At 41.6% G+C, this 57,671-nt stretch carries 51 protein-coding genes and 1 CRISPR repeat array (2 of these 52 cut by a window edge); of the genes, 31 read left to right on the top strand and 20 right to left on the bottom strand.

The window, feature by feature from the left end; genetic code table 11:
* From HMPREF1536_RS03205 to HMPREF1536_RS03190, 4 genes are all read right to left on the bottom strand, one after another.
* A protein-coding gene (locus HMPREF1536_RS03205; protein WP_028727940.1) for a PDZ domain-containing protein crosses the window boundary here: on the bottom strand, window positions 1-168 show its beginning. Its footprint begins 2,205 nt before the window's first position; 168 of the gene's 2,373 nt are visible here — the first part of the coding sequence; the start codon lies at window positions 166-168; its stop codon lies off the left edge, out of view.
* 61 nt (window positions 169-229) lie between these two features.
* Window positions 230-916, bottom strand: a complete 687-nt coding sequence (locus HMPREF1536_RS03200) for a murein L,D-transpeptidase catalytic domain family protein (RefSeq protein WP_028727939.1) — start codon at window positions 914-916, stop codon at window positions 230-232.
* A gap of 33 nt (window positions 917-949) precedes the next feature.
* Window positions 950-1,960 (bottom strand): L,D-transpeptidase, encoded by a 1,011-nt coding sequence (locus HMPREF1536_RS03195; protein ID WP_044192213.1) that lies wholly within the window; start codon window positions 1,958-1,960, stop codon window positions 950-952.
* Between the two features lie 134 nt (window positions 1,961-2,094).
* Window positions 2,095-2,283 (bottom strand): ferredoxin, encoded by a 189-nt coding sequence (locus HMPREF1536_RS03190; protein ID WP_028727937.1) that lies wholly within the window; start codon window positions 2,281-2,283, stop codon window positions 2,095-2,097.
* Window positions 2,284-2,471: 188 nt separating this feature from the next.
* On the opposite strand from HMPREF1536_RS03190, the gene pruA reads away from it, so the two are divergent.
* The 3 genes from pruA to HMPREF1536_RS03175 all read left to right on the top strand — a co-directional run bounded on the left by pruA (window position 2,472) and on the right by HMPREF1536_RS03175 (window position 7,273).
* On the top strand, window positions 2,472-4,103 hold the full coding sequence (pruA, locus tag HMPREF1536_RS03185; RefSeq protein WP_028727936.1) for an L-glutamate gamma-semialdehyde dehydrogenase: 1,632 nt from the start codon (window positions 2,472-2,474) through the stop codon (window positions 4,101-4,103).
* Window positions 4,104-4,192: 89 nt separating this feature from the next.
* Window positions 4,193-5,368: a proline dehydrogenase family protein gene (locus HMPREF1536_RS03180; protein ID WP_028727935.1), complete on the top strand. Its 1,176-nt coding sequence runs from the start codon at window positions 4,193-4,195 to the stop codon at window positions 5,366-5,368.
* Between the two features lie 711 nt (window positions 5,369-6,079).
* Window positions 6,080-7,273: a C1 family peptidase gene (locus HMPREF1536_RS03175; RefSeq protein WP_028727934.1), complete on the top strand. Its 1,194-nt coding sequence runs from the start codon at window positions 6,080-6,082 to the stop codon at window positions 7,271-7,273.
* A gap of 45 nt (window positions 7,274-7,318) precedes the next feature.
* On the opposite strand, the gene proC is transcribed toward HMPREF1536_RS03175, so the two are convergent.
* Complete coding sequence (gene proC / locus HMPREF1536_RS03170) at window positions 7,319-8,122, bottom strand: pyrroline-5-carboxylate reductase (protein WP_028727933.1); 804 nt, start codon at window positions 8,120-8,122, stop codon at window positions 7,319-7,321.
* A gap of 114 nt (window positions 8,123-8,236) precedes the next feature.
* Here proC and HMPREF1536_RS03165 point away from each other — a divergent pair, with 114 nt between their 5' ends.
* Window positions 8,237-9,427, top strand: a complete 1,191-nt coding sequence (locus HMPREF1536_RS03165) for a C1 family peptidase (RefSeq protein WP_028727932.1) — start codon at window positions 8,237-8,239, stop codon at window positions 9,425-9,427.
* An 86-nt stretch (window positions 9,428-9,513) separates the two neighbouring features.
* Here the strand turns inward: HMPREF1536_RS03165 and HMPREF1536_RS03160 are convergent, their stop codons facing one another.
* The 3 genes from HMPREF1536_RS03160 to HMPREF1536_RS03150 form a co-directional block, all read right to left on the bottom strand.
* Complete coding sequence (locus tag HMPREF1536_RS03160; RefSeq protein WP_028727931.1) at window positions 9,514-10,071, bottom strand: copper resistance protein NlpE N-terminal domain-containing protein; 558 nt, start codon at window positions 10,069-10,071, stop codon at window positions 9,514-9,516.
* A gap of 102 nt (window positions 10,072-10,173) precedes the next feature.
* Window positions 10,174-12,030 carry a mechanosensitive ion channel family protein gene (locus HMPREF1536_RS03155; RefSeq protein ID WP_028727930.1) on the bottom strand — a complete coding sequence of 619 codons (1,857 nt, stop codon included), beginning with the start codon at window positions 12,028-12,030 and terminating at the stop codon, window positions 10,174-10,176.
* Between the two features lie 33 nt (window positions 12,031-12,063).
* The gene (locus tag HMPREF1536_RS03150; RefSeq protein WP_028727929.1) at window positions 12,064-14,298 is read right to left on the bottom strand and encodes a S9 family peptidase; all 2,235 of its coding nucleotides are present in this window, start codon (window positions 14,296-14,298) and stop codon (window positions 12,064-12,066) included.
* Between the two features lie 125 nt (window positions 14,299-14,423).
* On the opposite strand from HMPREF1536_RS03150, the gene HMPREF1536_RS03145 reads away from it, so the two are divergent.
* On the top strand, window positions 14,424-14,939 hold the full coding sequence (locus HMPREF1536_RS03145) for an FKBP-type peptidyl-prolyl cis-trans isomerase (RefSeq protein WP_028727928.1): 516 nt from the start codon (window positions 14,424-14,426) through the stop codon (window positions 14,937-14,939).
* A 92-nt stretch (window positions 14,940-15,031) separates the two neighbouring features.
* Here HMPREF1536_RS03145 and HMPREF1536_RS03140 read toward each other — a convergent pair whose 3' ends face one another.
* The 5 genes from HMPREF1536_RS03140 to argR form a co-directional block, all read right to left on the bottom strand.
* Complete coding sequence (locus HMPREF1536_RS03140) at window positions 15,032-16,159, bottom strand: aspartate aminotransferase family protein (protein ID WP_028727927.1); 1,128 nt, start codon at window positions 16,157-16,159, stop codon at window positions 15,032-15,034.
* An 11-nt stretch (window positions 16,160-16,170) separates the two neighbouring features.
* Window positions 16,171-17,139 (bottom strand): N-acetyl-gamma-glutamyl-phosphate reductase, encoded by a 969-nt coding sequence (argC, locus tag HMPREF1536_RS03135; protein ID WP_028727926.1) that lies wholly within the window; start codon window positions 17,137-17,139, stop codon window positions 16,171-16,173.
* A complete protein-coding gene (locus HMPREF1536_RS03130; protein ID WP_028727925.1) occupies window positions 17,136-18,335 on the bottom strand; it encodes an argininosuccinate synthase in 1,200 nt (399 codons plus the stop codon). Before HMPREF1536_RS03130 ends, argC begins: the two co-directional genes overlap by 4 nt.
* 65 nt (window positions 18,336-18,400) lie before the next feature.
* Window positions 18,401-18,991 carry a GNAT family N-acetyltransferase gene (locus tag HMPREF1536_RS03125; RefSeq protein WP_028727924.1) on the bottom strand — a complete coding sequence of 197 codons (591 nt, stop codon included), beginning with the start codon at window positions 18,989-18,991 and terminating at the stop codon, window positions 18,401-18,403.
* 68 nt (window positions 18,992-19,059) lie between these two features.
* On the bottom strand, window positions 19,060-19,503 hold the full coding sequence (gene argR, locus HMPREF1536_RS03120) for an arginine repressor (protein WP_028727923.1): 444 nt from the start codon (window positions 19,501-19,503) through the stop codon (window positions 19,060-19,062).
* A gap of 183 nt (window positions 19,504-19,686) precedes the next feature.
* Here argR and HMPREF1536_RS03115 point away from each other — a divergent pair, with 183 nt between their 5' ends.
* On the top strand, window positions 19,687-20,484 hold the full coding sequence (locus HMPREF1536_RS03115; protein ID WP_028727922.1) for a M48 family metallopeptidase: 798 nt from the start codon (window positions 19,687-19,689) through the stop codon (window positions 20,482-20,484).
* Between the two features lie 16 nt (window positions 20,485-20,500).
* Here the strand turns inward: HMPREF1536_RS03115 and HMPREF1536_RS03110 are convergent, their stop codons facing one another.
* Window positions 20,501-22,294 carry a MutS family DNA mismatch repair protein gene (locus HMPREF1536_RS03110; RefSeq protein WP_028727921.1) on the bottom strand — a complete coding sequence of 598 codons (1,794 nt, stop codon included), beginning with the start codon at window positions 22,292-22,294 and terminating at the stop codon, window positions 20,501-20,503.
* A gap of 158 nt (window positions 22,295-22,452) precedes the next feature.
* Here HMPREF1536_RS03110 and HMPREF1536_RS03105 point away from each other — a divergent pair, with 158 nt between their 5' ends.
* A complete protein-coding gene (locus tag HMPREF1536_RS03105) occupies window positions 22,453-23,292 on the top strand; it encodes a phospholipase A (RefSeq protein ID WP_028727920.1) in 840 nt (279 codons plus the stop codon).
* A gap of 194 nt (window positions 23,293-23,486) precedes the next feature.
* Here HMPREF1536_RS03105 and HMPREF1536_RS03100 read toward each other — a convergent pair whose 3' ends face one another.
* Window positions 23,487-23,921, bottom strand: coding sequence for a DUF6078 family protein (locus HMPREF1536_RS03100; RefSeq protein WP_028727919.1), 435 nt, complete (start codon window positions 23,919-23,921; stop codon window positions 23,487-23,489).
* A gap of 178 nt (window positions 23,922-24,099) precedes the next feature.
* Here HMPREF1536_RS03100 and cas6 point away from each other — a divergent pair, with 178 nt between their 5' ends.
* The 16 genes from cas6 to HMPREF1536_RS03020 all read left to right on the top strand — a co-directional run bounded on the left by cas6 (window position 24,100) and on the right by HMPREF1536_RS03020 (window position 44,374).
* Window positions 24,100-24,876, top strand: coding sequence for a CRISPR-associated endoribonuclease Cas6 (gene cas6, locus HMPREF1536_RS03095; protein ID WP_028727918.1), 777 nt, complete (start codon window positions 24,100-24,102; stop codon window positions 24,874-24,876).
* A gap of 14 nt (window positions 24,877-24,890) precedes the next feature.
* Entirely contained in the window at window positions 24,891-26,303 is a 1,413-nt protein-coding gene (locus HMPREF1536_RS03090) for a hypothetical protein (RefSeq protein WP_044192211.1), read from the top strand.
* 18 nt (window positions 26,304-26,321) lie between these two features.
* Window positions 26,322-27,380, top strand: a complete 1,059-nt coding sequence (cas7i, locus tag HMPREF1536_RS03085) for a type I-B CRISPR-associated protein Cas7/Cst2/DevR (protein WP_028727916.1) — start codon at window positions 26,322-26,324, stop codon at window positions 27,378-27,380.
* Window positions 27,380-28,057, top strand: coding sequence for a type I-B CRISPR-associated protein Cas5b (gene cas5b, locus HMPREF1536_RS03080; protein WP_028727915.1), 678 nt, complete (start codon window positions 27,380-27,382; stop codon window positions 28,055-28,057). The genes cas7i and cas5b overlap by 1 nt, the downstream gene beginning before the upstream one ends.
* Entirely contained in the window at window positions 28,054-30,336 is a 2,283-nt protein-coding gene (locus HMPREF1536_RS03075; RefSeq protein WP_028727914.1) for a CRISPR-associated helicase/endonuclease Cas3, read from the top strand. Before cas5b ends, HMPREF1536_RS03075 begins: the two co-directional genes overlap by 4 nt.
* 21 nt (window positions 30,337-30,357) lie before the next feature.
* Window positions 30,358-30,873 carry a CRISPR-associated protein Cas4 gene (gene cas4 / locus HMPREF1536_RS03070; RefSeq protein ID WP_028727913.1) on the top strand — a complete coding sequence of 172 codons (516 nt, stop codon included), beginning with the start codon at window positions 30,358-30,360 and terminating at the stop codon, window positions 30,871-30,873.
* On the top strand, window positions 30,870-31,886 hold the full coding sequence (cas1b, locus tag HMPREF1536_RS03065) for a type I-B CRISPR-associated endonuclease Cas1b (RefSeq protein ID WP_028727912.1): 1,017 nt from the start codon (window positions 30,870-30,872) through the stop codon (window positions 31,884-31,886). Before cas4 ends, cas1b begins: the two co-directional genes overlap by 4 nt.
* Window positions 31,886-32,149, top strand: a complete 264-nt coding sequence (cas2, locus tag HMPREF1536_RS03060; protein WP_028727911.1) for a CRISPR-associated endonuclease Cas2 — start codon at window positions 31,886-31,888, stop codon at window positions 32,147-32,149. Before cas1b ends, cas2 begins: the two co-directional genes overlap by 1 nt.
* Before the next feature lie 217 nt (window positions 32,150-32,366).
* A CRISPR array of direct repeats spans window positions 32,367-33,561; the repeat unit is 29 nt; unit sequence GTATTAATTGAACTTAGTAGAATAGAAAT.
* 166 nt (window positions 33,562-33,727) lie between these two features.
* Window positions 33,728-35,611, top strand: coding sequence for an ABC-F family ATP-binding cassette domain-containing protein (locus HMPREF1536_RS03055; protein WP_028727910.1), 1,884 nt, complete (start codon window positions 33,728-33,730; stop codon window positions 35,609-35,611).
* Window positions 35,611-36,786: an MFS transporter gene (locus HMPREF1536_RS03050; protein ID WP_028727909.1), complete on the top strand. Its 1,176-nt coding sequence runs from the start codon at window positions 35,611-35,613 to the stop codon at window positions 36,784-36,786. Before HMPREF1536_RS03055 ends, HMPREF1536_RS03050 begins: the two co-directional genes overlap by 1 nt.
* A gap of 154 nt (window positions 36,787-36,940) precedes the next feature.
* The gene (locus HMPREF1536_RS03045) at window positions 36,941-38,074 is read left to right on the top strand and encodes an SGNH/GDSL hydrolase family protein (RefSeq protein WP_150115600.1); all 1,134 of its coding nucleotides are present in this window, start codon (window positions 36,941-36,943) and stop codon (window positions 38,072-38,074) included.
* Between the two features lie 109 nt (window positions 38,075-38,183).
* Window positions 38,184-40,508, top strand: coding sequence for a hypothetical protein (locus HMPREF1536_RS03040; RefSeq protein ID WP_044192208.1), 2,325 nt, complete (start codon window positions 38,184-38,186; stop codon window positions 40,506-40,508).
* A gap of 33 nt (window positions 40,509-40,541) precedes the next feature.
* On the top strand, window positions 40,542-41,222 hold the full coding sequence (locus tag HMPREF1536_RS03035) for an RNA polymerase sigma factor (protein WP_028727906.1): 681 nt from the start codon (window positions 40,542-40,544) through the stop codon (window positions 41,220-41,222).
* A 64-nt stretch (window positions 41,223-41,286) separates the two neighbouring features.
* On the top strand, window positions 41,287-41,808 hold the full coding sequence (locus tag HMPREF1536_RS03030; RefSeq protein WP_028727905.1) for a DinB family protein: 522 nt from the start codon (window positions 41,287-41,289) through the stop codon (window positions 41,806-41,808).
* 124 nt (window positions 41,809-41,932) lie between these two features.
* Window positions 41,933-42,289: a hypothetical protein gene (locus HMPREF1536_RS03025; RefSeq protein ID WP_028727904.1), complete on the top strand. Its 357-nt coding sequence runs from the start codon at window positions 41,933-41,935 to the stop codon at window positions 42,287-42,289.
* Between the two features lie 588 nt (window positions 42,290-42,877).
* Window positions 42,878-44,374: a T9SS type A sorting domain-containing protein gene (locus HMPREF1536_RS03020; RefSeq protein WP_028727903.1), complete on the top strand. Its 1,497-nt coding sequence runs from the start codon at window positions 42,878-42,880 to the stop codon at window positions 44,372-44,374.
* Window positions 44,375-44,601: 227 nt separating this feature from the next.
* Here the strand turns inward: HMPREF1536_RS03020 and HMPREF1536_RS03015 are convergent, their stop codons facing one another.
* Entirely contained in the window at window positions 44,602-47,052 is a 2,451-nt protein-coding gene (locus HMPREF1536_RS03015; protein ID WP_167331503.1) for a DUF3987 domain-containing protein, read from the bottom strand.
* On the bottom strand, window positions 47,030-47,290 hold the full coding sequence (locus HMPREF1536_RS03010; protein ID WP_044192204.1) for a DUF4248 domain-containing protein: 261 nt from the start codon (window positions 47,288-47,290) through the stop codon (window positions 47,030-47,032). Before HMPREF1536_RS03010 ends, HMPREF1536_RS03015 begins: the two co-directional genes overlap by 23 nt.
* A 319-nt stretch (window positions 47,291-47,609) precedes the next feature.
* Between HMPREF1536_RS03010 and HMPREF1536_RS03005 the strand changes: the two genes are divergently transcribed.
* From HMPREF1536_RS03005 to HMPREF1536_RS02990, 4 genes are all read left to right on the top strand, one after another.
* On the top strand, window positions 47,610-48,062 hold the full coding sequence (locus HMPREF1536_RS03005; protein WP_028727901.1) for an HU family DNA-binding protein: 453 nt from the start codon (window positions 47,610-47,612) through the stop codon (window positions 48,060-48,062).
* Between the two features lie 125 nt (window positions 48,063-48,187).
* Complete coding sequence (locus HMPREF1536_RS03000; RefSeq protein WP_028727900.1) at window positions 48,188-49,084, top strand: YitT family protein; 897 nt, start codon at window positions 48,188-48,190, stop codon at window positions 49,082-49,084.
* A 96-nt stretch (window positions 49,085-49,180) separates the two neighbouring features.
* Window positions 49,181-50,380: a pyridoxal phosphate-dependent aminotransferase gene (locus HMPREF1536_RS02995; protein WP_028727899.1), complete on the top strand. Its 1,200-nt coding sequence runs from the start codon at window positions 49,181-49,183 to the stop codon at window positions 50,378-50,380.
* A gap of 15 nt (window positions 50,381-50,395) precedes the next feature.
* Window positions 50,396-51,640 carry an ABC transporter permease gene (locus tag HMPREF1536_RS02990; protein WP_028727898.1) on the top strand — a complete coding sequence of 415 codons (1,245 nt, stop codon included), beginning with the start codon at window positions 50,396-50,398 and terminating at the stop codon, window positions 51,638-51,640.
* Between the two features lie 3 nt (window positions 51,641-51,643).
* Here the strand turns inward: HMPREF1536_RS02990 and HMPREF1536_RS02985 are convergent, their stop codons facing one another.
* Entirely contained in the window at window positions 51,644-52,816 is a 1,173-nt protein-coding gene (locus HMPREF1536_RS02985; protein WP_044192201.1) for a glycosyltransferase, read from the bottom strand.
* A 148-nt stretch (window positions 52,817-52,964) separates the two neighbouring features.
* Here HMPREF1536_RS02985 and HMPREF1536_RS02980 point away from each other — a divergent pair, with 148 nt between their 5' ends.
* On the top strand, window positions 52,965-53,693 hold the full coding sequence (locus tag HMPREF1536_RS02980) for an MFS transporter (protein ID WP_225607991.1): 729 nt from the start codon (window positions 52,965-52,967) through the stop codon (window positions 53,691-53,693).
* Between the two features lie 122 nt (window positions 53,694-53,815).
* On the opposite strand, the gene HMPREF1536_RS02975 is transcribed toward HMPREF1536_RS02980, so the two are convergent.
* Window positions 53,816-54,643: an AraC family transcriptional regulator gene (locus tag HMPREF1536_RS02975; protein WP_028727896.1), complete on the bottom strand. Its 828-nt coding sequence runs from the start codon at window positions 54,641-54,643 to the stop codon at window positions 53,816-53,818.
* A gap of 68 nt (window positions 54,644-54,711) precedes the next feature.
* Between HMPREF1536_RS02975 and HMPREF1536_RS02970 the strand changes: the two genes are divergently transcribed.
* Genes HMPREF1536_RS02970 through HMPREF1536_RS02960 form a run of 3 tightly spaced genes read left to right on the top strand, consistent with a single transcriptional unit; the run spans window position 54,712 to window position 57,086 of the window.
* Window positions 54,712-55,971, top strand: coding sequence for a putative DNA modification/repair radical SAM protein (locus HMPREF1536_RS02970; RefSeq protein WP_028727895.1), 1,260 nt, complete (start codon window positions 54,712-54,714; stop codon window positions 55,969-55,971).
* Window positions 55,972-55,978: 7 nt separating this feature from the next.
* Window positions 55,979-56,743, top strand: a complete 765-nt coding sequence (locus tag HMPREF1536_RS02965) for a TIGR03915 family putative DNA repair protein (RefSeq protein ID WP_028727894.1) — start codon at window positions 55,979-55,981, stop codon at window positions 56,741-56,743.
* 22 nt (window positions 56,744-56,765) lie between these two features.
* Window positions 56,766-57,086 carry a hypothetical protein gene (locus HMPREF1536_RS02960; RefSeq protein ID WP_028727893.1) on the top strand — a complete coding sequence of 107 codons (321 nt, stop codon included), beginning with the start codon at window positions 56,766-56,768 and terminating at the stop codon, window positions 57,084-57,086.
* Here HMPREF1536_RS02960 and HMPREF1536_RS02955 read toward each other — a convergent pair.
* Window positions 57,050-57,671: the 3' portion of a shikimate dehydrogenase family protein gene (locus HMPREF1536_RS02955; RefSeq protein ID WP_028727892.1), read on the bottom strand. Its footprint extends 119 nt past the window's final position; 622 of the gene's 741 nt are visible here — the last part of the coding sequence; the start codon falls outside the window, past its right edge; its stop codon occupies window positions 57,050-57,052. The two genes, HMPREF1536_RS02960 and HMPREF1536_RS02955, sit on opposite strands and share 37 nt — an antisense overlap.

The following is a 57,671-nucleotide window of genomic DNA, read 5'->3' as shown; positions in this document are numbered from 1 at the left end:
CCGGGCTTTTTCCAAAGCCGCCGGAATACGGTTGAATGGATTCCGGGCACTTCCATCGCCATCGGCTTTCCCTTCCGGGGAAACATAAAACTCGGATTGCGCCGATATCGGTAGTGTTGTAAAGGCTAGCAGTAAGGCCAATGAGGCTTTCAGTACATTGCTTTTCATTACTAATTAGATTTAAATTCCTATATAAGTGTGTTCTATCTCTTTTCTTCTGATAAACCGATCACATCGTTGCTACCCGTTCAGACAGAATAGGGCTATAGCTGAGATAATTCTTGTTGTTGGCATAAATGAACAACAGGGAACCGCCTTTGATCGTATTAATGATCGGTTTGCTGACCGATTGCGGAAGGGCGGGACAACCGAAGCTACGGCCCAGCCGACCGGAAGAAGCAATGACGGAAGGATTGGAATAAGCCGCTCCGTGAATAACGATTGCCCGCTCTTTGGCACGGTCGTTGATTCCTTTTTCCAGCCCGTTAAGCACCAGTGAATACCCGTTTTTCCCCTGATAAGTATTTTCAGTCAGGAAAAATCCCAGAGAACTTTTAAGCGAACCGTTCTCGTTGGAGAAAGAAGTTGCGTAATTCCCCCCGCTATTCTTCCCGTGTGAAACCAGTGAGGAGAACAACAGTTTCTTATGTCTCATATCGAACACATAAAAACGTTCTTCCGTGGAAGGTTTGCTGAAATCGACCAGGGTCAGAATCTCTTTATCTTTTTGTGTGATCTTATTATAACCGGCCACAGCCTGCTCGAATGCTGCATAATTGACTACTCCATCCAGCTCCATTTCGACATATAACTGCCGGCAGCTTGAAGTTACGGACGTGCGGGGCTCCGGACGACTCATGGAAGAGAAGCTCGCCGGGATAAATAAAAGGAACAGATATAAGAAAACTTTGTGCATGTCTGTGTGAATCAGATCACAAAGGTAAAATATTTAATCGAAAACAAAAACCAGCGTCTCCTCGATCGGTGCCCAGTCGTAAATAAATTTAGCATGTGAAGTGGCATTCCTCACACACATGTGGGAGCGGGGAGTGGTTCCCAGCGACGGGCTGAACTCGATGAGCGTTTTCCTCGGCGCGTTGACCGGTACGCCGTGAATATATCCGCCATTGGTAAAACGGCTGGCGTAAGGAGCAAAACCACCGGTCTCCGTCGTCCCGTCCACCAGATAGATCATCCGGGGTTTCTTTTCCTGGATAACGAAAATACCCGGAGGAGTTTCCTGGGCATAAGGCGGCCTGTGTAATCCGGTGGTTGCCGGGTTCATGCTCCTGACCAGCCATTTATCCCCTATATGTTCGAGGGTGGCTATATTCTGGTTCTTGGTATCGACGAAGATCGCTTTTTTGAATACGACCGTGTCGGCGATAGTTTCGATATATTTGCGGGGCACCATCCATTCTTTTCCGGTATGGACGGAAGCCACTTTTATAAAGTTTGTGTAATCTTCCAGATGTTTAACCAATGCACCGTCGCGGCCATAGAGTTCGGGTACGGCGGTATCGGCCGGGAGATAAAGCGGTACGCCCTGGAAACGTTCCACTCCCAGCGAGTCGGCGATCCGTCGGTAGGAGTCGCGGTGATAGTTCCTGACCAGCGGAGCTTCCCCGTTCTTATTCCTGTAATTCTGCAGGATCGACCAGGTGGCCGGTTCCCGTTGGGTAGACTCGAGCCAGGTGAGCCGTTCGCGTATCTTATCCCATTGGAATTCGCGGGTGGTATCTTTATAAGGATAACTGTCGGCCAGTGTATGCTGGTCGTAAAGCAGTTCCTTTTCGATGATGATCTCTTTGGGAGCCGCTTCGACTTCTTCCACCACTTCGGTGACAGTCGAGTCCGGCACCGATAGTTCATCCGGCACCGGCTTGTCCGTCTTCATCGTACAATAGCTGAGGCTAAGGGCGACAAGACAAAATACCGGAAATATAACAGCTCTTTTCATGCTTGGTTTCTTTTTAGGGTGAATATACATTTTATTATTGACATATCCACCGGTTTATCAGGAAAAGAGGTTATCCCATCCGGAATAACCTCTCCACTTTTTACTCTGCTAACATAAATGAGACATCTGTCCCATCAATCATATTTAATAACGCTTACCGGACAGCTTTCGGCCGCTTCCTTGATTCCTTCTTCGTAATCGTTAAAGTCTACGCCCTCATTCACGTGGGAACGGTCGGTTACGTGAAAAACTTCCGGGCAGATGCCTTCGCAAGTACCGCAGGCGATACAGTCTTCTTCTATCCAAACACTTTTAATTGCCATAGTTGTATACATTAAAGATGATTTATACAAGTATAACAAATCAAGGGGTAAAATGGTTGATGTAAATAAGACACGAAATCAACTCCGTTTAAAACTAATTTAACGCTTAAGGAGCTATGAATTAAAATTATTTGATTACGTTTACAGCAATAAAATCTTTGATTAACTATTCATAAACTAAAAACAACATGGATAACGCTATTTTTAGATTTCCTAAGCCTATTAATGAACCGGTAAAATCGTATGCTCCCGGATCAAGTGAAAAAGCAGCATTAAAAAGCACGTTAGCTCAATTGTCGAATGAAGAATGGGATATTCCATTGATCATCGGTGGTAAAGAAATCCGTACAGGTAATACCGGAAAAGTTGTTATGCCGCATGATCATCATCATGTACTGGCTACTTATCATAAAGCCGGAGAAAAAGAAGTGCAAATGGCTATCGACGCCGCCATGAAAGCGCATAAGGAATGGTCGGAACTTCCCTGGGTAGAACGTGCTTCGGTTATGTTGCGGGTGGCAGAACTCTTCGCTACTAAATACCGTTATCTGTTGAATGCGTCCGTGATGCTGGGGCAGAGCAAGAACCCCTATCAGGCGGAGATCGATGCTCCTTGTGAACTGATCGACTTCCTGCGTTTCAGTACATTCTATGCAAGCCAGGTATATGCAGACCAGCCTTATTCCGAAACAGGTATCCTGAACCGTATGGAATACCGTGCTTTGGAAGGTTTCGTTTTCTCATTGACTCCGTTCAACTTCACCTCGATTGCCAGCAACCTGAATATGGGGCCGGCCATGATGGGGAATGTTGCGGTATGGAAACCGTCTACAACGGCTATTCATTCAAACTATTTGCTGATGAAAGTATTCCAGGAAGCCGGACTTCCGGATGGTGTCGTGAACTTTATCCCGGGACAGGGAAGCGTGATCGGTAAGGTTGTTACTGCCAGCCGCGATCTGGCAGGCTTCCATTTCACCGGATCTACCTCTACCTTCAATACGCTATGGCGCCAGATGGGTGAAAACCTGGGACATTATAAATCGTATCCGAAGATCGTAGGCGAAACAGGTGGTAAGAACTTTATCTTCGCCCATCCTTCAGCTCCGGCAGCAGATGTGGCAACAGCCATTGTGCGCGGTGCATTCGAATATCAGGGACAGAAATGTTCTGCCGGTTCGCGTGCCTATATCCCTGCTTCCATGTGGAATGAAGTGAAGGATATGGTGGGTGCCATGCTGAAAGAAATCAAGATGGGTGACGTACAGGACTTCACTAACTTTATAAATGCCGTTATCGACGAGCCGTCGTTCGATAATATCATGGGATATATCAACTATGCAAAACAAGCTCCGGATGCAGAGATCGTATTTGGTGGCAACGGGGATAAGTCGGTAGGTTACTTTATTGAACCGACTGTCATCCAGACAACAAACCCGGCCTTCAAATCGATGGTGGAAGAGATCTTCGGCCCGGTAATCACAATCTATGTATACGAAGACAGCAAGTTTGAAGAAACCCTGGAAATCTGCGATCAGACTTCTCCTTACGGCCTGACCGGTTCGATCTTCTCACGGGATCGCTTTGCTATCGATAAGGCGTTCAATAAACTGCGTTATGCAGCTGGTAACTTCTATATCAACGATAAACCGACTGGTGCCGTTATTGCACAGCAACCGTTCGGAGGTTCGAGAGCTTCCGGTACAAACGATAAGGCAGGTGGCCCGTTGAACCTGATCCGCTGGACAAATCCTCGCTGTATCAAAGAGGCTTTAGTCCCACCGACATCTTACGGTTATCCGTTCTTAGGTGAAAAATAAACACAATAAAACAGTTGGCAACCGGTAGCTTGAAACGTATGTTTCGGGATTGCCGGTTGCTGGCTGTGACCTTTTAAAAATCAGATACTATGTTAGACTTTAATAATACCGAGATTGCTTTTTCTTCTAAATCGCAGTCTGAACTGAAAAACGCTTACTTACTATTCAACACAATCAAATATCCGTGGTTGGTAAAATGTGCCAGTATCGGTAGTAATATCGCTCTGAAGATCCATTTCCCTCTGGCATGGGCTGTTAAGCCGACTTTATACAAGCAATTTGTAGGAGGTGAAACATTGCAGGACTGTACCAAAGCTATCAACCATCTCCGCCAGTTCAATGTGCTTTCTACCCTCGACTTCTCTGCCGAAGGCGAACAAACTCCCGAAGGCATCCAGGCTACATTCGAAGAAACAATGCGTTCGATCGATTTTGCCAAAGGTAACGACAATCTGGCTTATGCCGTATTCAAGCCTTCTACTATTACGACCGATGAACTGCTTGCCAAAGCTTCAGAGAAACGCAGTGAGCTGACCATAGAAGAAGTAAAGGCTTTCCGTGAATTTAAAGAACGCTTCATGGCTTTCTGCCAGCGTGCTTACGAGAATGATGTCCGTCTGATTGTGGATGCCGAAGATTACTGTTTTCAGGATGCTTTGGACGAACTGACAGACGAGGCGATGCGTAAATACAATAAAAAACGTGCGATCGTATTTGCAACTTTGCAGATGTATCGCCACGACCGTATGCCTTATTTGCGTCGCATCCTGGATGATGCCAAAGAAAAGGGATATATCGCCGGTGTGAAGTTTGTGCGTGGTGCTTATATGGAAGCAGAGCGTGCGCGTGCTGCGGCTTTGGGTTATCCCGATCCGATCTGCAAGGATAAAAAGGCCACTGACGATAATTACGACGAAGCTGTCCGCTTCACAATGGATCATCTGGAACATTTCGAGATGTTTATGGGAACGCACAACGAGGAAAGTAACTATAAGCTGGCCCGCCTGATGGACGAAAAAGGCATTAAGAGGGATGATTCCCGTATCTTCTTTGCCCAGTTGTTGGGGATGAGCGATAATATCTCATTCAATCTGGCTAATGAAGGATATAATGTAACCAAGTATGTCCCTTATGCTCCGGTTAGAGACGTATTGCCTTACCTGATCCGCCGTGCAGAAGAAAATACTTCGGTAGCAGGACAAACCAGCCGCGAACTGAAGATGTTGCAGGCCGAACTGAACCGGCGTAAGAAGGTGAATCGATAAACACTCACAGAATGTTTTCGGTATTTTGTTTGCCATTTGCAATATGCCGATGCAATGTATTGTTAAACAGTTATATATACTATTGCAAATGCTTTTTTTGTTTGCAATGTTATTTGTCATTTGCCATAATCAACCGTAAGAGGGATGATGGCAAATGGCAAATAGTATGGCAAATAGAATAGTTATTTGCCATGTCTTATTGTGTTTATTGACAGGATGTTATAGGAGTATATTGCAAATGGCAAATAAATACTGAAAACATTGTGTATAAAAGATGTTTTATCATGTATCACTTCTGAAACTATTGCTCCCTTCCGGTCTAAGTAAATCAAACCCTATAATAAACTAATTGTTAACTCCTTACTTAGTATAACTACCCTGTACAGGATAATCGATTAGCCTGTACACCCTGGTGGATTATCCTGTACACCTTGGCTGGCTATCCTGTACACCTTGCCAATAAGGAGTCCTTACATTTCAATTAGTTAGTAGGGAGGAATGAATTAGTTTCCCGGCTTCTGCCGGTTAGTAAGTCGGTATTCCAAATTCGATCCGTTGGTCATGCTCCACGTAGTTGCCGCAGGTATAACTACCGTAAAAGAATAATCATTCGGATTTGCATTTATCATAGCATACAAAAGTATGGAAAAAAGGAATAAAACCCGTACATTTGCTACAAAATATATAAAGCTTTTAAATCGAAAACAAAAGATGAACAAACTTATTGCAGCCGGCTTTTTGCTGGCTTGTGCGTTTTCTGTGACTAATGCCGAAGCACAAGAGGAGGACGAATATGTATTCACCCCGGTAAAAGAATTGAAAATTACTCCTGTAAAGAACCAGAACCGTACTGGCACCTGTTGGTCTTTCTCTGCGATCGGCTTTCTGGAGTCTGAGTTGCTACGTATGGGGAAAGGCGAATATGACTTGTCTGAAATGTTTGTGGTAAACCATTCTTATAAGGACAAGGCCGATAAGTTTGTCCGTTTGCATGGCTGTTTGAATTTTGGGCAAGGGGGTTCTTCCGGCGATGTGCTGTATGCAGTCGAGCATTACGGTATCGTTCCTGAGTCGGTAATGACCGGGTTGCAGTATGGTGAAGACCAGCACGTACATGGCGAACTGGAAGGGCTGGCACTCTCTTATGTAAATACCGTGATTAAAAATCCGAACGGGAAGCTATCTACAGCCTGGAAGAAAGGGTTGGATGGTATCGTAGATGCCTACCTGGGCGAAATACCGGAGAAGTTCACTTATAACGGAAAAGAATATACTCCAAAGAGTTTCAGAGATGAACTGGGATTGAATATGGACGACTATGTTTCTTTGACATCTTATACACATCATCCTTTCTATACAGCGTTTCCTCTTGAACTGGAAGATAACTGGCGCTGGGAGTCAGCCTATAACCTGCCTTTGGATGAACTGATGCAAGTAATAGATAACGCGATCAATACCGGTTACACGATTGTATGGGGCTCTGACGTCAGTGAAAAAGGGTTTACCCGTAACGGTATTGCCGTCGCTGCTGATGTGGCTTCTATCGAGACTGCCGGCTCGGATCAGGACAAATGGGTCGGTCTGAGCAAATCGGAAAAAGAGGAGGAGATCAAGAAGATGATCGGGAAGCCGGGATGTAAGGAGCTGGCCATTACTCAGGAAATGCGTCAGAAAGAGTATGATAACTATCAGACAACGGACGATCACGGTATGCAGATCTACGGTATAGCAAAAGATCAGAATGGTAAAAAGTTCTATATGGTAAAGAATTCCTGGGGAACTGATAACAAATATAAAGGTACCTGGTATGTATCAGAACCGTTTGTAGCTTATAAGACACTGGATATTGTCGTTCACAAAGACGCCCTTCCCAAAGCGATCAAGACAAAAATAGGTATTAAATAATATAGAGAAGAAAAAGGACGCTGTTGAAGGCGTCCTTTTTTATTTTTATTTACTGGCCTTCAATCCTCTGATGACAGAAGAGGTGAAACCGGACAGTTCCATTTCATTCAACCCCTTGATGGTAATACCGCCGGGAGTGGTAACCTTGTCGATTTCCATTTCCGGATTGCTCTTGTTTTCCAGTAACAGGTCGGTAGCCCCTTTTACGGTGTGGACAACGATTTCCTGTGCCTGCTTCGGATAGAAACCCAATTCGACACCGCCTTCAATGGCAGCACGGATATAACGAAGGGCGAAAGCGATACCGCTGGAAGCCAGTGCAGTACCGGCACCCATCAGGCGTTCTTCTACCAACATCGCATTACCAAGCTCATTGAATATATTTATTATCAGTTCGGATTGCTCCGGTGTCGCGTTATGGGCGGAGACGAAAGTCATACTGCTCAATACCTCGATAGCGGTGTTGGGCATAATACGGAAAAGAGCCGGAGTAACCCAGTCTTCATAACTGGTGTTTTTAGTGAGATAAGAATTCAGCGTATCGAAGGTGATTCCGGCAGCTACCGAAACGATCACTTGTTTGTCGTAATCGAGAACTCCCTTTATCTGGTCGATGATCTCTTCCACCCGCCAGGGTTTTACTGCAATGACGATAATGTCTGCACCTTTTACTGCTTCTATGTTGTTGAGCGACAATACAAAGTCAGGATTGGCTGCTTTCATTTTGTCCAATGTGGCTTGCGACTGTGCCGTACAGGTGATGTCCGATGCTTTGAACATATTTCCTTTTGCCAGTCCCTTGGCAATGGCACCGCCGATACTTCCGGCTCCGATAATCGTAATTTTCATGTCTCCGTTAATTTTTTATTGTAAAATCGTAAGATGCAAAAGTATGGAAAAAAGGAATAAAACCCGTACATTTGTCACAAAATGTATAATTGCTAATAAAATCGAAAACAAAAGATGAAGAAACTTATTGTTGCCAGTCTGATGCTGGCTTGTATGCTTTCTACTTCAGTAGGAGCACAGGAAACGGAAGAATATGTGTTTACTCCCGTGAAAGAGTTGAAAATTACTCCGGTTAAGAATCAGAACCGTACAGGAACATGCTGGTCTTTTTCCGGTATCGGTTTCCTTGAAGCTGAATTGCTGCGTATGGGAAAAGGGGAGTTCGACCTTTCGGAAATGTTTGTCGTAAGTCATTCCTATAAAGATAAGGCAGACAAATTTGTGCGCCTGCATGGTTGCCTGAACTTTGCACAGGGTGGATCGTTCGGTGATGTGCTGTATGCTACCAAACATTACGGTGCGGTTCCCGAATCGGTAATGAACGGATTGCAGTATGGTGAAAGCCAGCATGTACACGGCGAGCTGGAAAGCCTGGCTATCTCTTATGTAAACACAATTATCAAGAACCCGAACGGTAAGTTATCTCCTGTCTGGAAGAAAGGTTTTGATGGAATTATCGACTCATACCTGGGTGCAGTTCCCGAAAAGTTCACTTACAACGGAAAAGAATATACTCCGGAAAGTTTCGGAAAAGAACTGGGTTTGAATATCGACGATTATATCTCTCTTACTTCTTATACACACCAGCCTTTCTACACTGCATTCCCTATCGAAGTGCAGGATAACTGGCGTTGGGATCTTTCATACAACCTTCCGTTGGATGAACTGATGCAGGTGATGGATAATGCGATCAATACCGGTTATTCTATTGCATGGGCTTCCGATGTAAGTGAAAAAGGATTTACACGTAACGGTATAGCGATTGCCGCCGATGTTACTTCTATTGAAACATCCGGTTCGGATCAGGACAAATGGGTTGGCTTGAGCAAGACTGAAAAGGATGCTGAAATCCGTAAGATGATCGAAAAACCGGGTTGCAAGGAACTGACTGTTACCCAGGAAATGCGTCAGAAGGATTATGACAACTATCAGACTACCGACGACCACGGTATGTTGATCTACGGTATCGCAAAAGACCAGAATGGTAAAAAGTTCTACATGGTAAAAAATTCATGGGGAACTGATAACAAATATAAAGGAACATGGTATGCTTCTGAACCGTTCGTAGCCTACAAGACTATGACTATCGTTGTTCACAAAGATGCACTGCCTAAAGCGATCAAAGCGAAGTTGGGTTTGAAATAATTCAATCTCGGAAGATAAAACAAAAAGAGGCGTTCCCCGGTAGGAGTTGGGGCGCCTCTTTTCTATTTATACAAAGATGTGCTTCTTTATGGAACCAGTATCAGGGTGTAATTAAGATCTGATGCTGCTTTCTGTAAATCCTGGTTCAGCAGGGTCAGGCTGTCGCCTTCTGCCTGGAAATAGAATTCCATGCTACCGTCGCTTGGGATCAATTCGTAAACAACCGCTTCCGCATCGACCGGAGTACCTTTTTTCACTTTGCGTTTACCGGTAGAGGAGAAAGTCTTATCCTGTCCGTTCTCAGCTTCCAGGTAGGTGGCATCCATTTCGTAAACGCCGTCGTCGCTGTCCTGCTGATAGAATAAAGTCAGGTCATAAACAATGCCTGGGCCGTCTGCTGCAGGGAATGTGCCTTTATATTTTTTCTGAATGACAGAACCCTTTTTAGGATCGACCTTCAGCGAGTCGCGCATATTCACAGGCTTGCTCGTTTTCCCCGTTACTTCAGGTAAAGCCGGTGCATCGGGCACTGCTTCTGCTACTGCGACACTTTCTTCTTCTATTAAAGCGGGTTCGGCTGTTTTCTTCCCACTACATGCAGCTAGTAAAGCCAGAGCTGCTACTGCGATAAAATACTTTTTCATTATTCTGCATTTTTATTTATTAGTGACTTTGCCGATATAACAAAAGTCCCCCTGCATTTTGTTTTGCAGGAGGACTTTTTTAACTATATAACAGGCTGTTTCTTACTTTTTATCCGGCTCGTCCGGCTTTTGCAGATATTCGGAAGGGATGGTGGTCGCACTTCCGTCGCGTCCGGCAAAATAATGAGGCGACATGATCTCTATACCGGCCTCGTTGAACGTATCCTGTATGTTCTGGTGCAGGTCTGAATAGATCTGCGATAACTGGTCGGCCTCTTTTATATATGCGTTGATCTGGTAGCAGGGATAATAATCCTGTAGTTCCGTTTCCAGCACGAAAGGCTTCGGATGCGGCAAAACTCCCGGCGTTGAACGGGCTGCATCGATCAGCAGCTGATGAACCTGCCGCCAGGGAATATCGTAACCGATACTGACTGTCGAGTGGATGATCAGGCCGAACTGCCGGGCGGAAGCACTGTAGTTGACCGTATGTGACGACATGATGAAAGAGTTCGGGATCGTAACCACTTCATTCTTGGGCGTACGGATACGGGTCACGAACGGCGTTTTCTCGATCACGTTACCGGTTGTCTCGTTCAATTTGATGCGGTCGCCGAGTTTGAACGGACGCATATAGGTAATGACCAGCCCTGCAATGATATTACCGATCACCGTACTCGATCCCAGCGATACGATCAGTCCGACAAAGACCGATATACCTTGGAATACACCGGAGTCGGAGCCCGGCAGATAAGGATAGATCATTGCGATCATAAAAGCATACAGCAGGAAACGTATGATATTGAAGGAAGGTTGCGCCCAGTCCGGATAGAACCCGGTGATCTTCAGCTTCTCACTCTCTATTTCGTTCGCTATGTATTGGATACCTTTGATGATATATTTTACACAGTAGTAAATGACAATGATAATGAATAGATTGGGGATATATTCAATAACCGATTTAAGAACCATTTTGATCGGTTCAATAATATAAGTGAACAACTTCATTGCCAAGTTCTCCGTCTGCGGGAATATGGCAAACAGCATCGGGACACTGAACATAAGTTGTATCAGCAGTACGATATAACGCAGGATATTATTCAGGAATATAAGTATCCTACCTTGTCGGTGGGTATTCAGGAATTCATAATCGCGTATGGTGATGGAGTGGAGCTTGTTCTGTTTCAGCCAGATAATCCGCCGGCGTAGCTTTTTGAACAGATAGTTCGTCAGCTTGAAGAACAGATACTGGACAACCAGTACCAGCACGAATAACGCCACCCGCTTGACAACCTGAAGCAAGCCGTGTTCTTTTTTCAGCGATACGATCTTATCGTTGACAACGGACTGGTATTTTTTAGCCAGGACTTCCCTTTCCGTATTTAACCAAAGGGCGTCCTGATCCGTAACACTCAGTATTACTTTTTCCCCATACATGATATCGGTCTGGTATTCACTGTTGAATATATGTACGGAGTCTGTTTTCAGGCTGAGGTCTTTACCGATTTTCAGGATCATGTTAACCGCGTTCTCCGCCCGGTCGTAGGCAGATACACCGCCTCTTTTGGCATAGAAGGTGAGAAGGGTGTCGCTGTCGATGATAAGCGGTACGCCGGGAGTCAGCGTCCGCAGCGAGTCGATGCTGCGGCGTTGTTCTTCCCTCTTAAGCGAGTCGGTAGTGATGTGCATATTCAGCGCATCGTTCAGTTCGGTTCGCAGCATTATCTCGTTCAGTTTCATTTCCTGCAACTGGAGCTCGAGTTCCTGCATCCGGATGGAATCCTGCCGCCGTTTTTCTTCGACAGCCGCCGACGAGTCGACGACTGCTTCGTTCGTTTTGTTCTCTGTAATAACAGCATTCAGTAATCCTTCCGCCTTTTCCCGTATCTGTGACGTAGCCCGGGATGGCATAAGGAATATCGCCGACAATACGGCAATGCATAACATCAAACGTTTCATTGTGTTTTTACTCTAAGCTTTAATTATATGTATTTATTTGCCGCCGGCCGGTAAATGTTTCAACCAGTAGTCGGCCATGCTCTTCCGCAGATGCAATGTCGTTCCTTCGCGTTCGTAGATACCGTGGCTGCGCATCGGGTAACTGATCTGGCTGAAGATCTTTCCGTGTTTCACCAGTTCGTTTACCAGCATTTCGCAGTTCTGGTAATGTACGTTGTCGTCTCCGGTTCCATGTATCAGCAATAAGTTCCCTTTCAATCCTTTGGTATAGGAAATAGGAGAGCCCTTGCGGTAACCTTCCGGATTGTTTTGAGGGGTATTCATGTAACGTTCCTGATAGATCGTATCGTATAAGCGTTGGTCGGCAACGAATGCGATAGCGATACCCGTATGGAATATTTCCGGATACCGGAACATGCAGTTCAATGTCTGGCTACCGCCGCCGCTCCATCCGGTGATACCGATACGGGTCGGGTCGATGAACGAAAATTGTTTGGCGAGATCCTGTATGCCCCGTGCCTGGTCTTCGGAAGCAAATGTCCCGACCTCTCCGTAGATGCATTTGCGCCATTCGCGTCCGCGCGGTGCATTGGCTCCCCGGTTTTCGATGCTGACATAGATATATCCCTGGTTGACCATATACTGTGTCCATAGGTCGCCGCCGCCCCAAACATCCTGTACGGTCGATCCGGCCGGTTCACCGTAGACCTCGATGATTACCGGATATTTCTTTGACGGGTCGAAGCCGACCGGCTTGATCATGCAAACGTCCAGTTCCAGATCGCCGGATTTCGCTTTGACGAACTCTTTCGGGTTCAGACCCAGCGCGTTGTATTGTTCTTTGGCTTTCGCATTGTCTTCAATCATGCGTACGGATTGGTTTTTCGGGAATGATACCATGTCGATGACAGGTGGTGTTACCGAGTTGCTATACGTATGTACGGCCCATTTGCCGGTGGGCGACATATTATAACGGTGCTGTCCGGGTTGGTTTTCCGGGCTGAGGCGTTTTACTTCCCCTTTCCCGAACAGGTTGGCACTGTACAGGTAGCGTTGTGTGTAATTGTCGGGCGAAGCGATGAAATAAACCAATCCTTTCTGAAGATCGCTGCCTACCGGTTCGATATAATCGAAGTCTCCCTGGGTAACAGGTACGATCTCCTTACCGTCGCGGCTGATGCGGTACAGATGGCGCCATCCGCTGCGTTCGCTTTCCCAGGTGAAATACCGGTTGTTTTTCAGCCACAGGATATTATCGTTCGTGTCGAGCCAGGCGGCATCCTTATCCGTAAAGATATTTTCGGGTGTGGCACTGCCTATCCGGGCAATCCATACCTTGTTTGTATTCTGTTCCCGGTTCAGTTGCTGGATGAACAGTTCGTTGCTTTCCGGGATAAACTCCATACGTGGAATATAGTTGTTACGAGCATCCCCCGGAATATTGATCCAAGTGGTTGTCCCTCCTTCGGCCGGAACGTAACCTACTTTTACGGCCGAGTTGCTGGTACCTGCCTTGGGGTAGGGGAAATGCAGGATGGATGCATAGATCGAGTCGACATTGTTGATGATGTCGAATACGCCGGTTCCTTCCGTGTCGCTTTGCCAGTAGGCGATATATTTACCGTCCGGGCTCCAGCGGAAACCGTCGCGGCAACTGAATTCTTCTTCGTATACCCAATCGAACGTCCCGTTTACGATCGTTTGGCTTCCATCATCCGTCAGCCGGGTTATTTTGCCGGTGTTTATATCTTCCACATAAATGTTATTGTTGGAGACATAAGCAACCCTTGTCCCGTCGGGCGAGAACTTGGCAAACATCATGGATGATTCAGGCAGGCCTTTTCCCAATTGGCGCAGGTTGCCGTCATGCAGGGAAAGCACCCAGTAATCGCCACGGGTATCGTAACGCCATACACGTTTTGTGTTGTTGAAGATCAATACTTTATCATTGTCATTACTCCACGATAATCTTCCCATGCCGATCTTCTTGCCGGTCGATTTATCTGTAAACATACTAGAGGGGATAATCACTTCACGGGCATTGTCTTTGGCACGGTAGGCTACGACATCCATTCCTCCTTCTTCTTTGTTTTGTTCCAGACGGCTGTAGCGCTCCCCGTCTTTCAACCAGTTCATGGCGCCTACGCCTTTGGTCTGAATAAGTTTTCCACTAAGTACATCTTCCAGCTCAAGTGTTTTTTGAGCGCTACACAAACTGCTGCAACAAATAGTAATAGCGGCGGTAACAAATAGTTTATTTAGTTTCATTTGTATTAATTGTGTTTGTTTCTGTATTTGCAAATTACGTAAAGTTCTTTGAGATAACAAAGCGGAACTCTTTATTATTATCTTTGTGGCTTCAAAAGAATTTAATAATAAAATAAAATCGAAGAATGAGATCAATTTATGCAGTCGCATGTTCTGCGATGGTGATGTTGAGTGCGTTTACCGCTTGTAGTAATGACGATAACAACAGTTTTGAATTAACTCCGGAGCAAATAGCTCATTATGAAAAGAACCGTGAGTATATTCGTGAGAAGAAACAGGAGAAAGACGCTGATGGGAAATTGGTTTATGAACAACTGGTGAAGTATGGGGATACAACCCTGTATCGGGTCATTGACAGAAAAGCTGAAACACCTAAGTATCCGACCTCTAGCAGTAATTTGAATTTTGAGTTGGACGGACATTTTATTGATGGAACAACATTTCAGAATAAGATAAAGGAGAATTTTGTTGTAGGCAACCTGATAACAGGTTTGAAAGGAGTTATTCTTGAGACTTCGGTCGGTGATTCTATTGAAGCAATTTTACCTTCAACTTTAGGTTATGACTATCAGTTGGGTCAGGGGAATATTCCTTTCGGATCTACCCTGATATTTAACTATAGAGTGGAAGAAGCCAAGTAATTCCATACCTGCGACAGCCGGTAAGATATAATAAGCAAGAATGCCGCCTTCGGAAACTCCGTTGGCGGCATTCTTTTATAATAAAGAACTAATTAAGCATTAAGTACTTTTTTGAAACGGGCAAGGAATTCTTTAGCCTCGTCCATTGTCAGGCACAACGGGGGAAGCAGACGAATCGTGTTCGTTCCGGCAACACCTGTAAATACCTTTTCTTCAAACAACAGTTTGCTGCGTACTTCCTTGATCGACTCTTCAAATTCGATACCGATCATCAGCCCACGGCCACGGATCTCTTTGATACCCGGCAATTTGTGTAATTCTTCGATTAGGAATTCGCCAACCTTAGCGGCATTCTCGATCAGATTCTCATTCTCCATAATGTCCAATACGGCGATAGCTGCCGCACAAGCCAGATGGTTACCACCGAAAGTAGTACCCAGCATGCCATAAACAGGCTTGAACATCGGGCTGATTAACAAACCGCTCATCGGGAAACCGTTACCGATACCTTTGGCAACAGTGATCAGATCCGGTTTGATATCCGCATACTGGTGGGCGAAGAATTTACCGCTACGTCCGTAACCGGATTGTATCTCGTCTAGGATCAGGCAAGCCTCGTATTTGGTACACAAAGCACGCAGTTCCTTCATAAAGTTATCTGTCGGAAGCTGGATACCGCCAACACCCTGGATACCTTCTATAATAACGGAAGATACATCCCCTTTTTGCAGTTCCGCTTCAACAGCTGCCGCATCGTTCAACGGAAGATAAGTAACAGCCAGGTCTTCATTTACCGGAGCAATGATCTTCGGATTATCCGTTACTCGAACCGCTGCGGAAGTACGTCCGTGGAAAGCATGCTTGAAAGCGATCACCCGCTTTTTACCGTTATGGAATGAAGCCAGCTTCAAGGCATTTTCATTCGCTTCCGCTCCTGAGTTGATCAGGAAAAGGGAATAATCGTCGTAACCGGAAGCTTTTCCCAGTTTGTCGGCCAGATTTTGTTGCAGGCTGTTGATTACCGAATTGGAATAGAATCCCAGCTTGTTAACCTGGTCGGTGATAGCGGCTACATAAGTAGGATGGCTATGGCCGACGGAAATAACGGCATGTCCGCCGTACAGGTCGAGGTATTCAGTCCCTTCGGCATCCCATACATGGCATCCTTTTCCTTTTACGATCTCTATATTAAATAAAGGATATACGTCGAATAGTTTCATAATCTTGTTGTTTAAAAAGCTGACGGTTTGAGATGTAATCCAACAGTCTCTTCCAGACCGAACAGCAGGTTCATATTATGCACAGCCTGACCGCTGGCTCCTTTCAACAAGTTGTCGATCATGGATACGACCAGCAATTTGTTATCATATTTCTGTAGATACAGGAGGCACTTGTTCGTGTTTACTACCTGTTTCAGATCCGGATTCTTGTCTGTAATGAAGGTGAAAGAATGATCGTCGTAATACTCTTCGTAGATACGTTTGATCTCTTCCAGGCTTACTTTACAGTCTACATACGTCGTGGCAAAAATACCACGGGAGAAATTGCCCCTTACCGGTATGAAGTTGATATTGCTTTCGAAGCTATTCTGCAACTGGCGCAGACTTTGTCCGATCTCTGCCAGATGCTGGTGTGTGAACGGTTTATAGATCGAAATGTTATCGTTTCGCCAGCTGAAATGAGAAGTCGACGAAGGCTTTACACCGGCTCCTGTCGATCCGGTGATCGCATTTACGTGCAACTCTGAATTCAGCATCAGGTGTTTAGCCAGCGGCAAAACGGCTAACTGGATACAAGTGGCAAAACAACCGGGGTTTGCAATGTGTCGGGAGTTGCAGATACGTCGTCGGTTCAGTTCAGGCAAGCCGTAAACGAAATCGTGTTCGTCGCTTTCGATACGGTAATCCATGCTGAGGTCGATGATCCTGACGTTTTCCGGAACGGTATGGCTCTCCATGAATTTCTTTGTGTCGCCGTGGGCAGTACAGAAGAAAAGGAGGTCGATGCTTTCCAGAGGAAGCTGGTCGGTAAAACGCATGTCGGTTTCACCAAACAGGCCACCATGAACGTCAGTGATCCGGTTTCCGGCGTTACTGGTACTATTCACAAATGTAATCTCGGCGTCCGGGTGATTAAGCAGCAGACGGATCAATTCGCCTGCCGTATATCCCGCACCACCTATAATTCCAATCTTAATCATATTTCTTCGTCCTTATGGTTGTTATAATACACACGCAGCGGTGTGGAAGTTACTTTGATAAAGCCTTTTGCATCTTCTGCCGTCCAGCCTTTCTGCATTTCACCGTATTCACCGAATTTAGTCTTCACCAGGTCGTCTTTCGATTCTACACCGACGGTGGAGAAAGAAAGCGGGCGAAGTTCGAGTATAGCCGTTCCGTTCACGTTACGCTGTGATTCCTGCAACATGGCTTCGATATCGCGCATTACCGGTTCCAGATACTGGCTTTCGTGCAGGAACATGCCGTACCAGTTGGCTACCTGGTCTTTCCAGTATTGCTGCCATTTGCTCAATGTATATTTTTCAAGGAAACGGTGTGCACCGATGATCAGCATGGGAGCAGCAGCTTCAAAACCTACACGTCCCTTGATACCGATGATCGTATCGCCTACGTGCATGTCGCGGCCGATACCGTAAGCAGCACCGATCTCTTCCACTTTCTGGATCGCTGCGATCTTGTCTTCGAATACTTCACCGTTTACGGCGTGGATTTCACCCTTCTTGAATTCGATGCGCAGTTCTTCGCTACCGGTCTTTTCTACCTGTTTCAGGTAAGCGCTTTCAGGTAAGCCCTGTGCAGAGTCGAGGATTTCACCACCACAGATGGAAGTTCCCCAAAGACCTACGTTATAAGAATATTTCAGTTTGGTAAAGTCAGCAACGAAACCGTTTTCTTTCAGGTAATTGATTTCGTAGTCGCGTGTCAATGCCATGTCACGTGTCAGGGTGATGATTTCTACATTGGGAGCCAACACCATGAATGTCATGTCGAAACGGATCTGGTCGTTACCGGCACCTGTCGAGCCGTGAGCGATTGCGTCTGCACCGATCTCGTTGGCATAACGGGCGATAGCCAAAGCCTGGAAAATACGTTCCGAGCTAACGGAGATAGGGTACGTACCGTTACGCAGCACATTACCGAATACCATATATTTCAGACTCTTTTCGTAATATTCTTCTGTTACGTCGATAGTAACATATTTAGTTGCGCCCAGTTTATAGGCGTTTTCTTCATTCTGTTTAAGCTGTTCTTCGCTGAAGCCACCAGTATTGGCACAAGCTGCATATACTTCGTAGCCCTTTTCTTTGGCAAGGTACATTACGGTAAAAGAGGTATCCAAACCCCCGCTGAATGCTACTACAACTTTCTTTTTCATTGTCTGTTTGTTTTTGTGAGTTCCGTATGGGTGTTTCGCGAAACGCCCTTACAAGATCTCCTTTATTATTTATTATTTTTATTTCTCTCGTCTGCTTCCCGTTTGGCACGATGCGGATCGGCCGGGTCGAACAACATGGCTGTACAGATGCAATATTTGCGGCCTGTACGTTCCAGGATGTCATGGTTTACACAACCATTGCAACCGCGCCAGAAGGATTCATCGTCTGTCAGGTCGGAAAATGTGACGGGTACATATCCCAGTTCCGTATTCATTTTCATCACAGCCGCCCCGGATGTCAGACTGAATATTTTAGCTTTCGGCCAACGCATGCGAGCCAGCTGGAAAGTCATATCCTTAATACGTTTGGCAATGCCCAGCCCCCTGAAATCCGGGTGAACGATTAATCCGGAAGTCGTTACATACTGTTTATTTCCCCACGATTCTATATAACTGAAACCTGCAAACTTATCCCCTGCCAACGCAATGACTGCTTTCCCTTCAATCATTTTCTGGGCCACATATTCATGCGTACGCTTTGCGATACCGGTTCCGCGTACTTTGGCAGCGGCCTCAATAGTATCAAGAATTATGTCGACATATACCTCATGAGAGGCATCAGCGATCATTACATCGATTTCTGTTTCTTGTTCCATTTCTCTTAAGCTTGTTCTTAGTCTTCTTTTGTTTATAAACGGAAGATCCGTAGTCTCCCTTATCGCCCTTATATAAAATGTGATAATGCTTTTACTATTCTGTCACGGCTGATCCCTTCGCGCGGGATGATCAGGATCGTGTCGTCTCCGGCTATCGTCCCCAGTATTTCATGAGGAGCATGGGTGTCAATATCCGAAGCAATGCCCATCGCATATCCCGGTCTTGTCTTTACAACAGCCAGATTGCCGGAAAATTCGATGTTGGGATGATGCTGTGTCTGTGTCTTTTTCGGTTGTATCAACGCTGAATAATCAGGCAGACAATATACATAATCTCCGTTCGCATCGTGTACTTTGGCTACTTTCAGCTGCTTGATGTCGCGCGACAAAGTAGCTTGTGTAACCTGAAATCCGCTAGCTTCCAATTCTTTAAGCAGCTCTTCCTGATTACATATCGTCTTCGTCTGTATGATGCGACAAATAGCATCCAATCGTTCCTTTTTTGTACTCATGTTTGTATATTTATGCAAAACGGTTGCAAATATAAAGCGAATAATTGAATAAATATACATTCGGCTCCGGTTTTTTTGCATAATTATTTATCCTATATATCTCTTGAGCAAAAATGCCTTTATAATTGTTCTATTCTTATAAAGAAATGATAATTTTGTATCAGTAAAAACTAAATGAGAGAGATGAAGAAGATAACAGGTTTATTAATGGCGGTATTCTTACTGCTAAGTAGTTGTGGTAGTGTGCCTTTGACGGGAAGAAAACAGGTGTTGCTTGTTTCGGATCAGGAAGTGTTGTCATCTAGCCTGACACAATATGGCGATTATATGAAATCGGCAACGAAATCTACCGATAAGGCTAAGAGTGAAATGGTTACCCGGGTAGGGAAGAAGATTGCAGCGGCCACCGAAGCTTACCTGAAGGCAAATGGAATGGAAAGCGAGATCAAAAACTTCCAGTGGGAGTTTAACCTGGTGAAAGACAATCAGGTGAATGCTTTTTGTATGCCCGGTGGAAAGATCGTAGTTTACGAAGGATTATTACCTTTGGTGTCGTCGGACGACGAACTGGCTGTCGTGGTAGGACACGAAGTGGCGCATGCCGTTGCCAAACATAGTAACGAACGCATGAGCCAGCAGTTGATGACCCAATACGGCGCAGCTATCCTGGGACAGGCGGTAAGTAATAAAAGTGCAGCCGTACAGACTGTGGCCAATACGGTCTATGGGGTAGGAGCACAATATGGCGTTATGTTGCCTTTCTCACGCAAACATGAATCGGAAGCCGATTATATGGGGTTGGTATTTATGGCAATGGCCGGTTATAACCCGGAAGTGGCGGTGAACTTCTGGCAGAAGATGTCTGCCGGAAAGAATGGTTCGACTCCCGAGTTTATGAGTACGCACCCAAGCGATGCGACCCGTATAAACGATATTAAGAGATATCTTCCGGAGATTGAAAAATACCGGACAAAGAAATAAGACAATAGAATGGGGATTACACAGTGATCCCCATTTTTTTCATCAGGAAGCAGGCATTCATATTCTCTGCAACGCCTTCACGAAGCTGATAGGAGAAAGTCAACTCCTCGTTCGTGATATCTGCTTCAAAGCGGTAATTCTTTATCTGGTTCGGGAATTCCTTTTCCAATTCGCCCAGCGCCAGGTCGTGTGTGGCGATAATTCCGCAGGTCTGGTAAGACACCAACTGTTTCATCAGGGCCAGCGAACCTTTCTGTTTATCGATGGAATTGGTTCCCTTTAATATCTCATCCAGGATAATAAATAACTTTTCTCCCTGGTGCAAACGATCGATGATCATTTTCAGGCGTTTCAGTTCGGCAAAGAAATAAGACTCGTTGCTCACCAATGAATCGGAAGTACGCAGGCTGGTCACCATCTTGGCCGGATATACAGTCAGCGAGTCGGCATAGACCGGAGCCCCGATGCAAGCCAGCAGATAATTGACTCCTACAGTACGCAGATAGGTACTTTTACCGGCCATATTTGCCCCTGTAATGATCAGGAACCACGGACTTTTCTCGATGGATATATCATTCCGTACACAAACGTCGCGGCGAAGCAACGGATGCCCCAACGCTTTACCGCTCATTTTGAAATAAGCGTCTGCTATTTCCGGATAAATATATCCCGGATGGTTGAAGGCAAATCCTCCCAGCGAACTGTAAGCATCGAAACGTCCCAGGGCATCGAACCAACGGGGAATGTCTTCCGCATGCTGTTGTATCCAACTTTCCAACCTCATGGCTGTCCGGGTATCGCGTAAGATAAAGATGTTGAGGATAATTCCGATGAAACTGACGCGTTGGTCGAGGGCACCGATACATTTCGATAGCTTCTTCAACGCTTTCGAGGCTGTCCCGTCTACTCCGGTAAACAGTTTGCTTATTTCCGACAATTCAGCCGATTTGAAAGCATCGCCTTCTATGCTTTTGATCAACAGGGAATAGGTGGAAAGTATCTTTTCCATCTTATTCACGGAGTTGTGAAGGTCAGTGATCTGTTTTGCCCGGATATTCGCAATAAGAAGTGCAATGGCAAAGAATATTCCGAAGGCAGATAAACCGATCACCTCCAATGCCAAACCTATAAATATAGCGACCCAGATGGCGGGAACAATCCAGATCAGGCATTTCCAAAGTGTCTTTGTGATAAAGTGGGGAGTATGCCGGGTCAATGAAGCCAGAGCACTTACGTCTCCTTTTTCTTTCGGGTACAGCCTTCCGGTGACAAAGAAATGTTGCCTTAGCTGGGTGAGCGTGCTTAGTTCCAGGATGGCTTCCTGGCGTTTGCCTATTTCCTGCTTGTCGGTCAGCGGATTGACAAACCAGTCGATAAGCGTTTCTTTCCCTACCGCTGTCACTGTCCGGTTGATCGACTGGAAGATCGAACGGTTGCCGAACAGGTCGAGATCCAGGCTGAACGAATGGTCGGCCGAGCTCTTTTCCGGTGCTCCGTCGAAAGCGCTGAAATCATAGTCCAGCCCCTTCAATTCATCATTGCATAATTTCACTAAGGTGTCTGCATATTCCTTTAAATAAGACAGATGTGTATGATAAGCCATTAATGCAATGAATGGGATAATGAACAATACGACTGTTCCGGCCAACACTTGCCAGCCTTCCGCTTTCAGCAACCATATAGCTGCCACGAGGCCGGCTACTAGTAACAGGCGGATCGTTCCGCATAAATGCATTTTCTTTCTCAGACTATCCGAACGGCGTGTATAAGCTGTAATCGTTTCCTTATAATATTGGTATACTTTTTCCATGCGGACAAAGATATAAAAAATGAACATACCAGTTAAGAATTGGTTATTAATAAAAGGTAGGTTGCTGAAATGACTATAATTCAGATGATTTGGGAGAATCGTCTGTTTGTGGTAATAGTAACTTTGTTCTGTCTTGTAAAGTTTATATGATAACGTTTATGAAAAAGATAGCTTTGTTTCTGTTGGTATTGTTCATCCAGGGTTTTGCGAAAGTAACAGCCCAGGTACTTGTGAAAGATCCTAAGATGGAATATAATGCAGATAGTGTGCGTGCCGTATTGGATAAGGCTCCTTATTTTTCGCTGTTCAAGGATAACTATTTTATCGGTGGTACGACGATCGGCCATAAGCCGACCGCAGCCAATTCGGATGTGAAGTTCCAGTTGAGTATCGCCCAACGGTTAACCAAGAGTAAGTTACCTTTCGATACCTATCTTTTCATTCAATATACACAGAAAGCCTTTTGGAATGTCTTCCAGAAATCTCTCCCTATGCGCGACCTGAACTTCAACCCGGGAATAGGCTTGGGGCATCTGATCATTCATCACAATAAATATATAGGTAAAGGCTATCTGATGCTGGAACACGAATCGAACGGGAAAGACAGTACGGCTTCGCGCAGCTGGAATAAGGTTACATTTGCTACAGCCGTCGTTCTCAATAAAAATTGGGAAGCTCAGTTTAAAACATGGATACCGATCGTGGATGGTAAGTATAATAAGGATTTGTTGAAATATAACGGTATATTCCAGGTGGCAACCAATTTCCGGACAGACAATAAACGGTTTAACTGCGGAGTGATCCTGACGAAACGCAAAACCTGGCTCAGCTTTAATACGCAGGTCGAGTTAAGTTATAAGTTCAACAATAACGAGAACCAATATTTCTTCCTTCAATATTATAACGGGTACGGTGAGAACCTGTTGGAATATAATCACTTTAAGAGTATGCTGCGGATCGGTTTTGTGATAAAACCGCAGGATTTCAGTATCTATTGAGAATCTGTTTCATAGAGTGATTGATGTTCTTCTTTCATTAATCAGCAAGCGTTCTGACTTGTTTTTTCCCCACAATTTATATCCACGTGGGGAATTGTTCCCACTACTATGGGGAATACTGCCCACTTGTGTGGGGAATATTACCCATTTAAGTGGGGATTATAAGTAATAAAGGCCTAAAAGTATACAATTTCTTACCAATCGTATTGCTCTACATATTGGTCGAAAAGCGGATCGGTATGGATACCTTGTCGCATAAAAATCAGACGAATGATCTTTTGTTCGTCAGTGGTAATTAATCGTTCTTTCTTTTGGATGCGATAAAGGGTTCCTTTACTAAAATTTGCATTTATTGCCCGCTTGATGGCAACAGCTTTGTTATGAGGTAGATCGTCCAGTAAATGAGTAATACCCAAAGCGTACCTGTCCTTTTGATCTGCTTTGAAAAAGGGACAGCTATCTGCTTGTGGCGTTGTGCAAGTCGGGTTTATGATCGAGAAAACTGTCCGTTCCGGTGTAAGTTGTTTCGAAACGAGATAACGCAGGCATTTCGTAGAGTGTTTGCATTGCTCATTCAGGCAGTAAGCAAAACTATCAGGGACGGATTCGTATTTTGATTCAGGTTCCATTATATATGTTTTGTTTAGTTAACCAGGCAAACTTACGTTTTATTATTTAATTATACGAAGCTTGAAGATGAAAAAAACATGCAAAGATTGTTTTTTAGGATTTGCGTGAAATAATCCGGATAAATGGATTGTAATGTATTCTACTTTTATATATTTGTGAAAACTAAATTAATCGAACATGAGATTTAAGTTAACCTTACAAATACAACCGCATGTTTCAGGACGTGAACTACCAATTAATTATCAGTATGAATTATCGGCAGCTATTTATCGAATATTGGCTCATAGTGATGAGAATTATTCATCATGGCTGCATGAAAATGGCTTCGTTATTGGTGGTAAGCGTTTTAAACTATTTACTTTCTCAAATCTTATCATACCTCAATATGGTATAGATAAACAACGCCAACGTTTAGTTATAAAATCAGATATAATAGAATGGTTTATTAGCTTTTTGCCGGAGAAGAGTACGCAACAATTTATTGAAGGCGTATTTTGTCAACAAAGTTTCCATATTGCAGATAAGATATCTGGTGTAGAATTTCAAGTACGTGAGGTGCAGGTCATGCCACCACTGGATTATCAGAAGGAAATGTGTTTTGAGACTTTATCGCCGGTTTGTGTTTCGACGCGTAAGGAGGACGGAAAGACGGAATATATTTCTCCTTCCGATCCATCGTATGTCACTGGTATTCTGACAGGTCTTTTGGCGCGTTACGAGGCCTATTATGGAAAAGAATATGACAGGGAGGTTTATTGTGACTTTATGGTGCTTGATGAACCGAAGTCTGTTTTAGTGAAAATAAAAGCTGAAACTCCCCAGCAAACATTTGTACGAGGATATCGGTACAAATTTAAAGTTAAACTCCCAGAACCTTTGATGAATATAGGTTATGAAAGTGGATGGGGGGAGAAAGGGGCAATCGGATTTGGGATGATTGGAGTATATATTTAAATTTACAATATAAAATGAAGAAAACATGTACAAATATTGATTATAAAGTTCTCTTGGAACCGACTGGAGATCCCTTTATTGATTCAGGAGGATATGTGTTAAAGGCTTTATCTGATTATTATCCTGAATATGATGTGTTGGAATTAATCATGTTAGCAACTAAAATATATGTGGATAATTGGGATGCGAAGATAAATCCGTTTTTTCTGAATTCAAAGATAACACAACCTGCTTTTAAAGTTGAGAAGAAAAAAGAAGAAACGAAATTATACTTTTTGGGGCTTTTGGAAGAAACTCTACCGTATATTATAGGCCATTGTAGAGTTACTGGAAAAAAAACGAAACTTTTTCCGGCAGGTAGAGATAATACGGTCTTATCCGGTTCTGGTACGTTCGTGAATTTTCATAACTCTTTTGATACAGGAATTATGTTGTCGAAAGAAGCATTGATACGATATCATTTTCTTCCTTTAGGATGTGAGTTGCTTCAAGGCAGAGTATGTGTGATTAGTAGTACAAATCAGCCAACTACTGAGCTGTATGCAAAAGAATGTTGTGATAGAATATTATATGATCTAGGACAGAATGCTTCTCAGGGATTATTAAGAAATGAGTCTCGATCCCCTGGTACGGCTATATTTAGATTTTTGGATAAGGTGCTTATACATTATGCAGATAATAATACCGGAAGTGAATATATAACACTTTATCATTTTACAAACTTTGGAGCAAGTCCTGATGTACAAATTTATACGCTTCCGTCCCAAGCCTTTAATTTTTATAAAGAAACACGTAAAGCGCAATACAAAGCAAATTGGAATATTTTTGTGAATCATCATTATAGATGTTCCGATTATAAGAAAATACAATACAACGATGAGGCAAATTCTTTTATAGCTTTAGATAAAAAGCAGGAGATAAGTATAAATGAAGATGATTTCAAGTTTTGGAGAAATACCATTTATGACAAATTACTGATAGGAGCAAATATTATTAGTGACGTCAGAAAATGGAGTATACATCATCATTTTGATTTAGATCTATTAGAGTGTTATTTAATTAATATACAGAATATGAAAAAGGAGACTGTTGACAAAATAAATCAAATAGCAGATTTTATTCTTAGCTATAATTCGGAAGTAGATATGAAAAAGGTCTTGACAAAATTGAATGGCGTGAAGAATCCATATTTGTTAAGACGATTTGTATTGAAAGTAATAGAAGATAATTATAAGAGAGGAAATGAAATGCCTCTTGTTACTGTAGAAGATTATGTAGATTTCTTATTTCCAGATTCAAACTCTTGGATGGAAACACGCGATGTTCTATTGATTTCAATTTATCAGAAATTACATGAAAGACATTTGACTGTGGAAGTAGAAGAAACAACTTTCGATGAGAAAGAATTTGGCGATGATGAAATTTAACCTTATAATATAAACAATATGAATGAAAATTTGAAAGTTCAGGGATTTTACCTGATAGATGTGGATGTAGTGGCTTTGAATAATGCCGGAAAGAACATGATGTCAAATTTTGATAACGCAGTATCAACTAAGAGTATTATCAAGAATGGTCGTAACTATACTTATGTATCAGGACAAGCTGTGCGTTTTTGGTGGCGTGATTCTTTACAAAAGAATTGTGGCTGGAAGCTTTCTCCAGTAATTCGCGAAGATAAAATAGCATATACAAATGCTAATCCGATAGAATATCCGGATGATGATGTCTTTGGATATATGAGAGCTGCTTCTGAGGAGATTATTGATGATAAGGGAAAAAAGAAAAAGGTGAATGTAACTGTAACGAGGGTATCTCCTTTAAAAAATTCAGCAATAGTGTCGGCCTGTGCTGTGCGTCCGGTTGAAAACTGGTCAAGTATGGCACGTCAGGATGGTGATTCAGTACCTTATGGAAAACAGGAATATAGTGCAATAATGAAGGGCATGTTTAGCTTGGATTTGAATATGATTGGAACTTTCTCTAATTATAATAAAACAGGTTTTCAAAATCTTTCCCAAAAACTGAAAGATGAAGCTATGGGAAATGGCTGTATTGAAAAAAATGATCCTTTTGTTACTGGACAAAAATTGATTCAACTCCCATTAGAAACTCGTGTTCAACGGGCTAGTGATACGATTAAGGCTTTAAAAAATATTTCTGGTGGAGCTATGCAAACCAATAATATGGGAGATGTAACTCCTAAATTTATAATTCTTGTATCGACTAATTCCGGTAATCATCCTTTCTCTCACGTTGTGTCAAGTTATGGTGACCGGGATGAGATGGTTAAGTTGAATATAAAGGGGATAAGAGAAGTTATTAATGAGTATCATGACGATTTTATCGGAAAAATTTTCATAGGAAGAAGAAGTGGCTTTTTTGATGAGCAGGATGATGCTTTGATATCTTTACAACAGGAATATCAGAATCTTATTGTCTATGGGCCTGTGAATGCAATGATTGATGCTTATTGTGAGCAAATAACTAATCAGATAAAATAATGAAGGCTTACCGTATTAAAATAAGTTCATGGACTTCAAGTTTTCGCTATCCCAATATTATATCCGGGTTCCAACCTACATTGCTTGTTCCTCCCATTAGTACGGTATTGGGTATTTTGAATGCTTGTGCAGGTAAATATCTTGTCCACAGTGAATTGTTTTTAGGCTATTATTTTGAATATGGTGGAAAATCTGTTGATTTGGAAACAATCTATCAGGTTGAACTAGACTCAAAAAACATACCCAAAAATCAAGTGAAATCCAATGTGATTAGAAGAGAATTTCTTTTTGAGAACTGTCTGTATCTTTATTTAGTTGACTTAGAATTGGTGAGATACTTTCGTAATCCCTACTATTCTATTTTGTTAGGAAGAAGTTCGGATTTGGCTTCTGTCGACTCTATAGAAGAGGTCGAATTGAATGAAGTTATAGATGCATACATGATTAAAGGACAAATTGTACCTTTTAAAGGAAATTGCTTACCGGGTGTTATACAGGCATTGCCAAAATATTTTACGGAAACGATACCTCGTAATAACATTGGAACTGAAGCTTATTCTGTTATACCATATAATGCAGCTGATGTACAAACAGATTTGACTGCGTATAGAGACTGTATCGAAGAAAAACAAATTGATATTTATTTTCATCAGTTGAATTTTACTGAATATATATGAATGTGACTCTTCCTCGGAAACCTGAGGTTTTGGCTAAATCAGAACCTCAGGTTTCTTTAAAACAGCATATAGATGATTGTTTAATCATTTATGAACAGTTGGTTAAGTGTTTTCCTAATCTGCCTTTAATGGATCATAAAGTATTTTGGAAAATAGTGCATGACAGTATCATATTTCATGATACAGGTAAGTCGCATAGTGAATTTCAGCGCATACTTTATAAATACTCACCAAATGCCTGGAACCATCAAAGGCATGAAATATTTTCACTTTACTTTATTAAACAAGCCAATATTCCAGATAAATGGAAAGAACTCATGTATTATGCAGTGATAGGACATCATAGAAGTATAGATGAAACATATGAATTTGTTCTTGATAATTATGTATCAGTTGCTCGACCAGGTTGGTATTCGTGTGATAATCTGTCTTTTAAAGATGAGTGTGGAAAGTTATGGAGAAATAAAATTTGGAAGATCTTAAATGTGTATGGTTTTCAAAAGATCAATGATGATGTTATAGATATTGTTTCTCTTGTAAAATCATACCATCATACTCCTTGTAGTTTGTCGGATAGTGTATTTATACGATGTTTATTGCTGATTGGATTTGTGAAACAATGTGATCATTTGGCATCTGCAGGTATTACAAGACTTTATAAATTGTCTGATGCAAATTTCTCTTTTTTATTTGAGTATCCTTTATATAAGCATCAAGAAGAATCATATAAACTCAGCGGTAATGTAATCTTATCGTCTCCAACCGGATCAGGAAAAACAGAGACATCTATTTTATGGCTAAAACGTCAATTAGGAAAGAGAGGTGAAGGTCGAATATTTTATATATTACCTTACACTGCTTCCATTAATGCTATGTATGAAAGACTAAATATGAAGTTTAACGAAGGTTATATGTCTAGTGATACTCATTGGGTTGGAATGCTTCATGGAAAACTGTCACAATATCTTGAGAATAAGATATCATCGGATAAATCTTGGAATGCAACGGGAAGGGAACAGCTTATACAAGATTTTAAAACATTAGTTACTCCAATGAAAATAGTTACTCCTTTTCAGTTGTTGAAGTATTTATTTGGACTAAAAGGTTTTGAAAAGGGAATGTCGGAATGGTCAGGTGGATATTTTATTTTTGATGAGATTCATGCTTATGATAGTAAAACATTTGCTCAGATTATAGTTTTATTAGAATTTTGCTCGCAATATATGAATGTAAATGTTTTTATAATGACTGCAACTTTACCTTCGTTTATGTTGCATATTTTAGAACGGGCAATAGGAGAACATAGCAGAGTTATTGCGGATGAAAATTTGTACAATAAATTTGATAGGCATAAAATTAGTATCGAAGAAGGAGTATTACAGGATTCATTAGATTTAATTCAAAAGGATCTTGATGAGGGAAAAAAGGTTCTTGTTGTATGTAATACAGTAGAACAGGCACAAAATGTCTATAAAAGTCTCTATATACAGGAAAGCAAATTATTACTTCATGGCTCATTTAATGCAGAAGATCGTAATAAGAAAGAGGTTAAACTTCAAAATGAGGAGGTACGGCTATTAGTAGGAACTCAGGCAATAGAAGTCAGTCTGGATATTGATTATGATACGATTTATACAGAACCAGCACCTTTGGATGCATTGATTCAACGTTTTGGTCGAGTGAACAGGAAACGTCAAAAAGGGCTTTGTGTTTGTCATGTTTTTGATACGCAAAATGAAAAAGATAAGTTCATTTATAATGAAGCTGTTGTTTCTCGTTCGATAGAAATCCTCCATAAAATAGAGGAAAAAGATGAAGGGATCATTCATGAGAAAGACTTACAAGCATATATTGATAAGGTATATCCAGATTGGGAGGATTGTCAGAAAGAGGATTTTGATATAACTTATGAAATGTTGTCTTTAAGTATACGTAATCGATTGAAGCCTTTGACTTATGATGAAAAATCGGAGGATCTGTTTTATAAACAATTCGATGGCATTAAGGTTCTTCCTGTTTGCTTAGTACAGCAATATCAAAAATACCTTGATTCATACCAATTAATAAAGGCTGAAGGATTATTGGTTTCAATAAGGGAGAGTCGTTTTTTTGCATTGTTAAAAAATAATGAAATAAGTAGAGAGACTTTTTGTTATACTAAAATGAATGATGACAGACTCAATAATAAATCTATTTTGGTTATGAAACGCGCTTATAATGAGGAAATAGGGCTTCAGATATCCAAAATAGACAATATGAATGAACAATTATTTTTATGAATAACTATAATTAGACCTGTTATGCAAATCACCGGAACACATTTCAATTATTATCAAATATGCAAACGAAAACTTTGGTTGTTTGCTAATGGTATCAATTTTGAGCATACTTCAGATTTGGTGTATGAGGGGAAATTGATCCATGAAGATTCTTATCCACAACGTTCAAGTAAATATGAAGAGGTTGAGATCGATGGGATTAAAGTGGATTATTATGATGCAGCGAACAAAGTAATTCATGAGATAAAAAAATCTGATAAAATAGAAACAGCACATGAATGGCAGTTGAAATATTATTTATATGTCTTTGAGCGTAATGGTATCGTTGGTTGTTCCGGTATTTTGGAGTATCCCACTTTGAGACAGACAAAACAAGTCGTGTTAAGTGATGTTGACAGAGAGGTGCTGGAAGATATGAAAGGAGAGATCAGCAAAATAATTCATTCAGAGACTTGCCCTCTTAAAGATAAAAAGCGTATCTGTAAAAACTGTAGTTATTATGATTTTTGTTATACTGTAGAACCTGATGATTTATGAAAAAGACATTTTATTTGTTCAATCCCGGAATATTGGAGCGAAAAGATAATACCTTGAAATTTATTCCTTATTCAGATGACGAGGATGGACGAGAGGTTTTGGGGACTCCCCGGTATTTGCCTATTGAAGATATCAATGAATTTTATGTGTTCGGCTCTTTGCGTGCCAATAGTTCATTGTTTAATTTTCTGGGACAGAAAGATATTGCGATGCATTTCTTTGATTATTATGAGAACTATACAGGCTCGTTTATGCCGCGGGACTCTTTGCTTTCAGGAAGGATGATTTTAGCTCAAACATCTGCCTATCAATCGAAAAAGAAACGTATGGTAATTGCACGAAAGTTTATTGAAGGAGCAGCCTATAATATGGTAAAAAATCTTCAGTATTATAATCGTAGAGGAAAAGACATGGCAGATATTATGGATATAATCAGTAATTATGCTGAGAAAATTTCGGATACGGAGTCTGTAGATGAATTGATGGGAGTAGAAGGAATGATCCGTCAAACATATTATGAGGCATTCAATTTGATCTTAAATGAATTCGAAATGGGCTCCCGGACAAAACAACCTCCACAGAATGAAGTAAATGCTTTAATGTCATTCGGAAACATGATGTGCTATACTTTATGTTTGAGGGCTATACATCAAACACAGCTTAACCCGACGATCAGTTATTTACATACCCCTGGCGAGCGACGTTATTCATTAGCCTTGGATGTGGCTGAGATTTTTAAACCTATCATTGTAGATCGAGTGATATTTAAGGTTCTAAATCGTAAAGAGATACAAAGTAAGCATTTTGATAAGAAGTTAAACAAATGCTTGCTAAACTCGTCAGGAAAAAAGATATTTGTAAAAGCGATTGAAGATCGGTTGGAGGAAACGATACAGCATCGTTCGTTGGGTAGAAAAGTTAGCTATAGACATTTGATCAAACTGGAATGTTATAAGTTAGCTAAGCATTTATTAGAAATAGAGGAATATAAACCTTTTAAAATGTATTGGTAATGTATGTGATCTTAGTTTATGATTGTGGAGAAAAACGGGTCGCGAAGATGTTAAAACTTTGTCGGCGTTATTTGAACTGGATCCAGAATTCTGTCTTTGAAGGTGAGATATCCGAAGTTCGTCTAAAGGAGTTGATAATGCAGGCAGAAACCTTTATGGATAAGACCTGCGATAGTATCATTATTTTTAAGAATGCTTCAAAAGTGACAATGGATAAGCAGATTGTAGGTAAAGAATGCAGCTCTATTGATATATTCCTGTAACAATAGATATTTGTCGATCCTGTAATTTTTGAAATATACAGTGGTTGAAAATATGAAATAAGCTCTTTGACTTGTTGATTTATAGCTGTTTATGTGATATGTCGATCTCCAGTGTTTTTTATATTATTGGAGGTCGACATATTTTATCAGGAAAAATGGTTGTTTTTAAATTTTGAACTTATTGATATTTATAAGTTTATGTTTTTGGGACGATAAGGTATTAATTGAACTTAGTAGAATAGAAATATTATCATTCAATATAGATTTGACATTCCCTGACGGTATTAATTGAACTTAGTAGAATAGAAATTTGCTTTAAACATAAGGTTGACCTCTTTTGAAGATATGTATTAATTGAACTTAGTAGAATAGAAATCTGTAATGTAAATAATCAATAACGGGTTGTACGGCGTATTAATTGAACTTAGTAGAATAGAAATAAGCTATTTTGACTTTCAACGTATGATTTAATCTGTATTAATTGAACTTAGTAGAATAGAAATCCGGCATGCAAGGCGATTAGAGAAATACGGTGTACACGTATTAATTGAACTTAGTAGAATAGAAATCTATTTGCCCGAGATCATCTAATATGATCGGGTAATGTATTAATTGAACTTAGTAGAATAGAAATGATAGTTCGCTGCTGTCCGGCTTTGCAGTTTAATAAGTATTAATTGAACTTAGTAGAATAGAAATCTATTGATCTTTCAAATGATATATAGTCCCGCATTGTATTAATTGAACTTAGTAGAATAGAAATTTACTCTCTGTGATCTTAATTAATTCTTCCATGATAATTGTATTAATTGAACTTAGTAGAATAGAAATCCAAGTTCGCTCAACTTTTTCCCCGCAAGGGTCAGTGTATTAATTGAACTTAGTAGAATAGAAATGAACAAAAGGAGTATAGGAGACTGTTATCTCCTGAGGTATTAATTGAACTTAGTAGAATAGAAATGCTATCAATCTCTGATTGAATTTCTGCCTTTCTTGTGTATTAATTGAACTTAGTAGAATAGAAATCCTTGAATCTGCCCGCAATAGCAGGAAGTAATACAAGGTATTAATTGAACTTAGTAGAATAGAAATCTCATAAGGCATATCAGATGTAGGTCCTTTAGGAGTATTAATTGAACTTAGTAGAATAGAAATATAGACCAGGTTACTTTACCGGCTTCATTGTCTCGTATTAATTGAACTTAGTAGAATAGAAATTGTGTTTTTATCTGTTATGCGAGGAGCTCCAGGGGTGTATTAATTGAACTTAGTAGAATAGAAATTTACCTGGATTATCTTTTCTCGTATCATAATCAAGTATTAATTGAACTTAGTAGAATAGAAATATGTATCGCGGGAAACGATGGATCCCGTAAAAGCCTTGTATTAATTGAACTTAGTAGAATAGAAATAATTTTGAGCGTTTCGGTTCATCCGAGTACACTATGTATTAATTGAACTAACAAGTCTCAACTAATATAATATAGAATGAATTAAAATATGGGGTTTACAGCCTTAATTGTATCCCTCCCCAATTTTTTGTATCTTTGCCCCTCAAAGTAAAGTACAAAAGGCAATATGATCAGTTATTTACAGATAGACGGACTGACCAAGAGCTTCGGCGATTTGGTTCTTTTTGAGGATATTACATTTGGGATTGCACAAGGCCAGAAGGTGGGGCTTATCGCAAAGAACGGTACAGGTAAAACAACTTTACTGAATATCATTGCCGGGAAGGAGGATTATGATAGCGGGGCGGTTGTGTTCCGTAACGACCTGCGTGTCGGTTATCTGGAGCAGACACCGGTTTATCCCGAAGGACTGACTGTTCTTCAGGCCTGTTTCTATTCCCCGAATGAGACGGTTCGACTGATCGCTGAGTATGAAGAAGCGATGGCCAGTGACGATCATTCCAACTTGCAGGATATCCTGATGCGTATGGATAACCTGAAAGCCTGGGATTATGAACAGCGTGCCAAACAAATCCTTTCACAACTGAAGATCACAAACTTCGACCAGAAAGTGGAACATCTGTCCGGTGGACAGTTGAAACGGGTGGCACTTGCCAATGTCTTGATCACCGACCCGGAGCTGATCATCCTCGATGAGCCGACCAACCACCTCGATCTGGAAATGACCGAATGGTTGGAAGGATATCTGAGCCGTGCGAATATCAGTATCCTGATGGTGACGCACGACCGCTATTTCCTGGATCGGGTATGTAGCGAGATCATTGAAATAGATCGTCAGCAAATATTCCAATATAAAGGAAACTACAGCTATTACCTGGAGAAACGCCAGGAACGTATGGAGACGATGAATACGGAGGTAGAGCGAGCCAATAACCTGTTGCGTAAAGAATTGGAATGGATGCGCCGTCAGCCGCAGGCACGTGGCACGAAAGCCAAATATCGTATCGATGCTTTCTACGAACTGGAGAAGAAAGCCAAGCAGCAACGGGATAACGGAAATGTGAACCTGGATGTGAAAGCTTCCTATATCGGTTCGAAGATATTTGAAGCGGAGCATGTGACGAAAAGTTTTGGAAACATTAAAATCGTAGAAGATTTCAATTATATTTTTGCCCGTTTCGAGAAAATGGGTATTGTCGGTAATAATGGTACCGGGAAGTCTACCTTTATTAAAATGCTGATGGGGGAAGTGGAACCGGATAGCGGTCGCTTCGATGTGGGCGAAACTGTTCGCTTCGGTTATTACAGTCAGGATGGCTTGCAGTTTGACGAACAGATGAAGGTGATCGATGTCGTACAGGATATTGCCGAATATGTCGATCTGGGCGACGGAAAGAAACTGGGCGTTTCTCAGTTCCTGAATTATTTCCTGTTTACTCCCGAAAAACAACATAGCTATGTTTATAAATTGAGTGGGGGAGAGAAGCGCCGTCTTTATCTGTGTACAGTCCTGATGCGTAACCCGAACTTCCTTGTACTGGATGAGCCGACCAACGACCTGGATATCGTAACGCTGAATGTGCTGGAAGAATATCTGCGTAACTTTAAAGGTTGTGTGATCGTTGTTTCGCACGACCGTTACTTTATGGATAAGGTTGTCGATCATCTACTGGTATTCCGTGGTAATGCCGACCTGAAAGATTTCCCCGGAAACTACACTCAATACCGCGACTGGAAAGAGGTACAGGATCAGTTGGAGAAGGAAGCGGAAGCTGCCCGTCAGCCCAAACAAGCTCCTGTCCCCGAAAAGAATAACCGTCCGCAAACGGAACAGAAAAAGAAACTTACTTTCAAGGAACGGAAGGAGTTTGAAGCATTAGAATCCGAAATACCTGCTCTTGAAGCTGAAAAGGCAGAACTGGAAACAGCTATGAGCAGCGGAACCCTTAGCAATGACGAACTGATGGCGAAATCGGAACGCATAGCCAAAGTGATCGACGAAATAGATGAAAAGACAATGCGTTGGCTCGAACTGAGTGAATTAGCCTGATGAACGAAACGAAACCGATACTCTGGAACCGGAATTTCATTCAGTGTTGTATCTCTTATTTCCTGATGAACTTCTCCTTCTACATGCTGATGCCGACTATGCCGGTTTATCTGGTGGAAGTGCTGAAGATTGATCCGTCGGAGGTGGGAGTGGCTCTTTCCAGTTACTCGATAGGTCTGTTATGTGTCCGTCCCTTCTCGGGGTATCTGGTGGATTGTTTTTCCCGCAAACCGTTATATCTGTTTGCTTTTATGGTCTTTGCCTGTATGTTTGCCGGTTATCTGTTTGCAACGACGGTGCTGACTATTATGGCTGTCCGTTTTATACAAGGTGGATTTATGGGAATGACGTCCGTTGCTGGGAATACCATTGCGATCGATGTGATTCCGTCCAAAAGGCGAGGGGAAGGAATGGGCTTCTATGGTTTGACAATCAATCTGGCGATGTCTTTATCTCCGCTGGTTGCCGTGGCTGTTTACGATAGATATGGATTTCATCCTTTAGTGTTTGCCGGAATGGCGATAGCATTGGTCGGCGTCGGTTCTGTCAGCCTGATCCGTTATCCGAAGCGGGAGAAACTGCCGAGACCACCTTTTTCGCTCGACCGTTTTATACTTGTGAAAGCCTTACCGACAGCATTGGCTTATCTGTTAAGCGCCATACCTTATGGAATGGTTGTTTCTTTTGTGGTGCTGTACGGTAAAGAGATCAATGTGTCCAATCCCGGTTACTTCTTCATTTTTATGGCGATTGGGGTTGGAACGGCTCGTCTTATATCCGGCCGTCTGGTCGATCATGGAAAGATACACATGGTTTCGATCAGTGCACTGGTCTTTCTGACGCTCTCGTTCGCTGTCTTTGCCTTGTTCCATAATGAAATAGTCTTTTTTGCCTCGGCACTGGCAATCGGTATCGGTTTTGGTATTTGTGTCCCGGCTATCCAGTGTCTATTTGTAAATGTTGCTCCGCATCACATGCGTGGAACGGCAACTTCTACTTATCTGACTTCTTTTGACTTCGGCGTTGGGATCGGAATGCTTGCCGCCGGCTTTATTGCTTCGTATGCCAACCTGGCAACCGCTTATCTGGTCGGATCGGGTTGCTGCCTGGTGTCTCTTAGCGTTTATTTGCGGTGGGTGAGACCGTCGTATGAGAAGCATAAACTTACAGAGTGATAGATAATAAATTCTTGAAAAAAACGTTATATTCAGGGAAATCAGAATATTATTAGTCATCATAATATATAAAAACTCCATTTTTGCAATGGAGATTACCGTTCCATTCTGCTGTGAAATGGAACCAACTAGTATTAATTAAGGTTTGTAGGAAATGACAATGAAATATTGGTCGATTTTTTTATTCGTAATGTGTTTGTTTATCCTAAGTGCTTGTCGGGATGATTCAATAGAAGAAGCATCGTCCATAATCCCGGTTACAGATGCAGAATTAACTATTGGAGATAAGATATATGCGGTAGTAGGTGATACTCTGAAGATTTATTTTAATAGTATTGTCTTGAATTCGGCTTCAGGGGATTACGGCTTGGCATTAAAATGTGACAAAGGTAATAATTATAGTAAATATTGGCGTTACATACCTAAAACTGATGATGTAGGTGAATCCTTTATGGATTTGCAATTGTTTGATTTTAAAGGAAACGTACTTGTAGAAAAGCAGGTCTTGCTTATTACACGGGAAGCCAGAAATCCGGAGTTTCGTCGGAATCTTTTATGTTTGGGAAACAGTCTGATGGCAGCTGGGCAAACCCCGATTGAATTAAGCCGCCGGCTGAAAGGAACTTCTGGATTGATTGATAGTCCGGAAAGTTTATCCTTGACCAATTATTCTTTGGTCGGACGAGTACAAAATAGTGAACAAACTGTTGGTTGGGAAGGAACTCCGGGCTGGACCTGGCAAAAGTATATCGATAGTTTCGATATACAATCTTATGTCGATCAATATTGTGAAGGACAAATGGATTATATTTATCTGCAATTGGGTATTAACGAATTGTTATGGTTGGAGCCATTTGCCGATCAATCTTTTATTATTAATGGTGCAAAAACGCTTATAGATCGGATTCATAAAAGTTATCCCTCTTGCAAGGTTTTACTAGGTAGCGTATTACTTCCCTCTCAAAATGGAGGACTGGGAAACAAGTATCCGGCCAATATCGTTTCTGGTATCTATGGAGAGAAAGGTTTTAACCTGAAAGTCCATCGATTGAATAAAGCTTATAATGATTTGGCAAATTCTGCGGATTATGCTTCTTTTACTTATTTCATTGATAATAATGCCCAATTTGACTGTTTGAATGTTTATCCGAAAATAGAACGTCCTTCTGGTAATTATGTCCCTGGAAATGAGACGATAGATACCGATGGTATTCATCCTGCTAACATAGGGTACTGGCAAATAGCAGCTGGCATCTTCCGTGCGTTGATTGGGATCGAGGAGGCATAGATGAAGCATAGATGAGATGTCTGGGTATGGCTATTGCTGGGTTTTTCCTTATATTTGCGCAGTGGTCTTGTTTTGGGAGACTGTAATGATAATTGAAAATACCGGGTACATGAAAAACATTCTGTTAGCCATCTTTTTACTGACATATACCTGTTTGCCGTGTTTTTGTCAGCAAGCGGTAGACGAAACCTGGGTTACTTCTATTAATAAAGAATATGCAGCCTTTCCTTCCGAGCTTATCTATCTCCAAACCAGTAAAGGTATTTATGAGACAGGAGAAGACTTTTGGTTTAAAGCATATCAGTTGAATTCCCTGTCTTTTACATTCTCCAATCAAAGTCAGACATTGTATCTGCAAATGATAAATAATAAGGATAGTATCGTTTGGCAAGAGAAATATCCGGTAGAAAACGGTATGGTATTCGGTCATGTTTATGTCAGTGAGAAGCTGGCGGATGGTGATTATTTTCTGGAAGCTTATACCCGTCATTCTTTTCATAGCGACACAACAGGAATTATATCTTCACGTAAAGTAAGGATTATCAAAAATATAGCTCATGATAATCAACAATCGGAAGATATGGGAAAAGATAGTTTACGATTTGATATTTTTCCGGAGGGAGGGAACCTGGTTTCGGGTTTGCCTTCACGTGTGGCGTTTAAGGCTACAAATGGCAAAGGATATCCGGTAGAGGTAAAAGGTACTTTATATCAAGATGATACTCCGGTCACCTTATTTGAAAGTAGTCATGACGGAATGGGGGTTTTCTTTTTTACTCCTGATGCTGAAAAGAAATACCGGATAGAGTTAGAGGATGGTGTTTGTTATTCTTTACCGGAGATTTGCCCACAAGGAATGACTTTAAGCCTATCCAAACAAGACAAGAAAAATCTGGAGTTTTTTATCTCACAAACCGAAGGTTCTCCTGCTCAGGAAGTTTCTCTGGTAGGACAAATTCGTGGGATGATTTGCTGTGTAGCAAAGGGAGTATTGAAGGATCGGCTTAAAATAAAAATGCCGCTTAGTGAGTTCCTTTATCAGGGAATTGCAGAGTTTACCTTGTTTAATGGCAATATGCAACCGGTTGCAGAAAGGTTGGTTTACGTGCATCCGGAAAAGAAGCTACAGATAAATATTGAACCGGATAAGAAAACATATACCCTTCGTGAAAAAGCTACATTGAAAATAAAGGTGACGGATGGGAATGGAGTACCAGTGAAAACGAATCTGGGTCTCAGTGTATTTGATAAGGCATATATCAATCCGGCAGATCCTGTAAATATATTGACGCATTGTTATCTATCCTCTCAGATACGTGGAAAAATCCATAATCCGCTTTATTATTTCGATGAAAAGAATAAAGACCGTATGCAGGCAATGGATTTATTGTTGCTGACTCAGGGATGGAGGCGGTATGTCTGGAATATAGAATATGTTCCCGATAATGAAAATCTGTTTTTGTCTGATGAAATAATAGGCATACAATCTATTAATAGTAAGAAAAAGAGGAAAGAGGCGCGGGGGACGGAACAACTTATTCAGATATCTGGTGCTGAGGGAAATTCTTTGTATGTATGGGCTGATTCAACCGGCTCTTTTACTGTCGGTACGGATATATTGAAGGAACTTCGAGGCGGTTATGTATATTTGAAACCGATGTTGTCGAATGAACATAAGCCTCAACTTGAAATAGAAGATTATTTTTCGCAAATCGATAGTCTAAGGAAAAAGAAACAGAGATATTACCCTATTATGGATATTTCTCAGTCTGTAAAAGAACAGATTCTCAATATGCCGGTCGTTAGTAATGATAGTACAATTTTACTGGATGAGGTAGTTGTTACCCGTAAAGCAAGTAGACCTTTCAGGGATAAGTTTATGGGACGTTTAGATAGCTTGGCACAGATGGATGTAGGTATGCCTTGGGTCTGCCCGGATGGACATTTGGAAAATTATAAAGACGGATATACGGTACATCATGATCCCCGTTATTGTCCCAATGCAAATATCGTTCCTCTTGAAAAACGAAGTAAACCGGTAGAGGGTAAAACGTATCGAATTATTAAACCTAAATATTTCGATGGAGGAAAATGGTTTATTGTGGAAGACGAACAATATGTCGTTTATCACGGTCCTATTTATTCGGAAGAAGAACTTCTCCGTCGGAACAACCTTTGGCGTGCCAAAGGCTACTACGTTGCCCGTGAATTTTACCAACCGGACGAAATAGATATGCAATTGTCAACTCCCGATGCCCGTAATACTTTGTTATGGCAACCTTCCGTCATTACGGACGAAAAAGGCGAAGCAACAGTTTCGTTTTATTGCTCGGATATTAATACCGGATTTGTGGGAATAGCGGAAGGTGTCGATGGAACGGGACTGCTCGGTACAGGGAAATGTGAGTTCAGGGTAGTTAGGAATTTTAATTGAATATAGCGCTCATAATAACGAATTATTTTATCAATGGAGGTAGATCGCAAAGATTTAGTTGAGCACTACGGTACAATGGTCGCTACCATTGCCCATCGGATGATTCAGAACAGGGAGATTGCGAAGGAGGCGGCTCAGGAAGTCTGGTATGAGGTTTTCAAGAGTCTGCCTTCGTTCAATGCTGATTCTGAATTATCGACCTGGATTTATACGATTGCCAGACGGACTATTTCACGGTATGCCCAAAATGAAAAAGTGGCGACATTGGTGAAGCTGGAACAATTCAGGGCCTTACAGGAAATCGAATATTCCGGTTCTGATGAGGAACGGAAGGAATGGGTAAAAGAGAGATGCGACTGGTGTTTGACGGCATTGAATCATTGCCTGAATAATGATGCCCGGCTGATCTTTATCTTTAAGGAGAATGTAGGGCTTTCTCATAAAGAGATCGGAGAGATCATGGAAATGTCGGTTGAGAATGTCCGTAAGATATATTCCCGTTCCATTGATAAGATCAGCCATTTCCTGACCGATACCTGTCCGCTCTATAATCCTGCGGGAACCTGTAAATGCAGAATTTGTAAGCAGGTCTTTTTCATTGACCTGGATAAAGAATATACCACAGTTGCCAAAATGATACGGCTGGCCGACCTGTATCAGAAGTTTGAGAAAGATTTGCCCCGGAAAAATTATTGGGAAAAATTTCTGGACTGAGTTGTCACAATCTCTACACTGTTACTCACTAATTATAATGTATAACTTAAAAAATAACATTATGATGAGTAGAATTGAATTTTTGAGAGAGCAAATCATTGAAGCACGGAATTTTGTAAACCGTCTGATTTCAGAAATGCCGGAAGAGCTATGGTACACAATTCCGGAAGGTACGGATTCAAACTTTGCCTGGCAGGTCGGACATTTGTTGGTTTCACAGAATTTTCATGCTATTACAACGATAACCGGAGTAAATGAAGATATTAAACGGCAGATACCTATCGCCCGTTATAATAAAATCTTTAATGGTATGGGTACTTTGCACCGTTCTGTTGAAAGAGACTTTGTTCCCACTTCGGCATTAAAGGAACAACTGGATTTCGTGCACGATATTTGCCTTGCGAACCTACTGACTCTTAACGATGAAATCCTGAACTCCCCCCTTGAACCAATTCCGTTTAAGCATCCCGTTGCCGATATAAAGTACGAAGCCTTGTCCTGGTGCTTCAAGCATGAAATGTGGCATAGTGCCGAGATGGAAGCAATTAAAAGGGCTCTAGGCTATCCGATTATCTGGATGAAATAATAAAACCTGTTCGTGAACAATGTTATAAAACATATTGTTATATACATGAAAACAATAATATAAAAAGATTGAAAGGAGGCAGCGGCCTCCGGGTTTAGGTTTATTAATTTAATGTTTAGGTATTATGAGACGTTTAGGTATGGCTGTAGCAGCCATTTTATTATGTGCAACAGTAGGTTTTGCACGCGAGAACCGAAACAATGTGAGTAAAGAACCGTTTGCTATTAACTTTGAGAAGCTGAGTTATTATTTACAATTAACTCCCTCACAAACGAGTGAAGTGGCAAACATAAATGAATATTTCCTTGATATGCAACGTGAAAGCCTTCGTTCAAGCGAAAGCAAACAACAGAAGAAAATGCATCAGGCTGTATATGGAAATCTGAAATTGATGAAAAAGGTTCTAACCCCGGAACAGTATCGCAAATATGTGACATTGTTGAATGTAACGAACAATAATAACCGTGCTTTGAGCCTTTAATAACGAAAGGTACCGGGTAATCCCGTAAACGGTTATTGTATCAGATAAATGGAGACTGCGCAAATTGTTAGCGTAGTCTCCTTTTGCTAGAATGAGGTTATTCCTTCAATAGATATAAATACTCGATATGTTGAAGTATACTTAGGTTAAAAAGTGATTTAATCTAAGTATACTTATGTTGAATTGCGTTTTAGTCTAAATGTAGTTCAATATCCTATCCTTTTTCCAACCATATAAAAATTTGTAATAAATCTTTATTTCACGGTTGTTTTCGTTTTTAAATATATCTATCTTTGCCCTCACGTATTAGAGTTAAGACGTAGAAGCGTTAAAATATTATCCGACATTGAAATCTGGACAATTTCAACTACGGGGATAATAGACAAACTGTTTCTGCGCCTATGTTGTTGTATACTCATTCTGATTATACTTGAGGATAATCGTATACCAACATAAGGCGTGGGACTATTGTTTATTATTCTGTAGTGGGCAGTCCAGAGCCTCAATGTCAGTAATATCCAATAGTCTCCACGCTTCTTTTTTTGTTAACGCCGATCGGAGGGGACAGGGAGGGTAAATTCTAGTATTATGATGAAGACTATTTTAGTTATTCTGGCTCTATTGATGATTGATTGTGTGTATGCACAAAATGATAAAACTTTTGATACATACATTAGAAAGAAATTTCCTAATGCAAAAATCCCTAATGATAGAAAATTTGACATCGAGGGTAAAAATCCAGAATACATAGAAGATATTTTTGTTTTTGGGAAAATAATGTATATTATTTATTCAAACAAAGATATAGGAATCAATGTATCAGAAGAAACAATAAAATGGACAATACCTTCTCTAAAACAAGTTTCAAATATACTGGACGAGTGTATTGAAATTCCTTATACAATACCAATATTTGTCAATTACAATCTATCCATTCCGATAAACTATGATGATATATTCTGTGAAATAACTGGCTATTGTCCATTCCATTATGTAAATGTGACAACTGAACGAAGTAATCCTGCATATAAAATAGAGGGTGGAATTGTAAAATCAAAAATACTTAATGGAGATGATGATTCGTGGGCAACCATCTCACTTGTCCCTAATAAATCAACTTATGATACAGGTATATATGAAGATGGTAGATGGTTTAATGAAGATCCATATGTGAGTATCTTCGACAATGAGGGTATATATAAAACTACAACAACAAACCCAAATTTGAAACCACTTCTTTACAAAACAATATGTAGAGAAGTACTACACAATATAGGTATTGCCTCTCATTGGTGTGAACAAAACACTAGACATTATGGTACTTTATGTGAAAAAGAATATGGGATTTGTGATAAAACACATGAGCATACAAATGATGTATGTTCAGCTTGTGCCAGCAGTTTGTTTTATATAGGAGAAAATGCAGTAAAAGCCAATGGAGGGCTACCTGTCCAAATGAATGACAGTATGTACGGACTTGGAGATATTTTTAGTTGGATGGATATTGAAAATTTTAATGCTCCGGGGCATTCCTATAGCATATGGAATCATATAGGACCTGTAACATTAGGTATTCTACAAGACATTGGATTTAAAGCGAAGCAAAGCTATTTGAATTCCGAATATTACACAAAATGGGCGGGTAAACCCTGCTGGTATATCATCGATAATCAAGGATACTCATGGGGGAAAATATTATATGGAAAGTATCAAGATGAAATAAGTCCTGATGAAAACGGATGTTATAGTACAAACGCTCTATTATGGTTAGAAAACATGAAAGAAAGATATAATAAAAAAGAACTTATCGAATTCGATCGGGTAAGACCATATATCAAAAATGTTGTCGAAGAATTCAATACCAGTATTTATAATATATCTAAAGATAAAATACAAGTTACAGTAAAGAACAAACAAATTGAAATCTCAGGAGTAAAAGAAAACACTCTTATTCAAGTATTTGATATAACAGGCAAAATAATAAAATCATTTATAAATAAATCTACAAATATATACATGCCTATAAATCCAGGCTTATACATAGTCAAAATAAATAATAAGATATACAAGACTATATGTTATTAAAACATATGAACAGAGGGGATATAAAAAACTCATTGATGTATAAATTTTGAATAAAAATGAAGTAACCATATTCTTCCGAAAATATCATTATATTTTTGTGGAGATATAACGATATTTTACGGAGAACATGGTTACTATCATTACCTTAGTATGAAACTAAAGCAAGGGAGAGGACAAAGGGACAAAAGGACATTTAGTGTTTTTCTCTTTCCTCTCTTTTATTTACTTTAAGCATTCTCTGTACATTCTAAGCATTCCTTTTTAGTATAATGTTCTCCTCTCTTTTTGACTAAATCCTTGTTTTTCCAAAACTTGAGGGTTCTTTGAGCTGTTTTTGCTGATACTCCAAGCTCATCTTCAAAAAATCTTTTAGCATCTCCAAATGTGAAATCACAAGGTAAATTTTTATATGCTGCAGCATACTTTATTTCATTGCTACTTTCACTTTGGGGTAATTCGGGTAGAATATTAAACATTCTAATTTTTTCTTCTATAAAAAAATCATTCCAACTGATTACTAACTTCATAGTTTCGCTAGAGATGTTATATATTCCTTCCGGAGCGTTGTCCTTATATAATTTACATCCTTCCAGAATCATAGCTATACGTATAGTTATATCGCGCAGGCGTCTTATAAAACCATTTAATGCTTTACTGGCGAATTGTGCGAAACGGGATGGTGCTGCTCCGAAGTATTCATTTATCATTTTGTTGGCAGCAGGAGTAAGTTTAAAAACGAACTTTTTATCACTGAAATAATTACCGAACGATTCTATCTGCTCAAACACAGTTTTTTCAAAGGCTTCAAATTTGTAAAGATCAAGGTCTTCATCTTCTGGTAAGCCAATATATGGGGTCTCCGGTAGAAATATATCCAGGTAACGGGCAACTAAGCCATCCTCTTTGTTGTTAAAGAATCGGGCTTGCTGTGAGGGAGTCCCAGCGCTGAGAGTAGCTACTTTAGGAGCCTCTACTTTGTGATCTCCATTTTGGTGTGTATGGGAGGAAACTTCTTCTCCTTTAAATGCAGATCTAAAAATAGATGAAATGGGATTGTCTTTCTGTAGCATAGCAGCATCCAGTTCGGAAGTATATATCAGTGTAGAATAAGCAGCATTAGCTTCCAGTTGTTTGATCAATTTACTCTTAGATATATTGTGAGTAAGAGCCAGTCGTATTGGTTCAATCTTTGTAGGTTCCTCTCCACAGTTACAATCTGTATCACTACTCTTTTTGATACAGTTTTCCCATAGTCGGATCTTTTTATCTTGCTCTTTTGCTTCTGCAGCAGATCTTAATTCAATATTTTTGCTATAAGCTTTGGCTAGCTTATAAGCGGCGTCTATACAGCTTTTACCAGAAGAAGCATCACCAACAACATTAATATAGAGTAGTGTATTTATTATTTCTTTTCTCTTAGGCATGCATCTTATATCTTTTTCCACGAAGCCTAAGATGGTAATTAAAGAGATTAATGCCGTAAATTTAATTTCTTCACTGCTTTCCGGGTCAATGCAATAGTCTAGTAATGAACGAGGTATATAGTTGTATGCGGGTGAAATAGACGGAAAATGCGTATTCAAAAAGTCTTCTTCATCGAAAGGTTCTTCCTCTGTCACTTTTGAAGTGTCTATATGTCCTTTTGTCCCTTTGTCCTTTTTAGGTTGTGGAGACTTCCGGTTTGTACCGTGTTCGGATGAATATCTATGGTAGACATCCCGGATGGTACTTTCGATTTCTTCGACATCGAACCCTGATTGTACATATCTTGAAGTGCACTCTGATACAACGTCATCTAAATCGAAGCCGGCTTTTTTTAGTGTACTTGCTAATGATACTATTGTAGAGTGTCGATTTCCGTTACTCCAATTTAAATTTTGTTTTGCTGCATCTAAATAGGCAGCTAATTTTTCTTTTTCTTTCATTTCTTGAAATTTTAAGTCATTTATATCAATCTTTTCCAGCCACACGGCAGTGTTTATGTCTAACGGAGTTGCTTCCGGGTTACAGTATGCCTGCTCGTCGTGGTTCAAAAACATAGTTCGGCTGATGCTGCCTACAGCTTTATCTGCCTCTATGTTTAAATCGTGTTCGACAAGGCGCGTTGTGGCATTAAATGCGTTTTTAAAATTTTCATCGTTTATACCTCCTTCTACCTCCACGTAGTTTAGGATATGTATTCCTTCTCCTCTGACGCTTCTACAGGCGAAAACAACGTACGGAGATTTTTTGATTTTGGGCATAAGCTCATTTATCTGTTCTTCGGATATATGGTCTATGTCTGTCAGAATAAGATTGTTGAAGGTATGCGGGTCTGAATCTTTTCGTCCTTTGTCGAAGTAAGCATGAACGCTGATCATTGGTAACATTAACTTTTTTGTTTTGAAGTCTTTTTCCCAATCCTCAACTTCCTTCCGGATAGCAGCGATCTTTTCCTGATCGCTGTCTTTCCCGTTTTCTAAATCCTTCAGTCTGGCTTCAGCCAATTTGTATTTAGCATAACCCTCCAGAATCTCTATAGTTGCTTTTTTGAGCTCTGGGGAATTCCTCGTTCTCTCATGCAACTTAAGGACAGGTAGTTCCCATTTCATTTCTTGGGCTTTTGCATCGTTAAAGCCTGAGAATATGATTTCATCAAGCTTTAATAGGTCTTGTTTATCGTTCATAATACGTTTCATAATCATAATCATTATTACTGTTATAAATATCCCATCCATCCGGTTCTCCTACATGATTAATAATGCAGTCGAACTGTTTGGGTGTAAGTACCTTTTGATAAGGTTTCCACCCCAGAAGCTCCAACTTGCGCCGGAGAGTTTCCACTTTCATCCACTTAGCCAGCTTTTGCTGTGCTGTCTTTGGCTTATCGCCGGGGAAGTAGGCTAATGCCAGTTCCCTTAAATTGTTTTTTTTCATAAAAAAATTAATTAATACTGCAATGTTAGTGATAATTTTATAGAGTGGCTTTGTTATTAAACTTCATGGTAAAACTACTCAGAGATCAAGTCATCTCTTTTCAACTTTTCTTAATTCTTTGTGTGTTTTTGGGACTTATTCAATATTTTCGTAACTTTAGCGCCTTTTATTTTTTTAACAATAAAATCAGCCTGTTTGATTGAGAACATCCACGTAGTTCCATCCCATGTTATACCTATTCCGTACCTTTATAGTGTAATCAGAAAGAGAAAGGGCCCTGTTCTGGTTATGCAGTGTTAATTAAAAGTTTTGTTAGGTTATGGCATTAAAGTATAGGTTAGTCCAACGGAGGGACATGGGAAAAGATGCGGCAGAGGGTAGCAAGAAGTATTATGGCAGTGTATCAGCGACTGGTACGCTGGAATTTGATCAGATTTGTTCAAGCATTTCAGCTTATAGTACGGCTTCTCCCGGGGATGTGAAGCTGGTGTTAGACGGATTGGTGTTTGTGGCTTCCGAAGCCTTGCTGCGTGGGGAAGTTGTTCAGTTTGGTGAGTTGGGTAATTTCCAGTTGAAAATCGGAAGTGGAGGGGTGCAGGATGTGAAGGATTATGATGCATCGATGTTTAAGAGTCCGCATATAGTGTTCCGTCCGAGCTTACGAATGAAGAGGGAAATATCAAAAGTCAGCGTAGAAAAATGGCCGGTAGTGACAGTTCCCGGCTCTGGTTCCGGCTCTGGTTCGGAAGATGACCGTCCGGTTATCGAGTAGAAAGTGAGTTTTAGTAGAAAATGAATTTGAAGAGATTGCGCCATTTGTTGGTGCAGTCTCTTCTTTTTTTATATATCTTTGCGACACTTAAAAAAACAAATAATGAAATAACGTTTATCTTTGTTATGAAACAACTAAGTCTTCCTTCTAATGCTACTTTGAAAAGTGCTGTTGTCGACTACTCTTTTATTGTGGTCGGGGCTTTTCTTCAGGCACTGAGTTATATGCTGTTCCTTGCTCCCTTTAAGATTGTTCCGGGAGGGTGTTATGGTATTTCCATTGTGATACATTATGTAACGAAAGGGGTTTTCTCTATTTTCCCGGATGGTTTGCCGATGGGTGCTACCGCCTTGTGCTTTAATATCCCGTTGATGATCCTGGCAATGAAAAAGATCGGTCTGTCGTCCGGGCCTAAAACGATTGTGACATTCCTTCTGATCTCCATCTTTACGGATACCCTGTCGTATTTCTGTGGAAATGAACCGTTGGTGGAGAATGATACTTTCATCGCCTGTTTTTACGGAGGTGCTATCTTAGGTATTGGTGTAGCGTGTATTTTTAAAGCGCAGAGTACAAGTGCCGGAACGGATGTGCTGGCTCGTGTAATTGCTAATAACTCCAATCTGAAAGTAAGTAATATGATCATTCTGCTGGACTCGGCTGTCGTTCTGCTGGGGTTGATCGTTTTCAAGGATTGGGCTGTTCCTTTGTATTCTTGGTTCACCATTTTTGTGTATGGAAAGGTGGTTGAAATGTTCCAGACGGAGAACCCGAACCGTGCCGTATTTATCGTGTCGAAAAAGACGCAAGAAATCAAGGATCTTATTGTCGGTAAGATGGGTATGCGTGGTACTTTCCTGCATGGACGGGGTATGTATGAAGGAAAAGAGAAAGAGATTATCTTTACGATTGCCGAACGTAAAGACATGCCGCGCTTGAAAGACGAGATCAAAGAGATCGATCCGAATGCCTTTATTTCTACGATGCACGCAAGTAAAGATTCGCCTCGTCCCGGGATATAATCCTGTGATTATATTTGCATGGTATCACAACTTACGTTACTTTTGTAGCATTTTACAATTGAACAGAAAGATATATTTACAAATTATTAGTACATAATGCCTAATATCTCACAACGGGGAGTAGACATGCCGGCTTCTCCCATTAGAAAACTCGTTCCGCTAGCCAACAAGGCTAAAGCAAAGGGTACTAAAGTGTACCATCTGAATATCGGTCAACCGGATTTACCTACTCCTGAGGTCGCGATGGAGGCCATGCGCCGTATTGATCGTAAGGTTCTGGAGTATTCTCCCAGTGAGGGAATACGTAGTTTCCGTGAGAAATTGGTGAAGTATTATGCGAAGTTCAATATCCATGTAGATGTTGAGGATATTATTATCACTACCGGTGGTTCGGAGGCTGTATTCTTTTCTTTTATGGCTTGTCTGGATCCGGGGGATGAGATCATAGTTCCTGAACCGGCTTATGCCAATTATATGGCATTTGCCATTTCTAGCGGAGCGGTTATTAAGACGGTACCTTCTTCTATCGATGAGGGGTTTGCCCTTCCTTCAGTGGAGCGGTTTGAAGAACTGATTACACCGCGTACGAAAGCGATCCTGATCTGTAACCCGAATAACCCGACCGGTTATCTTTATACGCAGAAGGAAATGGATCAGATTCGTGATATCGTAAAGAAATACGATCTGTTCCTGTTCTCGGATGAGGTGTATCGTGAGTTCTGTTATACAGGTGCTCCTTATATCTCGGCTTTCCATTTGAAAGGGATAGAGAATAATGTGGTGCTGGTCGATTCTGTTTCGAAACGTTACAGCGAATGCGGTATCCGTATCGGTGCGCTGATCACGAAGAACCAGATGGTGAAGGAAAATGTTATGAAATGGTGTCAGGCACGTTTGAGCCCTCCTCTGGTCGGACAGATCATTGCCGAGGCTTCACTGGATACGTCTGAAGAATATATGCTGGAGGTGTACAACGAATATGTGGAACGTCGTAAATTCCTGATCGACGGACTGAACCGTATTCCGGGTTGTTATTCTCCGATTCCGATGGGTGCATTCTATACCGTAGCCAAACTGCCGGTCGACGATGCCGACAAGTTCTGTGCCTGGTGTCTGGACGAATTTGAATATGAAGGACAGACAGTTATGATGGCTCCGGCTTCCGGTTTTTATACGACGCCCGGTTTGGGAAAGAACGAGGTGCGTATTGCTTACGTCCTGAAAAAGGAAGACCTGGCTAATGCACTGGTTGTTTTGGCAAAGGCACTGGAGGCATATCCGGGAAGAGTTTTATAAAAAGGGATAGATGAATTGAACTTAGAACTATTTATAGCACGAAGAATTCATTTCAGCAAGGAGGGTGATCGTCAGGTCACACCTCCTGCTGTGCGTATTGCCATGATCGGTATTGCGCTCGGTTTGGCGGTGATGATCCTTTCTGTGGCTATTGTCATTGGTTTTAAGAAGGAAGTTCGCAATAAAGTGATCGGTTTCGGATCCCATATCCAGATCACTAACTTTGACAATAACAGTTCTTTCGAGTCGACTCCGATAGCGGTAAGCGACTCTTTGCTCGAGGCACTTTATTCGTTTCCCGGAGTTCATCATGTGGAAGCTTATGCTACGAAGATGGGCATAATGAAGACCGATAGTGATTTTCAGGGGATTGTCCTGAAAGGTATCGATACGGATTATGACTGGTCGTTTTTTCGTAATAACCTGAAAGAAGGGGAGATCCTTTCAATTAATCCGGATAAGAATTCTACCGATATTATTATTTCCAGGTACTTGGCTGATCTGCTTGGGCTCAAAATGGGAGACTCTGTCCTGACTTATTTTGTGCAAGAAGATGTCCGTGCCCGTAAATTCACTGTTACGGGGATTTATGAAACCGGCTTTCTGGATTATGATAAGTTGTTTGTTCTGGCCGATATCAAGCAGGTTCGCCGATTGAACGGTTGGGAAAAGGATCAGGTCAGCGGTTTGGAATTGCTGGTCGATAATTATGATGATCTGGATCAGGTGGCTGAAGACTTGTATTTCGATCTGGTAGAAAAGCAGGATCGTAACGGGAATACTTATTTTGTCCGTTCGATAAAAGAGATGAATCCCATGATCTTTAACTGGCTGGATGTGCTGGATGTGAATGTGGTGGTGATACTTGTCCTGATTTTTGCTGTCGCCGGATTTACCATGATCTCCGGTCTGCTGATCATTATATTGGAGCGGACTAATATGATCGGAATTTTAAAGGCTTTAGGGGAAAACAATACCAGTATCCGTAAAATCTTTCTTTATATCTCCTTTTTCCTTATCGGCAAAGGGATGCTTTGGGGGAATGTGATCGGTATTGCTATCTGCCTGATACAGTCTCATTTTCATCTTATAACCCTCGATCCCTCTACTTATTACCTGGATGCAGTACCCATCGATCTGAATATCCTGTCGTTGGTTCTGCTGAATATCGGCACATTATGTGCTTCCATGCTGATGATGCTCGGCCCATCTTACCTGATCACAAAGATCGATCCGGCTAAGAGTATCCGTTTTGAATAATCCTTATTTGTTTCCCAATCGGAATGTGTAGTCGTTTTTCCCACGGAATGCACGGTAAATCCTTACATACAAATTGAATAAAGGCAGAATAAGTTCGAGGAAAAACAGCCAGCCTGTTACCGGTCTTTGTTGTAGCAAAAGAGCCGATTTATGAAGAACAGTCGCTTTTACGGCAAACCTGGAAATATATAATAAGCCAGCCAGTACGGATAGCAACCAATTGCCGAAAATTCCTGTGACGATAGCAGCAATGACAGTCAGGAAAAAGAGGAAGTAGCTAAAACTTTCCATCCTGTAGAAAGTCAGTGTCCCTCCTTTGTAATGCCGGTGGGTGGCGGCGCGTGACACTTTCATCTCTTTCCACATACTGAAGCGTTCTATTTTAGCCATTTCCGTGATACTTTCGGCAGAATATTCCACCCGTGTATTTTTACTGTTTGCCGATTCGTTGATGAACAGGTCATCGTCTCCGGCATGAAGGCTCAGCGATTTATAATATCCTTTATGCGCGAAGAATAAGTCTTTTTTGTAGGAAAGATTACGCCCGTTGCCTACATAAGGGTGGCGGGTGAGGGCGGCCGATATATATTGCAGGCCACTCATCAGGTTATCATAAGCAACCAGTTTATGGAAGAACCCTTTATGATTGCCATAGGCACAGAAGCCCAGTACGATGCTGGTTTCTTTATCGTAATTGCGTGCCATCGTGGAGATCCAGTTTTTACTGATCGGTTCGCAGTTGGCTTCCGTGAAAAGAAGAATGTCATGATGAGCCGCCTTGATACCGACAGTCAGGGCCAGCTTCTTCCGGCTCAGGTATTTTACATCTTCCGGAATATAGGTGTGATACAGGTGCTGGTTATCATTCTTCAGCTTTTTCAATACTTCGTCGCTTTCATCCGTCGAACCGTCGTTCACGACGATCACTTCATACTCGGGATACTCCTGGGCTAATAAAGACGGGAGATGTTTTCTTAAGTTCTCGGATTCATTTTTTGCATAGACGATGACGGAAACAGCCGGCTGGGCCTCTTTTTTCTCCGTATCGTTTCTTTTGGATTCTTTCAGCGGACGGCTGTAAGTCACGAGGTAATACAAAAGTTGAATGATAAATAAACCTGCGATCGTACCTGCAAGTATCAGTTCTATATTATTGAATATAAGTAAGTCTCTCATTATTGAAGCAGTGTATTTAAAAAAACGTACAAATGTACATGTTTCCTGCTTAATTACCATATTATCCCAGTAAATGTGCAATTATTGTAAAAGCCCGCCGGGAAGAAGGGCGTACTTTTGTCGCGGTAATTTTAACTGGAATAATTTTATGAACAGAAAAATGGGAGTTGTGGTTTTGGTGCTTTCTGTATTAGCAGCATTGGAACCTTTGAGTATAGACCTTTATTTGCCGGCCTTTTCGGATATAGCTGAAAGTATGCAGGTGTCTATGGGTGAAGTACAGATATCTCTGTCTATCTTTTTGGCAGGTTTTGCCCTCGGGCAATTGTTTTGGGGATCGCTTTCCGATTATTACGGAAGAAAGAACCCGATCTTATGGGCTACTGCTTTATTTACAGTGAGTTCGTTTGCTTCTATTTATGCAACATCGATCGAGCAATTATGGGTGATCCGTTTTTTACAGGCGTTCGGAGGTTGTGCCGGTGTAGTGGTGGGACGTGCTGCCGTTAATGATTTCTTTGTGAATGAACAGCGTACAAAAGTCTTTTCTTTGCTGGCAATCATTTCAGGACTTGCTCCGATCATAGCTCCGACAATGGGTAATCTGCTGTTGAAACAATGGCATTGGCATGGTATTTTCAATGCGATGGGAATATTGGGAGTGTGCACGGTCTTATTAGTTTGGGCTTTTCTGCCTAAGAGTCAACCGGTACAGGTTAAAGGGGGAGAGAAGAATAGGATGCCTTCTGTTATGGAAATGGCAAAAGGGTATATCCGGGTGACGAAGAACTGGCCTTATTTAAAGAAGATAGTGGAGCTGCTTCCGCTTTTATGGGATTCCTGCAATTATTGTTTACCGGGATCTTGTCGGCGATAATCAGTTTCCTGCAAAACAATTCCGTAGTGCCGATGATGAGCGGGTTGTTTGTCTGCGCCCTGGTTCCGTTCGTTCTTTTGTTTGTGGAGAAGAGACGGCGTTTGAGCATGATAAAGGTTCGGTCATAACAAGTCATTTTTGAGCGATAACCTGAATTGTTCGGGAGTGGAGCCGCTTTGTTCTTTAAAGAAACGGGTGAAATAGGAGGCATCGCTGAAACCGAGTAGGAAAGCGATCTCCTTAAAGCTCTGGCTGCCGTAACTGATCATTCGTTTGGCTTCCAGTAATAGCCGTTGGTCAATCAGTTGTTTAACTGTGTGGCCGACGGCATTTTTTGTTAGATCGTTCAGTCGCTTTTTACTGAGCATGATCTGGCCGGCATAAAACTCTGTTGAACGTTCATGGATAAAGTGTTCGTCGATCAGCGAAAGGACTTTGTTTACACGCATATCCTGTTCGTTCGGACGATCCGTACAAAGTAACATCAGGTGTGTGATGAAAGCGTGCATGTAGGAATTCAGCAAGCTTTTCCGGTGCAGGTTCTCATGTTCGTCGTAGATCAGATTGGCCAGTTTCCGGATGGCAGGCGCTTCTTTTTCCGGAAGGGAAAGCTGATCCGGAAATGTATAGTCGGCGTAGTTTTCTATATGCAGGCTGAGTCTTTCAAAATACTCGGGACTGATTGCAAATAGAAATCCCTTTTGTCCTCTCAGTTTCATTGTATGCACTTGTCCCTTCCGAAGCAGATAGATCTGGTTGGGGCATAGCGGATATTCTATGAAATCGATACTTTGGCTGTCGCCGGGTTCGACATCAGTGAAGAATAACAGCTCGTAGAAATTGTGGCAATGTGATCCGCTAAAGTTCAACATGTCGCAGTTTTCGATTGGTTCGACCACATAGAAATCGCTTTCTTCGAGGCTATGTACGGGGATATTATCTAAATACATTTTATCAGATTTTACCACAAAGATAGTTCTAAATTCCTTACTTTTGTCTGGCAAATCCCGGTAAAAATATGGATGAAAGTGTTCTCGAAAAACTGAAAATATTAGCTGAATCGGCTAAATATGATGTATCCTGCGCTTCAAGCGGTACTTCCCGTTCCAAGAAAAACGGAATGATCGGAAGTGCGGCCGGATGGGGGATTTGCCATAGTTTTGCGGAAGACGGACGGTGTATCTCTTTGCTGAAGATCATGCTGACCAACTCCTGCATGTACGATTGTGCCTATTGTATCAACCGGCGAAGTAACGATTTGCCGCGGGCTACACTTTCTGTTACGGAGCTGGTCAATCTCACGATCGAGTTCTACCGCCGCAATTATATCGAGGGATTATTCCTTAGCTCGGGCGTTGTCCGGAGTCCGGATTATACGATGGAACGCCTGGTACGCGTCATCAAAGACCTGCGCCTGGTGCATCGTTTCAATGGGTATATTCACATGAAAAGTATTCCCGGAGCCAGTCAGGAACTGGTGAACGAAGCCGGGCTGTATGCCGACAGGTTGAGTGTGAATATAGAGATCCCGAACGAACAAAGTTTGCAGGTACTTGCTCCCGAAAAAGATTTCAAAAGCGTTTTCACTCCCATGCGTTATATCCAGCAGGGGGTTCTGCAGAGTGCGGAAGAGCGTAAACGATTCCGTCATGCTCCGCGTTTTGCCCCGGCCGGACAAAGTACGCAGATGATCGTAGGTGCAACGGCCGACACGGATAAAGACATCCTTCGTCTTTCGTCGGCTCTTTATCAGCGGCCGACCATGAAGCGGGTCTATTATTCCGGTTTTATCCCGGTGAATGATTACGATACACGCCTCCCGATGTTGAAGCAGCCGCCATTGGTGCGCGAAAACCGTTTGTATCAGGCTGACTGGTTGCTGCGTTTCTATCAGTTTCGGGTGGATGAGATCGTGAATGACGCTTATCCTGATCTGGATCTGGAGATCGATCCGAAATTATCTTGGGCGTTGCGTAACCCGCAGGCATTCCCGGTGGATATCAATAAGGCGGATTTTGAAATGCTTCTCCGGGTTCCCGGGATAGGAGTGAAGTCGGCCAAACTGATTGTCGTATCCCGCCGTTACGGTCGTTTGGGTGCCGACCAGTTGAAGAAGATCGGAGTCGTAATGAAGAAAGCCCAGTATTTTATCACCTGTAACGAACTGCCGATGCGGACAGTGAACGAACTGAGCCCGGAGAATGTCCGCCATATTCTATTGCAAAAAGGAAAGAAGAAAACAGACGAACGGCAATTAACCTTGCAATTCCCCGAATAATAACAACATGACAGTTTTCATCTACGATAAAACATTTGAAGGATTGCTAACGGCTGTCTTTGATGCCTATGTCCGTAAATCATTCCCGGATGCGTTGGCGATGGAGGGAGAGCCGTTGCCTTTGTTCTGCGAGGAGACGGTAACGATTTATTCGGACAGTGAAAAAGCAGACAGGGTCTGGAAAGGTCTTCAGAAGAAGTTATCGCCCACCTCGCTTTCGATGCTGACTGTTACCTGGTTGTCGGAGTTGCCCGAAGTCGATATACTTATGTTTCGCTATATCCGTAAGGCCATCGATCATCCTCGTTCTATTGAATTGAATTTCGGGGATCCCGATGTGATGGAGTTGGCTAAGATCTGGAAGAAGGTAAGCAACGAACGGCTTCGTAACATGCAGTTCTTCCGTTTCCAGAAAGCGGCCGACGGGACATTCTTTGCAGCCGTAGAACCTCTGTATAATGTATTGCCCCTGATTATTCCCCATCTGAAAGATCGTTTCGGCGATCAGAAATGGTTGGTGTATGATCTGAAACGTGAGTACGGTTTTTATTATGATCTGACAGAAGCTGTCGAAGTGCGTTTCGAGCATAAAGAAGCTCACCTGCTTTCCGGTTTTCTGGGGGAGAGCATCATGGATAAAGATGAAAAGCTTTTTCAGAAAATGTGGAAGGCTTATTTTAAATCGATCGCTATCAAGGAACGATTGAACCCGAAACTGCACCGCCAGCATATGCCCGTTCGTTTCTGGAAATATATGACGGAAAAACAGTGAGAAAGGTTTACGGAGGAGAAAAATGGCTTTCCGTCTGTCGGAAAGCTTCAAAAAACGGCTGGGAAAGTTTCCGTTTGCCGGAAAGCTCCAAAAGGCAAAAAAACGACGTTTCCGCCTGCCGGAAAGTTTCAAAAGACAAAAAAGAACGTTTCCGCCTGTCGGAAAGCTTCAAAATTTGAAGGAGAAGGATTCCGCCTGTCGGCGAGCTTCCCGGAGTGAAAATGGGGTTTTCCGCCTGTCGGACAGCTTGAAAAATGAAAAACGGAGCTTTCCGACAGACGGAAAACGCCGTTTTTTAATTTTTTCTTACTTCTGCCAGATTTCCCACGCGGCGAATGCCTGAAGAAGCAACATTTCGAGTCCGTTCTTGACGACGGCTCCTTTTTCTTTCCCCTTTTTCATGAAAAGAGTTTCATCCGGATTATACAACAAATCGTATAGTAGATGATCGGGAGTGAGCAGGTCGTAAGGAATATCCGGACAGTTGTTGATATTCGGGAACATTCCTAGCGGGGTCGTATTGACGATCACCGTGTATTGTTCCATTGTCTTCGGAGTGATCTCGTCGTATGTGATGCAGAACTCTTTCGGCTTGCGTGAAACCAGTGTCGCACCAACTCCCAGTTGCTTTAGTCCCTGGAATACAGCTTTGGAAGCACCCCCGGTACCGAGAATTAACGCTTTCCGGTGAGTCTCGTTCAATAACGGTTCGATCGATTGCTTAAATCCGATGATATCGGAATTGTATCCCTTCAATTTTTTACCGAAAAGGCCTTTCGTGAACTTGATCACATTTACCGCACCGATCAGGCGGGCATCTTCGTCGAGTTCGTCCAGATAAGGTATAACCTGTTCCTTGTAAGGAATCGTTACATTCAAACCGTTCAAATCCGGATTCTCTTTCAATACATTTTTGATGTCTTTGATA

It is taken from the genome of Parabacteroides gordonii MS-1 = DSM 23371 (assembly GCF_000969825.1).
Taxonomy (GTDB): Bacteria; Bacteroidota; Bacteroidia; order Bacteroidales; family Tannerellaceae; genus Parabacteroides; species Parabacteroides gordonii.
The sequence above is the reverse complement of the archived record's forward strand: the minus strand, read 5'-3'. Positions and strand labels throughout refer to the sequence as shown.

Excerpts from the sequence above, each read along its gene's own strand:
- HMPREF1536_RS03200 (WP_028727939.1), bottom strand. The coding sequence starts at position 916 with ATGCACAAAGTTTTCTTATATCTGTTCCTTTTATTTATCCCGGCGAGC.
- HMPREF1536_RS03195 (WP_044192213.1), bottom strand. The coding sequence starts at position 1,960 with ATGAAAAGAGCTGTTATATTTCCGGTATTTTGTCTTGTCGCCCTTAGC.
- HMPREF1536_RS03190 (WP_028727937.1), bottom strand. The coding sequence starts at position 2,283 with ATGGCAATTAAAAGTGTTTGGATAGAAGAAGACTGTATCGCCTGCGGT.
- pruA (WP_028727936.1), top strand. The coding sequence starts at position 2,472 with ATGGATAACGCTATTTTTAGATTTCCTAAGCCTATTAATGAACCGGTA.
- HMPREF1536_RS03180 (WP_028727935.1), top strand. The coding sequence starts at position 4,193 with ATGTTAGACTTTAATAATACCGAGATTGCTTTTTCTTCTAAATCGCAG.
- HMPREF1536_RS03175 (WP_028727934.1), top strand. The coding sequence starts at position 6,080 with ATGAACAAACTTATTGCAGCCGGCTTTTTGCTGGCTTGTGCGTTTTCT.
- proC (WP_028727933.1), bottom strand. The coding sequence starts at position 8,122 with ATGAAAATTACGATTATCGGAGCCGGAAGTATCGGCGGTGCCATTGCC.
- HMPREF1536_RS03165 (WP_028727932.1), top strand. The coding sequence starts at position 8,237 with ATGAAGAAACTTATTGTTGCCAGTCTGATGCTGGCTTGTATGCTTTCT.
- HMPREF1536_RS03160 (WP_028727931.1), bottom strand. The coding sequence starts at position 10,071 with ATGAAAAAGTATTTTATCGCAGTAGCAGCTCTGGCTTTACTAGCTGCA.
- HMPREF1536_RS03155 (WP_028727930.1), bottom strand. The coding sequence starts at position 12,030 with ATGAAACGTTTGATGTTATGCATTGCCGTATTGTCGGCGATATTCCTT.
- HMPREF1536_RS03150 (WP_028727929.1), bottom strand. The coding sequence starts at position 14,298 with ATGAAACTAAATAAACTATTTGTTACCGCCGCTATTACTATTTGTTGC.
- HMPREF1536_RS03145 (WP_028727928.1), top strand. The coding sequence starts at position 14,424 with ATGAGATCAATTTATGCAGTCGCATGTTCTGCGATGGTGATGTTGAGT.
- HMPREF1536_RS03140 (WP_028727927.1), bottom strand. The coding sequence starts at position 16,159 with ATGAAACTATTCGACGTATATCCTTTATTTAATATAGAGATCGTAAAA.
- argC (WP_028727926.1), bottom strand. The coding sequence starts at position 17,139 with ATGATTAAGATTGGAATTATAGGTGGTGCGGGATATACGGCAGGCGAA.
- HMPREF1536_RS03130 (WP_028727925.1), bottom strand. The coding sequence starts at position 18,335 with ATGAAAAAGAAAGTTGTAGTAGCATTCAGCGGGGGTTTGGATACCTCT.
- HMPREF1536_RS03125 (WP_028727924.1), bottom strand. The coding sequence starts at position 18,991 with ATGGAACAAGAAACAGAAATCGATGTAATGATCGCTGATGCCTCTCAT.
- argR (WP_028727923.1), bottom strand. The coding sequence starts at position 19,503 with ATGAGTACAAAAAAGGAACGATTGGATGCTATTTGTCGCATCATACAG.
- HMPREF1536_RS03115 (WP_028727922.1), top strand. The coding sequence starts at position 19,687 with ATGAAGAAGATAACAGGTTTATTAATGGCGGTATTCTTACTGCTAAGT.
- HMPREF1536_RS03110 (WP_028727921.1), bottom strand. The coding sequence starts at position 22,294 with ATGGAAAAAGTATACCAATATTATAAGGAAACGATTACAGCTTATACA.
- HMPREF1536_RS03105 (WP_028727920.1), top strand. The coding sequence starts at position 22,453 with ATGAAAAAGATAGCTTTGTTTCTGTTGGTATTGTTCATCCAGGGTTTT.
- HMPREF1536_RS03100 (WP_028727919.1), bottom strand. The coding sequence starts at position 23,921 with ATGGAACCTGAATCAAAATACGAATCCGTCCCTGATAGTTTTGCTTAC.
- cas6 (WP_028727918.1), top strand. The coding sequence starts at position 24,100 with ATGAGATTTAAGTTAACCTTACAAATACAACCGCATGTTTCAGGACGT.
- HMPREF1536_RS03090 (WP_044192211.1), top strand. The coding sequence starts at position 24,891 with ATGAAGAAAACATGTACAAATATTGATTATAAAGTTCTCTTGGAACCG.
- cas7i (WP_028727916.1), top strand. The coding sequence starts at position 26,322 with ATGAATGAAAATTTGAAAGTTCAGGGATTTTACCTGATAGATGTGGAT.
- cas5b (WP_028727915.1), top strand. The coding sequence starts at position 27,380 with ATGAAGGCTTACCGTATTAAAATAAGTTCATGGACTTCAAGTTTTCGC.
- HMPREF1536_RS03075 (WP_028727914.1), top strand. The coding sequence starts at position 28,054 with ATGAATGTGACTCTTCCTCGGAAACCTGAGGTTTTGGCTAAATCAGAA.
- cas4 (WP_028727913.1), top strand. The coding sequence starts at position 30,358 with ATGCAAATCACCGGAACACATTTCAATTATTATCAAATATGCAAACGA.
- cas1b (WP_028727912.1), top strand. The coding sequence starts at position 30,870 with ATGAAAAAGACATTTTATTTGTTCAATCCCGGAATATTGGAGCGAAAA.
- cas2 (WP_028727911.1), top strand. The coding sequence starts at position 31,886 with ATGTATGTGATCTTAGTTTATGATTGTGGAGAAAAACGGGTCGCGAAG.
- HMPREF1536_RS03055 (WP_028727910.1), top strand. The coding sequence starts at position 33,728 with ATGATCAGTTATTTACAGATAGACGGACTGACCAAGAGCTTCGGCGAT.
- HMPREF1536_RS03050 (WP_028727909.1), top strand. The coding sequence starts at position 35,611 with ATGAACGAAACGAAACCGATACTCTGGAACCGGAATTTCATTCAGTGT.
- HMPREF1536_RS03045 (WP_150115600.1), top strand. The coding sequence starts at position 36,941 with ATGACAATGAAATATTGGTCGATTTTTTTATTCGTAATGTGTTTGTTT.
- HMPREF1536_RS03040 (WP_044192208.1), top strand. The coding sequence starts at position 38,184 with ATGAAAAACATTCTGTTAGCCATCTTTTTACTGACATATACCTGTTTG.
- HMPREF1536_RS03035 (WP_028727906.1), top strand. The coding sequence starts at position 40,542 with ATGGAGGTAGATCGCAAAGATTTAGTTGAGCACTACGGTACAATGGTC.
- HMPREF1536_RS03030 (WP_028727905.1), top strand. The coding sequence starts at position 41,287 with ATGAGTAGAATTGAATTTTTGAGAGAGCAAATCATTGAAGCACGGAAT.
- HMPREF1536_RS03025 (WP_028727904.1), top strand. The coding sequence starts at position 41,933 with ATGAGACGTTTAGGTATGGCTGTAGCAGCCATTTTATTATGTGCAACA.
- HMPREF1536_RS03020 (WP_028727903.1), top strand. The coding sequence starts at position 42,878 with ATGATGAAGACTATTTTAGTTATTCTGGCTCTATTGATGATTGATTGT.
- HMPREF1536_RS03015 (WP_167331503.1), bottom strand. The coding sequence starts at position 47,052 with ATGAAACGTATTATGAACGATAAACAAGACCTATTAAAGCTTGATGAA.
- HMPREF1536_RS03010 (WP_044192204.1), bottom strand. The coding sequence starts at position 47,290 with ATGAAAAAAAACAATTTAAGGGAACTGGCATTAGCCTACTTCCCCGGC.
- HMPREF1536_RS03005 (WP_028727901.1), top strand. The coding sequence starts at position 47,610 with ATGGCATTAAAGTATAGGTTAGTCCAACGGAGGGACATGGGAAAAGAT.
- HMPREF1536_RS03000 (WP_028727900.1), top strand. The coding sequence starts at position 48,188 with ATGAAACAACTAAGTCTTCCTTCTAATGCTACTTTGAAAAGTGCTGTT.
- HMPREF1536_RS02995 (WP_028727899.1), top strand. The coding sequence starts at position 49,181 with ATGCCTAATATCTCACAACGGGGAGTAGACATGCCGGCTTCTCCCATT.
- HMPREF1536_RS02985 (WP_044192201.1), bottom strand. The coding sequence starts at position 52,816 with ATGAGAGACTTACTTATATTCAATAATATAGAACTGATACTTGCAGGT.
- HMPREF1536_RS02980 (WP_225607991.1), top strand. The coding sequence starts at position 52,965 with ATGAACAGAAAAATGGGAGTTGTGGTTTTGGTGCTTTCTGTATTAGCA.
- HMPREF1536_RS02975 (WP_028727896.1), bottom strand. The coding sequence starts at position 54,643 with ATGTATTTAGATAATATCCCCGTACATAGCCTCGAAGAAAGCGATTTC.
- HMPREF1536_RS02970 (WP_028727895.1), top strand. The coding sequence starts at position 54,712 with ATGGATGAAAGTGTTCTCGAAAAACTGAAAATATTAGCTGAATCGGCT.
- HMPREF1536_RS02965 (WP_028727894.1), top strand. The coding sequence starts at position 55,979 with ATGACAGTTTTCATCTACGATAAAACATTTGAAGGATTGCTAACGGCT.
- HMPREF1536_RS02960 (WP_028727893.1), top strand. The coding sequence starts at position 56,766 with ATGGCTTTCCGTCTGTCGGAAAGCTTCAAAAAACGGCTGGGAAAGTTT.